58 protein-coding genes and 1 riboswitch (1 of these 59 cut by a window edge) are annotated in these 57,325 nt (G+C 49.7%); of the genes, 28 read left to right on the forward strand and 30 right to left on the reverse strand.

Annotated features, from left to right (window positions below; genetic code table 11):
* Positions 1-178: helix-turn-helix domain-containing protein (locus tag BZG74_RS10370; protein WP_158020644.1), on the reverse strand; the 178-nt coding region annotated here is incomplete at its 3' end.
* A gap of 274 nt (positions 179-452) precedes the next feature.
* On the opposite strand from BZG74_RS10370, the gene BZG74_RS10375 reads away from it, so the two are divergent.
* Complete coding sequence (locus BZG74_RS10375; protein ID WP_201247379.1) at positions 453-1,793, forward strand: ABC1 kinase family protein; 1,341 nt, start codon at positions 453-455, stop codon at positions 1,791-1,793.
* A gap of 26 nt (positions 1,794-1,819) precedes the next feature.
* Here BZG74_RS10375 and BZG74_RS10380 read toward each other — a convergent pair whose 3' ends face one another.
* The gene (locus tag BZG74_RS10380) at positions 1,820-2,761 is read right to left on the reverse strand and encodes a Gfo/Idh/MocA family protein (protein ID WP_077772534.1); all 942 of its coding nucleotides are present in this window, start codon (positions 2,759-2,761) and stop codon (positions 1,820-1,822) included.
* 100 nt (positions 2,762-2,861) lie between these two features.
* On the opposite strand from BZG74_RS10380, the gene BZG74_RS10385 reads away from it, so the two are divergent.
* Both BZG74_RS10385 and BZG74_RS10390 read left to right on the forward strand, forming a co-directional pair.
* Positions 2,862-3,194 carry a DUF3392 domain-containing protein gene (locus BZG74_RS10385; protein WP_069361264.1) on the forward strand — a complete coding sequence of 111 codons (333 nt, stop codon included), beginning with the start codon at positions 2,862-2,864 and terminating at the stop codon, positions 3,192-3,194.
* A 153-nt stretch (positions 3,195-3,347) separates the two neighbouring features.
* Positions 3,348-4,625 carry a DASH family cryptochrome gene (locus BZG74_RS10390; RefSeq protein WP_077772535.1) on the forward strand — a complete coding sequence of 426 codons (1,278 nt, stop codon included), beginning with the start codon at positions 3,348-3,350 and terminating at the stop codon, positions 4,623-4,625.
* A gap of 18 nt (positions 4,626-4,643) precedes the next feature.
* On the opposite strand, the gene BZG74_RS10395 is transcribed toward BZG74_RS10390, so the two are convergent.
* From BZG74_RS10395 to BZG74_RS10405, 3 genes are all read right to left on the reverse strand, one after another.
* Positions 4,644-5,285 (reverse strand): esterase/lipase family protein, encoded by a 642-nt coding sequence (locus tag BZG74_RS10395; RefSeq protein ID WP_077772536.1) that lies wholly within the window; start codon positions 5,283-5,285, stop codon positions 4,644-4,646.
* Positions 5,286-5,472: 187 nt separating this feature from the next.
* The gene (locus tag BZG74_RS10400) at positions 5,473-6,843 is read right to left on the reverse strand and encodes a YjiH family protein (RefSeq protein ID WP_235605747.1); all 1,371 of its coding nucleotides are present in this window, start codon (positions 6,841-6,843) and stop codon (positions 5,473-5,475) included.
* Positions 6,844-7,187: 344 nt separating this feature from the next.
* Positions 7,188-8,024: a hypothetical protein gene (locus BZG74_RS10405; RefSeq protein WP_131825633.1), complete on the reverse strand. Its 837-nt coding sequence runs from the start codon at positions 8,022-8,024 to the stop codon at positions 7,188-7,190.
* Positions 8,025-8,231: 207 nt separating this feature from the next.
* On the opposite strand from BZG74_RS10405, the gene BZG74_RS10410 reads away from it, so the two are divergent.
* Positions 8,232-8,567: a DUF440 family protein gene (locus BZG74_RS10410; RefSeq protein ID WP_077772539.1), complete on the forward strand. Its 336-nt coding sequence runs from the start codon at positions 8,232-8,234 to the stop codon at positions 8,565-8,567.
* Positions 8,568-8,725: 158 nt separating this feature from the next.
* Here BZG74_RS10410 and emrD read toward each other — a convergent pair whose 3' ends face one another.
* From emrD to BZG74_RS10435, 5 genes are all read right to left on the reverse strand, one after another.
* A complete protein-coding gene (gene emrD, locus BZG74_RS10415) occupies positions 8,726-9,934 on the reverse strand; it encodes a multidrug efflux MFS transporter EmrD (RefSeq protein ID WP_077772540.1) in 1,209 nt (402 codons plus the stop codon).
* A 191-nt stretch (positions 9,935-10,125) separates the two neighbouring features.
* The gene (locus BZG74_RS10420; protein WP_077772541.1) at positions 10,126-10,587 is read right to left on the reverse strand and encodes a methyltransferase family protein; all 462 of its coding nucleotides are present in this window, start codon (positions 10,585-10,587) and stop codon (positions 10,126-10,128) included.
* Between the two features lie 105 nt (positions 10,588-10,692).
* Positions 10,693-11,298 carry a GTP cyclohydrolase II gene (locus BZG74_RS10425; RefSeq protein ID WP_077772542.1) on the reverse strand — a complete coding sequence of 202 codons (606 nt, stop codon included), beginning with the start codon at positions 11,296-11,298 and terminating at the stop codon, positions 10,693-10,695.
* Between the two features lie 156 nt (positions 11,299-11,454).
* The gene (locus BZG74_RS10430; protein ID WP_077772543.1) at positions 11,455-12,012 is read right to left on the reverse strand and encodes a sugar O-acetyltransferase; all 558 of its coding nucleotides are present in this window, start codon (positions 12,010-12,012) and stop codon (positions 11,455-11,457) included.
* Positions 12,012-13,292 carry a patatin-like phospholipase family protein gene (locus BZG74_RS10435; protein WP_235605748.1) on the reverse strand — a complete coding sequence of 427 codons (1,281 nt, stop codon included), beginning with the start codon at positions 13,290-13,292 and terminating at the stop codon, positions 12,012-12,014. Before BZG74_RS10435 ends, BZG74_RS10430 begins: the two co-directional genes overlap by 1 nt.
* 754 nt (positions 13,293-14,046) lie before the next feature.
* Here BZG74_RS10435 and BZG74_RS10440 point away from each other — a divergent pair.
* The 5 genes from BZG74_RS10440 to BZG74_RS10455 all read left to right on the forward strand — a co-directional run bounded on the left by BZG74_RS10440 (position 14,047) and on the right by BZG74_RS10455 (position 19,321).
* A complete protein-coding gene (locus tag BZG74_RS10440) occupies positions 14,047-15,534 on the forward strand; it encodes a sodium-dependent transporter (protein WP_077772544.1) in 1,488 nt (495 codons plus the stop codon).
* Entirely contained in the window at positions 15,531-15,632 is a 102-nt protein-coding gene (locus tag BZG74_RS15520; protein ID WP_100297978.1) for a MetS family NSS transporter small subunit, read from the forward strand. Before BZG74_RS10440 ends, BZG74_RS15520 begins: the two co-directional genes overlap by 4 nt.
* Before the next feature lie 266 nt (positions 15,633-15,898).
* Positions 15,899-16,618: a response regulator gene (locus tag BZG74_RS10445; protein ID WP_077772545.1), complete on the forward strand. Its 720-nt coding sequence runs from the start codon at positions 15,899-15,901 to the stop codon at positions 16,616-16,618.
* Entirely contained in the window at positions 16,608-18,056 is a 1,449-nt protein-coding gene (locus BZG74_RS10450; protein ID WP_077772546.1) for an ATP-binding protein, read from the forward strand. Before BZG74_RS10445 ends, BZG74_RS10450 begins: the two co-directional genes overlap by 11 nt.
* A 5-nt stretch (positions 18,057-18,061) precedes the next feature.
* Positions 18,062-19,321 (forward strand): ABC transporter substrate-binding protein, encoded by a 1,260-nt coding sequence (locus tag BZG74_RS10455; protein ID WP_077772547.1) that lies wholly within the window; start codon positions 18,062-18,064, stop codon positions 19,319-19,321.
* A gap of 82 nt (positions 19,322-19,403) precedes the next feature.
* Here the strand turns inward: BZG74_RS10455 and BZG74_RS10460 are convergent, their stop codons facing one another.
* Positions 19,404-20,168 carry a DeoR/GlpR family DNA-binding transcription regulator gene (locus tag BZG74_RS10460; protein WP_069361276.1) on the reverse strand — a complete coding sequence of 255 codons (765 nt, stop codon included), beginning with the start codon at positions 20,166-20,168 and terminating at the stop codon, positions 19,404-19,406.
* A 61-nt stretch (positions 20,169-20,229) separates the two neighbouring features.
* Positions 20,230-20,964, reverse strand: coding sequence for a glycerophosphodiester phosphodiesterase family protein (locus BZG74_RS10465; RefSeq protein ID WP_077772548.1), 735 nt, complete (start codon positions 20,962-20,964; stop codon positions 20,230-20,232).
* 279 nt (positions 20,965-21,243) lie between these two features.
* Between BZG74_RS10465 and ugpB the strand changes: the two genes are divergently transcribed.
* The 7 genes from ugpB (at position 21,244) to panP (ending at position 28,881) form a co-directional block, all read left to right on the forward strand.
* A complete protein-coding gene (gene ugpB / locus BZG74_RS10470) occupies positions 21,244-22,548 on the forward strand; it encodes a sn-glycerol-3-phosphate ABC transporter substrate-binding protein UgpB (protein WP_077648803.1) in 1,305 nt (434 codons plus the stop codon).
* A 78-nt stretch (positions 22,549-22,626) separates the two neighbouring features.
* Positions 22,627-23,508, forward strand: a complete 882-nt coding sequence (ugpA, locus tag BZG74_RS10475; protein WP_069361279.1) for a sn-glycerol-3-phosphate ABC transporter permease UgpA — start codon at positions 22,627-22,629, stop codon at positions 23,506-23,508.
* On the forward strand, positions 23,508-24,356 hold the full coding sequence (gene ugpE, locus BZG74_RS10480; protein ID WP_077772549.1) for a sn-glycerol-3-phosphate ABC transporter permease UgpE: 849 nt from the start codon (positions 23,508-23,510) through the stop codon (positions 24,354-24,356). The genes ugpA and ugpE overlap by 1 nt, the downstream gene beginning before the upstream one ends.
* Complete coding sequence (gene ugpC / locus BZG74_RS10485) at positions 24,357-25,460, forward strand: sn-glycerol-3-phosphate ABC transporter ATP-binding protein UgpC (RefSeq protein WP_077772550.1); 1,104 nt, start codon at positions 24,357-24,359, stop codon at positions 25,458-25,460.
* Between the two features lie 21 nt (positions 25,461-25,481).
* The gene (locus tag BZG74_RS10490; protein ID WP_077772551.1) at positions 25,482-26,282 is read left to right on the forward strand and encodes an HAD family hydrolase; all 801 of its coding nucleotides are present in this window, start codon (positions 25,482-25,484) and stop codon (positions 26,280-26,282) included.
* Positions 26,283-26,497: 215 nt separating this feature from the next.
* A complete protein-coding gene (locus BZG74_RS10495) occupies positions 26,498-27,019 on the forward strand; it encodes a hypothetical protein (protein ID WP_077772552.1) in 522 nt (173 codons plus the stop codon).
* 215 nt (positions 27,020-27,234) lie between these two features.
* Positions 27,235-28,881, forward strand: a complete 1,647-nt coding sequence (gene panP, locus BZG74_RS10500) for a pyridoxal-dependent aspartate 1-decarboxylase PanP (RefSeq protein WP_077772553.1) — start codon at positions 27,235-27,237, stop codon at positions 28,879-28,881.
* 88 nt (positions 28,882-28,969) lie between these two features.
* Here panP and BZG74_RS10505 read toward each other — a convergent pair whose 3' ends face one another.
* The 5 genes from BZG74_RS10505 to BZG74_RS10525 all read right to left on the reverse strand — a co-directional run bounded on the left by BZG74_RS10505 (position 28,970) and on the right by BZG74_RS10525 (position 33,392).
* Positions 28,970-29,413 (reverse strand): hypothetical protein, encoded by a 444-nt coding sequence (locus BZG74_RS10505; protein WP_131825634.1) that lies wholly within the window; start codon positions 29,411-29,413, stop codon positions 28,970-28,972.
* 138 nt (positions 29,414-29,551) lie between these two features.
* On the reverse strand, positions 29,552-30,022 hold the full coding sequence (locus tag BZG74_RS10510; RefSeq protein WP_077772555.1) for a DUF2947 domain-containing protein: 471 nt from the start codon (positions 30,020-30,022) through the stop codon (positions 29,552-29,554).
* Between the two features lie 135 nt (positions 30,023-30,157).
* A complete protein-coding gene (hutZ, locus tag BZG74_RS10515) occupies positions 30,158-30,727 on the reverse strand; it encodes a heme utilization protein HutZ (RefSeq protein ID WP_077772556.1) in 570 nt (189 codons plus the stop codon).
* Positions 30,728-30,729: 2 nt separating this feature from the next.
* Entirely contained in the window at positions 30,730-31,266 is a 537-nt protein-coding gene (gene hutX, locus BZG74_RS10520) for a heme utilization cystosolic carrier protein HutX (RefSeq protein WP_077772557.1), read from the reverse strand.
* Between the two features lie 77 nt (positions 31,267-31,343).
* The gene (locus tag BZG74_RS10525; protein WP_077772558.1) at positions 31,344-33,392 is read right to left on the reverse strand and encodes a TonB-dependent hemoglobin/transferrin/lactoferrin family receptor; all 2,049 of its coding nucleotides are present in this window, start codon (positions 33,390-33,392) and stop codon (positions 31,344-31,346) included.
* Positions 33,393-33,592: 200 nt separating this feature from the next.
* Here BZG74_RS10525 and BZG74_RS10530 point away from each other — a divergent pair, with 200 nt between their 5' ends.
* From BZG74_RS10530 to BZG74_RS10575, 10 genes are all read left to right on the forward strand, one after another.
* Entirely contained in the window at positions 33,593-34,435 is an 843-nt protein-coding gene (locus BZG74_RS10530; RefSeq protein ID WP_077772559.1) for a heme/hemin ABC transporter substrate-binding protein, read from the forward strand.
* On the forward strand, positions 34,435-35,469 hold the full coding sequence (locus BZG74_RS10535; RefSeq protein WP_077772560.1) for a FecCD family ABC transporter permease: 1,035 nt from the start codon (positions 34,435-34,437) through the stop codon (positions 35,467-35,469). The genes BZG74_RS10530 and BZG74_RS10535 overlap by 1 nt, the downstream gene beginning before the upstream one ends.
* Entirely contained in the window at positions 35,469-36,245 is a 777-nt protein-coding gene (locus tag BZG74_RS10540) for a heme ABC transporter ATP-binding protein (RefSeq protein WP_077772561.1), read from the forward strand. The genes BZG74_RS10535 and BZG74_RS10540 overlap by 1 nt, the downstream gene beginning before the upstream one ends.
* A gap of 293 nt (positions 36,246-36,538) precedes the next feature.
* A complete protein-coding gene (locus tag BZG74_RS10545; protein ID WP_077772562.1) occupies positions 36,539-37,543 on the forward strand; it encodes a substrate-binding domain-containing protein in 1,005 nt (334 codons plus the stop codon).
* A 177-nt stretch (positions 37,544-37,720) separates the two neighbouring features.
* Positions 37,721-37,823, forward strand: a riboswitch (cyclic di-GMP riboswitch).
* 145 nt (positions 37,824-37,968) lie between these two features.
* Positions 37,969-38,562, forward strand: a complete 594-nt coding sequence (locus BZG74_RS10550) for a TfoX/Sxy family DNA transformation protein (RefSeq protein ID WP_077772563.1) — start codon at positions 37,969-37,971, stop codon at positions 38,560-38,562.
* A 291-nt stretch (positions 38,563-38,853) separates the two neighbouring features.
* Complete coding sequence (lpdA, locus tag BZG74_RS10555; RefSeq protein ID WP_077772564.1) at positions 38,854-40,989, forward strand: dihydrolipoyl dehydrogenase; 2,136 nt, start codon at positions 38,854-38,856, stop codon at positions 40,987-40,989.
* A gap of 18 nt (positions 40,990-41,007) precedes the next feature.
* Positions 41,008-42,156 (forward strand): ABC transporter substrate-binding protein, encoded by a 1,149-nt coding sequence (locus tag BZG74_RS10560; protein ID WP_077772565.1) that lies wholly within the window; start codon positions 41,008-41,010, stop codon positions 42,154-42,156.
* Positions 42,157-42,169: 13 nt separating this feature from the next.
* On the forward strand, positions 42,170-43,879 hold the full coding sequence (locus BZG74_RS10565) for an ABC transporter permease (RefSeq protein WP_077772566.1): 1,710 nt from the start codon (positions 42,170-42,172) through the stop codon (positions 43,877-43,879).
* On the forward strand, positions 43,839-44,510 hold the full coding sequence (locus BZG74_RS10570; protein WP_077772567.1) for an ATP-binding cassette domain-containing protein: 672 nt from the start codon (positions 43,839-43,841) through the stop codon (positions 44,508-44,510). Before BZG74_RS10565 ends, BZG74_RS10570 begins: the two co-directional genes overlap by 41 nt.
* Positions 44,503-45,129 (forward strand): CDP-alcohol phosphatidyltransferase family protein, encoded by a 627-nt coding sequence (locus BZG74_RS10575; protein ID WP_077772568.1) that lies wholly within the window; start codon positions 44,503-44,505, stop codon positions 45,127-45,129. The genes BZG74_RS10570 and BZG74_RS10575 overlap by 8 nt, the downstream gene beginning before the upstream one ends.
* A 1-nt stretch (position 45,130) precedes the next feature.
* Here the strand turns inward: BZG74_RS10575 and punR are convergent, their stop codons facing one another.
* Positions 45,131-46,030 (reverse strand): DNA-binding transcriptional activator PunR, encoded by a 900-nt coding sequence (gene punR, locus BZG74_RS10580; RefSeq protein WP_077772569.1) that lies wholly within the window; start codon positions 46,028-46,030, stop codon positions 45,131-45,133.
* A 105-nt stretch (positions 46,031-46,135) separates the two neighbouring features.
* Here punR and punC point away from each other — a divergent pair, with 105 nt between their 5' ends.
* A complete protein-coding gene (gene punC / locus BZG74_RS10585; RefSeq protein ID WP_077772570.1) occupies positions 46,136-47,341 on the forward strand; it encodes a purine nucleoside transporter PunC in 1,206 nt (401 codons plus the stop codon).
* Positions 47,342-47,418: 77 nt separating this feature from the next.
* On the opposite strand, the gene BZG74_RS10590 is transcribed toward punC, so the two are convergent.
* The 7 genes from BZG74_RS10590 to BZG74_RS10620 all read right to left on the reverse strand — a co-directional run bounded on the left by BZG74_RS10590 (position 47,419) and on the right by BZG74_RS10620 (position 50,858).
* The gene (locus BZG74_RS10590) at positions 47,419-47,988 is read right to left on the reverse strand and encodes an O-methyltransferase (RefSeq protein WP_077772571.1); all 570 of its coding nucleotides are present in this window, start codon (positions 47,986-47,988) and stop codon (positions 47,419-47,421) included.
* Between the two features lie 5 nt (positions 47,989-47,993).
* Positions 47,994-48,422: a VOC family protein gene (locus BZG74_RS10595; protein ID WP_077772572.1), complete on the reverse strand. Its 429-nt coding sequence runs from the start codon at positions 48,420-48,422 to the stop codon at positions 47,994-47,996.
* A 16-nt stretch (positions 48,423-48,438) separates the two neighbouring features.
* The gene (locus tag BZG74_RS10600) at positions 48,439-49,149 is read right to left on the reverse strand and encodes a DUF4336 domain-containing protein (RefSeq protein WP_077772649.1); all 711 of its coding nucleotides are present in this window, start codon (positions 49,147-49,149) and stop codon (positions 48,439-48,441) included.
* Between the two features lie 72 nt (positions 49,150-49,221).
* The gene (locus tag BZG74_RS10605; protein ID WP_069587570.1) at positions 49,222-49,515 is read right to left on the reverse strand and encodes a hypothetical protein; all 294 of its coding nucleotides are present in this window, start codon (positions 49,513-49,515) and stop codon (positions 49,222-49,224) included.
* 12 nt (positions 49,516-49,527) lie between these two features.
* Positions 49,528-50,076, reverse strand: coding sequence for a lipocalin family protein (locus BZG74_RS10610; protein WP_077772573.1), 549 nt, complete (start codon positions 50,074-50,076; stop codon positions 49,528-49,530).
* Between the two features lie 99 nt (positions 50,077-50,175).
* Positions 50,176-50,499 carry a DUF4144 family protein gene (locus tag BZG74_RS10615; protein ID WP_077772574.1) on the reverse strand — a complete coding sequence of 108 codons (324 nt, stop codon included), beginning with the start codon at positions 50,497-50,499 and terminating at the stop codon, positions 50,176-50,178.
* A complete protein-coding gene (locus BZG74_RS10620) occupies positions 50,496-50,858 on the reverse strand; it encodes a DOPA 4,5-dioxygenase family protein (protein ID WP_077772575.1) in 363 nt (120 codons plus the stop codon). The genes BZG74_RS10615 and BZG74_RS10620 overlap by 4 nt, the downstream gene beginning before the upstream one ends.
* 177 nt (positions 50,859-51,035) lie before the next feature.
* Between BZG74_RS10620 and BZG74_RS10625 the strand changes: the two genes are divergently transcribed.
* Positions 51,036-51,509 carry a peroxiredoxin gene (locus BZG74_RS10625; RefSeq protein WP_077772576.1) on the forward strand — a complete coding sequence of 158 codons (474 nt, stop codon included), beginning with the start codon at positions 51,036-51,038 and terminating at the stop codon, positions 51,507-51,509.
* Between the two features lie 42 nt (positions 51,510-51,551).
* Here BZG74_RS10625 and BZG74_RS10630 read toward each other — a convergent pair whose 3' ends face one another.
* The 5 genes from BZG74_RS10630 to BZG74_RS10650 all read right to left on the reverse strand — a co-directional run.
* Complete coding sequence (locus tag BZG74_RS10630) at positions 51,552-53,186, reverse strand: acyl-CoA synthetase (protein ID WP_077772577.1); 1,635 nt, start codon at positions 53,184-53,186, stop codon at positions 51,552-51,554.
* A gap of 146 nt (positions 53,187-53,332) precedes the next feature.
* On the reverse strand, positions 53,333-55,420 hold the full coding sequence (locus BZG74_RS10635; RefSeq protein WP_077772578.1) for a TonB-dependent siderophore receptor: 2,088 nt from the start codon (positions 55,418-55,420) through the stop codon (positions 53,333-53,335).
* A 153-nt stretch (positions 55,421-55,573) separates the two neighbouring features.
* Positions 55,574-56,086, reverse strand: coding sequence for a YbaK/EbsC family protein (locus tag BZG74_RS10640; RefSeq protein WP_077772579.1), 513 nt, complete (start codon positions 56,084-56,086; stop codon positions 55,574-55,576).
* Entirely contained in the window at positions 56,083-56,874 is a 792-nt protein-coding gene (locus tag BZG74_RS10645) for a substrate-binding periplasmic protein (protein WP_077772580.1), read from the reverse strand. The genes BZG74_RS10640 and BZG74_RS10645 overlap by 4 nt, the downstream gene beginning before the upstream one ends.
* An 83-nt stretch (positions 56,875-56,957) precedes the next feature.
* Positions 56,958-57,325, reverse strand: the 3' portion of a protein-coding gene (locus tag BZG74_RS10650; RefSeq protein ID WP_077772581.1) for a GNAT family N-acetyltransferase. 73 nt of this gene lie beyond the right edge of the window; 368 of the gene's 441 nt are visible here — the last part of the coding sequence; its start codon lies off the right edge, out of view; the stop codon is at positions 56,958-56,960.

Raw genomic sequence — 57,325 nt, forward strand, 5'->3', positions numbered from 1 at the left:
GCTGCTGAGCTTGAGCGGGCTCGTAACGGCCGTCCGGTAATCGGTTCCTACTTAGCTCTCTCGAGATTGTTGATTTTGACTTACAAAGGGTTTCGGCAATGACTGTTTGTGAACAGCCACGGGCCAAAAGGACAGAAATCTGGTATCGTTGTCCTTCGGTCAACTGCTGGTAACTCATGGTAATCACGTTTTGATTTTGGCGATGAGAAGCGTACCACTATCAGCAGTTGACTTCCTCTCGCCAGTTTAACCATGAGTGTTGCACTTATTATCTGAATTCAGGGCTTCCTAGGCTATTGACTTCAGCCCGCAACAAACTACGCAGCCCTGAGGTATACATTACACCTCTGCTGATTGCTGTATGCGAGCAAGGCAACAAACGTGACTTTCTGCACGCGCCCCTACCAAACCATTCCGCTGTTCGTCGCGTATTCTTAGTGGGTATTCAGGAGGTGGCTATGAAAAATCGTAAAGTGCCGCATGGTAAGTTTTCTCGCTTTGGTGCGCTGGCCTCTTTAGCAGGACGGGTGGCGTCGAATGTGGCGTGGGAAGGTACTAAACAGTTTGCCCAGGGCAATCGGCCGAGTCGTAAAGATTTGGTGATGTCGCCGGCCAATATTGCTCACGTGGCGGACAAACTGGCGGATTTGCGCGGGGCGGCAATGAAGGTGGGCCAACTGTTGTCGATGGATGCGGGTGATCTGATCCCACCCGAGCTTAGCGATCTGCTCGCCCGTTTGCGTAATAATGCTACTCCCATGCCACCGGCGCAGCTTAAAGCAGTACTCAATCAAGAGCTGGGCGACAATTGGCAGGCTGAGTTCACCCACTTTCGTTTCTCACCTATCGCGTCAGCATCGATTGGCCAAGTGCATGAAGCCTACACCGATGCCGGTGAAAAAGTAGCCGTAAAAGTGCAATACCCGCGCATCAAAGACAGCATTGATAACGATGTGGATAATGTGATCACTTTACTGCGCTTAAGTGGCCTGATCCCCAAAGAAGCCAACTACCAAGCCTTACTCGATGAAGCCAAGCAGCAGCTGCATGACGAAGCCGATTACCGCAAAGAAGCACAAGCACTGACTCGGTTTGGCGACCATTTGAAAAATGCCAACGGTTTGGTGGTGCCAAGAGTGCACTCGGCCCTTACCTCCGATCGCATTCTCACCATGAGCTATATGGCGGGAGAGCCGATTGAGCGGCTTGACAAAGCTTCAGCGAGCATTCGCCACCATGTGATCACTCGATTGTTCCAGTTACTGTTTGAGGAGGTGTTTGTATTCGGTGAAGTGCAAACCGACCCCAACTTTGCCAATTACTTGTATCAGCCTGACACCGGGCGTGTGGTGTTGCTCGATTTTGGCGCCACCCGTCAGTATGCTCCGACCATTACCGATGGCTATCGCAAGCTATTTTTAGCGGCGATTGAAAAAGACAACGCAGGGATTGAGGCGGCACTGAGCCAAATTGGCTTTTTTGCCGATCATATCTTGCCTGAGCAAAAAGCCAGTGTACTTGAGCTCGTGAATACGGCTTGTGAGCCGATCGCAACCGATACGCCATTTAACTTTGGTGAAGCAGATTTGGCGACCCGTTTGCGTAACCGAGGGATGGCACTGAGTATGGAGCAAGGCTATTGGCACACACCACCAGCAGATGCGCTGTTTTTACATCGTAAAATTGCCGGGTTGTATTTATTGGCGGCCAAGTTAAACGTCAGTTTTAATGTTCGCCAGTTGCTAATGCCTTATTTAACTCACTCGCACACGGCTAATCCGGTCGAAGCGTAACCATCCACAGCGTGCTGCGCCGAGCCCTAGGGGCTATCACGCAGCGCCTCACAATAGGCAACCAAATCTTCCGCGGCCCAGTGGCTCGCCACATTACGAGCGGTGAGAGCAGCATCAACCCGCCCTTCGCTGATTACCTCAAACCAATGGCTGAGCATCGCAGCAAATCCTTTGCTCGCTTGCATCCCCGTCCAGTCTGGCAAGGTGAGCTGTGTGGTAACGTTATCTTGCATGCGTTCACCACGGGTAAAGCCATCAAAGAAATAGCACTCGTTACGATAGGCCGCAGCAATGGTTTCTTTGGTGACCCCATACTGGCGGTTCATGCTGGCCTCAAACAAGCTATTATCGCGGTGCCAACGCACGTCTAAACGCCCGAGCAAGCCCTCGCTAAATTGCGCAAACACATCCAAGTCATCAATATTGATGTCACCATGGACGTTAATGCTGTCGAGCGGGTGAATAAAATCATCAAAGATAAAACGACGTGGCGCATCGGGCAACGCATGACGATGTTTTTCCCAACGCAGCGATAAAAGCGGTGTGCCCAGTTCATCTTCAGGGCGCTGACCATTAAGGTGGGTGTTGAGCAAAGGCAAATAACGCCGGTTAAAGCCGGCAAACAAGGGGATTTGTTGTTGCTCTGCGAGGTTGAATAAGGCTTCAACTTCAGCGCCTGATGGGGTAACAGGTTTATCGACGAACACTGGCACCCCTGCTTGTAAGCAGGTACGAATTAAGGCCGCATGCGAGTCGGTGGCGCTGTGGATCATCACCCCATCCACCCCTGAGGCTAAGCACTCGTGGATATCACTTGCGGTCTCACTCACACGATATTGCGTGGCCAGCGCCGCCCGTTTCGCGCTATCACGGCTGCACAATACCCATTCCAGCCCCGGCCAGTTGGCCATCAATGGCAGGTAGGCTTTTTGTGCAATGTCCCCTAACCCGATCGATGCGATCTTCATGCCTTCTCCTTACATCGTGCGTTCCCGCGGGCCAAGTCCACGCTGGAAGTCGCTAGCAGAAATCAGTAACCTAGCCGCATTCTACACAGTGTAAATCGTTATGAATATTTTAATCTCTTGGTTTTCTCAAGCTGGCGCATGGTTAACACCATGGCTCAGTGATATTGCAGTGGCGATTGTCGCGTCACTGTTGGTGGTTTTTGGCAATGATATCAATCGGACGCTACGCCGTTTACTGACCGGCCATCATTTTATCGTGCGTACACTCGTTTTTGTGGCGATCAATGCCTTTGGTTATGGTGCTTTTATTATCGCCGTCTCCCCTTGGTTGGCACGACAAATGCGCGGATGGCCGGATCATTGGCTTTTTGCCGGCTTGGTCGCGACCTTTATTTTTATTGGTATGTGGGCACAACGGCAGCGACAGATCTAGCTCCTAGCCACTACACTCACCCACAACAGTTAAGTCGCTAATGTAAGCGAGAGGCTTTGCTACATTCGATGTCGATGAATTGTCAGCCAACGAGACGCATCAAGCAATCCGGTGACGGCCTCTTGGCGTATTGGTGAGAAAAAGGAGAGATGTATGCAACGCGGATTAATGTGGTTTCGCCACGACCTTCGAATACATGATAACCCTGCGCTCGCCAATTTAGCCTCGAGCTGCGATCAACTGACCTGCGTGTTTGTGATTGATCCAAGTTGGTATCGCGCGGATCACTTTCAAAGCAAGCACCTCGGAGCCCCACGAGAAGCGTTTTTGTGGCAAAGCTTAACCGAGCTGCATCGCGCGCTGGATGCGATGGGACAAAAGCTGATCATTCGTACCGGCAAGCCGCTAGAGGTGGTGGCGAACTTGTGTATGGATCACGAGTTTGATCTTATTGGCGTGACCGACCACCCAGGCACGCACGAGCGTCATCAGGTTGATATGCTGGTCGAGCGCTTTCCACAGCGAGTGGTCGTCTCGGATGCCCACACCTTGTTTACCCAGCACCAACTGCCTTTTGATTTACCGGATATTCCAGCCACGTTTACCCAATTTCGCAAAGCGGTGGAGAAACGTGGGATTAAACCGCGCCTGCCGCTTCCGGTGCCTGAGTCGTTGCCTGCCCCCATCAAAGAGATAAAATCCGACCCCGCGCCCCTGTCTGATCGCCGAATAGCACCGTATCAAGGCGGTGAAATCGCCGGACGCGCGCAGCTCAATCATTACCTTTGGGATACCCATCGTATTCAGCGCTATAAAGAAACGCGAAATGGCTTAGATGGTTGGGATTTCTCGTCACGCTTATCGGCCTGGCTCGCCAACGGCAGTTTATCCGTACGCTGGGTGGCTGCAGAGCTCGACCGCTATGAGCGCAATGTCGAGAAGAACGAGTCCACTTATTGGCTATATTTCGAGCTATTGTGGCGCGAGTATTTCCAATGGATGCTGTATCACTACGGTGCCCGTTTTTTTGCATTTAAAGGCGTGGCTAACAAACGGCCACTCACGACCTTTTATGCCGAAGCTTTTATGGCATGGCGCGAAGGCACCACGTCTTTTCCCATCGTCAATGCGGCGATGCGCCAACTTAAACAAACGGGGTGGCTCTCTAATCGCAGTCGACAATTGGTCGCCAGTTGCTTAATCCATGAATTAGGCGTTGATTGGCGCTATGGCGCAGCATACTTTGAGCAGCAACTGATTGATTTTGATGTAGCGGCTAATTATGGCAATTGGCAATACCTAGCCGGTGTTGGCGCCGACCCGCGTGGCAGCCGCCGATTTAATCTCGATAAACAAGCAGCACAGTACGACCCCGATGGGACGTTTATTAAGGGTTGGGTGGGGGAACACGTCTCATCCGAACTAAAGTGACCTTATATAGTCACCACTTCAACCCTCGGCGGCTGGCACAGCCGCCGACGCATATTGAGCGACTAACTGAATCACACGATCACTGACCCGGCGTGAAAACAGGAGCGCAATGTGGGTCACCGGGTACACATCATGGCTAGTCATGCCCTCGATTTTGGTCTCTTCAACCAGCACAGTGCCATCGCAAATTTGGTCTTTTAATAACAGTGCAGCCGGTCCCCACGGGCAATCGCCAGCTATGCTATGTAATGGTGGAAGGCTTTGCCAGGGTTTGACCTTTTCAGGGACAAGCACCTCTTCGCTGCGTTGAAACAACCAGCCGCCCCACCCCAAATCGCCAAAAATACGTGCCAACTTCGCGCCTTGATGCGGTGTGCCCAAGGTGATCACTGCACGAATATCAAGAAGCGGTCTATCGTCCTGCTCTGTATGCTGTTCCAAGTAACGGCGAATAATGAGTCCGCCCATCGAGTGGCCAATCAAGATCGCGGGCTGGTCGCCAATAAAGGCATCTATCTTAGCGGTGATATCATCTAGATCTGGGTTAAGCGTGTTATAAGAAACATTTAGCACCTGATGGCCATGTTTTTCTAAGCGCTCGCACAGCGGAATTAAGAACACACCGTGCATGTACAACCCATGAAGAGTGACTATTTTCATCCCGCCTCCCGTTAATCGTTGCGTCCAGCATACCAATATATACCCCGTGCTGCCCATAGGAGGTTGATACGGCGAGGGCTTGCATCACAACAACGAGGACACAATAACAAAAAACGCCCCACAAATAGTGAGGCGTTAGTTTTTCATCTAGCATCCATACTCACGCGATGCTTGGCTGGGTGCCTGATTAGAAAATCAGGTGGGCAATCCCTGCGATCACAGGCAGTGTGACCAACGTACGCAGAATAAAGATCACGAACAGTTCCCACAGTTTGACTGGGATCTTGCTGCCCAGCAACAACGCCCCAACTTCCGAAATATAAATCAGTTGGGTCACCGATACCGTAGCAATCACAAAACGGGTCATTTCACTGTCGATCTCAGCCGCTAAAATGGCCGGGATAAACATGTCTGCAAAGCCAATTACCATGGTCTCAGAGGCTTTCACCGCATCAGGGATATGCAGCAGTTCAAGCAGTGGTACAAATGGCGCCCCTAGGATGCTAAACACATCGGTGTATTCAGCGACCATCAACGCCGCCGTACCAATTGCCATCACAACCGGCAACACACCTAACACCATATCAACGGCGTTTTGTACGCCTTCTTTTAGCACACTGCTCACCGAGCGAATTTTCTCGGCACGCGTCAGGGCACATTGTAGCCCGTAACTTAGCGTATTGTGACCAGCTGGTAAGACTTCGTCATTGGTTTCACGCTCAGAGTTATCGATAAGCGCATCTTTTTTCCAGCTTAATGGTGGGAGACGAGGTACGATAATCGCCGCAGCAATCCCCGCCAAACACACGGTGAGATAAAACCAGGCAAACATGTGCATTAAGTCAACTTGGGCTATCACCACCAAACTAAAGCTGATTGAAACCGCAGAGAAGGTGGTGCCTACTACAGCCGCTTCACGCTGAGTATAAAAGCCTTGCTCATATTGTTTACTGGTCATCAAGATACCGACACTGCCATCGCCTAGCCAAGACGCTGCACAATCAACTGCAGAACGCCCCGGTAAACCGAATAGTGGGCGCATTACCTTGGTGAAAATCGCGCCAAGCAATTCAAGCAAACCGAAACTCGTAAGCAGCGGCAGTAATAGGCCCGCGAAGATAAACACTGATAATAAGGTCGGCAGCAGCTCATTGAGCACAAAGGCACCTGTGGTCTCACCCATGATCACCGGTGAGCCAAAGCCATAAAAGGCCATCACGATAAAGGCAGCACCAAAAACACGGGTAATTAGCCATACGGGTGACACATTGAATAGGCCATTGAGAAAGCCATTTCGCATAATAACGGCAGGCTTAGTCAGCGTAACCAACACTGAAACGACGGCACTCAACACCACTAAGGCAGTGACGACCGCTGTTGCACTGTTACCTAGTAAGTCCAAGACACTGCTCGCCATCACCGCAATCGGGATGGTGACGCTGTCACCGAAACTGACTGGCGTCATAAAAAGGAACAACCCCAATAATGATGGGATTGCGAACATCAGAATATTTCTCATCGAAGGTGACTTCGTAGAGAGAGAGTCAGTTTTTTGCATACGTCTGAATCCTGAATTTTTATTTATCTCACCGCGAGCGTCAGCATCTATGCTGATTAATTATTCACTCACTGTGACTAACTGGCATGCAGATTATCGAATCATACACAGGATGTAAATAACTATTTAGTCATAAATACTGAATAAATACACCCTGGAAGCAGATTACACATGCCTACTGGTGGTTTTATAGTTCAACAAACCATCTTTTGTGAAAAGTTTGTTACACCGTTTTATTGACCAAGATCAGATTCTGTTACTCACTTGTAGGGAATGAGGCGGGTTAGCTCACAGAATAAGTTTAATTCTCAAACGCTCAACGCCGACAGACACGATATGGTTCGCTATCCAATTTTGAAATCAATGCGCGCATATTCTTTGATCAACCAATCGCCAAAGTCATTGAGAAGGGTCATGACAGCACGTTTTTTTACCGGTTTGCGCTCTAGCAGGATAAAAAGTCGCTCAATCGCCATTTTTTTATCCGGGTAGTGTTTAATAAAAGCATCCGCACACTCGTTGAGTGATTCATTCCACTGCGCTTCTTTATGAAGTACCAAACCAAATGCACCGCGTATCAGGGTGTCTGCAATCGCTTGTGCGGTATTTAGCTGAGTGTTCCATGTGGTAGCGGCGGTGATTTTTTGTTTGGCACGCGCGAGTTTGTCAGAGATATCTGGATTCATCGCCTTCGCCACTTCCCAGCTGGCTTCAAACAAACCAAAACTGACCGATAAGTCTTGGCCATAGAGGCAAATGGCTCTGTGTTTAAAAAAGAACCCCCAATGAAAGACTTGTGAGAGATCTCTAACATGTGACACGGTCACGATATCGATATGGCAATCACTGATCACCTTGCTATGACTGGTTTTTAATCGCCAGAGCAAGGTGTTTAATGCGTTCGATTGATCAAGCGTCAGCGCGTGTTGGCACACCACAGTCAGCGATAGCACGCTTTCTTTCACCACGGCTCGCCGCCAAACGATATCGCCACTCACATAGACGCTGTGAAGCCGCTTGCCAAGCAAGCCACGTAGTTGTTTCACCGCTTTAATCATCACGGGAATAAATTCAGATTGGAACGGGGCACGCCGATCGGGCTCCGGTAAATAGGCGTTTCTGGATTGCAACTGAGTCACGACTTTCACACAGGTTTGAGTACGCGCGTTATTGTTGGTCATCTGCATAAACAAATCAACGCTCTAGCTGTGGTTCTGCTTTTATTTTAGCCAGAGGTTGGCTATTTGACCATGGGAGCCGACGGTTGAGAGGACAAACGCGGATAGGCTTTAGATACCTCTTTTGTGCAGGTCAACCGATACGGCACGGCTGAGATACCCCTTACAGCATGGTATAGTGCGCATACATACAGACAACGAGAGCTTACCATGACGCAAGAGAATCAACTCAGCTTGGAGACCGTGCTAGAGATCGCGTTCGAGATTTTTGCCGAAACCGCCCCAGACAACTTAGAGTTCGACGATTTAATGCTCTATGAATCACGCTTTGAAGAAGAAGGGGGCGCTGTGGTGGTTGAGGTAAACAACGATTGGCCAGAGCATGTGGGCGCCGATGTTGACTTATCGCAGTGTGCCGAGGTGCAAATGGGTTTAGCTGGCGCTGAGGTGTTAGATGAAGTCTTTGTTCGTATGCTCATCAGTCGAGATCCGGATAATAAATTCTGTCATTTATTGTGGAAGCGTAGCCCAACACAGATCCATTAACCCCGCTCCATAGGTTAACGGCAGCGACAGATGCTGCCGTTGTGGATGCGACTGCGCCGCCCACGGCGTCCAGTTGTAGATATCCCGTCGCGGAAACATGACTAAGTGTTATCGGTACGGACTAGCGCTGACTTCATTGGATAATACCGGTTGAATGATTACAGTACGGTCACTGAGTCCGTGTCATCATGGGCGTGAGCGCGATAACTGATCACCAGCCCCAAGCTTGCCAGCGTCGCCAATGTCAGCATGATTACCCCTAATGATAATTGGCTAGCCACACCGAGGCTACTGGCGACGAGTGTTACCAGCCCTGCCAATAGATTTTGCGCGCCGCCAAGAATGGCCCCTGCCGTACCAGCATGATAAGGAAAAGGACTAATCGCCCCCGTACTGGCAGCCGGAAAGAGAATACCTGCACCAGCAAAATACACACAGCCGCCACCCACTAACGCATAGAGTGAAACATCACCGAGCATACCGGGCAATCCTATGATACCTGCCCCCAACAACGCTAAGACACTGCCCAATGTCAGGGTGGGATAATACCCCATACTCTCGGAAAGCCGGCTCGACAACCCTGACCCGACTAAGTATGCCGGCAGAGGGACAACAAACAGCAAACTGATCACACTCGGAGACAACGCTAACGCCTCTGACATGATCACACCTGCCGCCGCCTCGAATAAAGATACACCGGAAAAAACGGTAATTAAGCACAGCAAATAGCCTTTAAACTGACGTGATCGCATCACATGACGATAGCGCGCGCTAAAATGACCAGGTTGGCGCAAATCGGCAGGCAAAGTCTCACTAAACCGCCAAGCCATGACTGTATAAACCAATACACCGAGCAACAATAAAAAGAAGTAACTGGCACGCCAATGTAACGCCTCGGTTAAAACCCCTCCTAGAAGCGGAGCCACTAAAGGAGAAAAGATCAGTCCCATACTGACTAGGCTATTGGCGCGGTGCAGTTTGGCTCCTGCAAAACAATCTCGGGTTAAGGTGCGCGCCATGGCACCGCCGCAGCCAATCCCCGCGCCTTGAACCATACTGCCCAGTAAAAATATCGCAAAGGAGGTCGCCAATAAGGTGATAGCCGTCCCGACTAAAAACAATGCTAACCCAAACAAGATAACGGGCTTACGGCCGATGCGATCGGAGACAGGACCATAAACAAACTGCGATAACCCGTAGGGAATAAGATAACAAGCCATCACCGCTTGTAGCCAAGCGGGCGATACGGCGAAGTCGTCTGCCATTGCACCGATGGATGGTACATACATGGTTTGAGTCATTTGCCCAACCGCCGCTAATAGAACGATCAATAGCAATAGCTTGCCCATAGGCATTGCCGAGGACATACCTGCACTCCTAAAAATAATTATGCGAAAATAAGTAAGGAACAGGTAGCGAGGTTGAGACTAAAGGCCTAGCCCACCCAGCCACCTGATGATAGACAGGCGAATGATAGGCTTTAAGAGAGCGTGTCGCAATCAGAGTCGATAATAACGATCCCGATTCTTTATTATACTAAAGATTAGTTTATCTAATCCTAAAACCAGCGTCGGACACGGGCCGAATAAGCGTCAAAGTCATCAGGCCATTGGCGTGATAAACGGGCTTCTTCAGCAGGAATAAATGTGGCGGATAGGTAGGACATAAAGGCAGGAATCATCCCCCAGCACCATAGCGCATTAAAATAAAGCCCAGCTGCGGCGATGATGAGTACCAACGCCAGATACATAGGGTTGCGGGTATAGCGATAGATCCCAGTCGTCACCAGCGCTGAGGGCATTTGTAGCGGATCAAGCGTGGTGTGATGGCGATGAAACGCCCATTTAGCTGCGGCTAATAACCCCACGGCTAACCCCAGCGGCAAGGCAGCCCACATCGGGGCACCCAGCACCAGCGAAAAAGGAAAGAAATGGCTCAGTAATAAGCCAATTGCAATCGCAATGATCATAGCCACGGGAGGCAATGGGGGAAAGAGATAATGCCATGTTTGCACACGCATGACTCCTCCTTGAGCAATGACTGATATAATGGCAGTAATGTAGCGAATTTAGACAGTGATTGTCACTGCCTAGCTGGCAAACTAGCCAATTTTAGCGACGAATGTTTAATCTTGCTCAATATTGAGACGATGCTTGCCGTGCTCGATTTTCGCCTTGAGATAGTTGCGGTTACCATCTTTGAGGTGCGCTTTGGTGCCAATCACTTCTTTTAAGGTAATGCCCGCAGCTTGCAGCTCTTCAATCTTTTTCGGGTTGTTGGTCACCAAACGAATGCAGTTGATCTCAAGTGCTTTTAGCATCTGTGCCGCTTCTGAAAAATCACGCAAATCATCCGCAAAGCCCAAATGATTGTTCGCTTCATAGGTGGTCATGCCTTCGCTTTGCAACTTGTAGGCATCTAGCTTGTTATATAGCCCTATCCCACGCCCTTCTTGGCGAAGATAAAGAATAATTCCCCCATCCTCACCCATTTTTTGGATGGTTTCTTCAAGCTGCTCACCACAATCGCACCGCGAGGAATGAAAAACATCGCCGGTTAAGCACTCGGAATGCATGCGCACCAGAGGCGGATCGGCTTTTTTATCGGCTTGTTGGAAAATTAGCGCGACGTGCTCTTGCTCAGACTCTAAACCATGGAAGGAAAGGATCTCTGCTGGGATCTGACTTCCCACCCCGACTTTCAACGGCACTCGGGCCCTAACTTTAACCATTCTGCGTCTATCTCTTACTGCTGATACCCGATGAAGGCGCTAACATTACTATACCCACATCAGTATGCCAATTAGAAAATGTTATATTATAACATTTATAGGGAGGATGCGATAAAATCGTATTGGTAGGTACCTGTCACCTTATCTCTGCCCTCATCACTGCAAACGCCGCACCACTGCAGCCGGATTACCGGCTACGATTGAGAAAGGCTCAATATCCGTATCAACGACTGACCCAGCTTCAATCACGACTCCTTCGCCGATCGCCGTACCTGCTTTTATCACGGTATTGCCCTCGATGATGACGTTATTCCCGATGATCACATCCTGAGAGGACTCACATTCACCGCGGGCGATATCTAGAGGCAATACGCGATGACGCGTGGTATAGATCCCAACATTAGGGCCAATACTAACGTTATCACCAATACTGACGTGGGCACCGTCTAAAATAGTGCAATTTGGCCCCACACTCACATTGCTCCCCAAATGAATATTCATCCCATAATGGCAAAAGAAAGGTGCATCGATTTCAACGTTATCGCCGATACGCGCAAATAGTTTGGTGGTCACCACGGCTAAACTAGTCGCATCTTCAGGATCAAGCCGGTTAAACTGCTGGCAAAGTCGGCGCGCGGCATATCGAAATAAAGTCAGCTCTTCATCCGCGGGACAATAAGGCAGGCCACGCTGCATTTTTTCGAACTCTGTCATCAGCTCTGACCTTGATGCGGCATTTGTACCGTGGTTGACTCAAAACGTGGATTATCGATTGACGATAAAGAGACCAAGGAATCGCCATATTGGCGCAAAAACTGGTTGCCCAGGGAAACACCCAACTGGTAATCAGCTTCAAGCGCCTCGGGTTTACTTAATAAGGCACTACTTTGTAGCGGCGCACTCGGCGCAATTTGTAAGACTTGCGTTCGCGCCGGGGGTGAGGCCAAAAACTGCAATTCACTTTGGTAGCTTTGATAATGTGTGGTCAGCATTTTAAGCATTTCCGTGTTCAATGGCTTGCCCGATAAAGACTGCAGCCGATAAATCGTGTCACCGCCAAACAGCCAACGCCCACCATTTTGCATCGCTTTTTCTTTCATGCTGTCTCGCACACGACTGACTAATTGCTCTCTTCCTGATTTATAGCGCTCCGAAAGCTCCCCCAACTGCTTACTCAGCTCTTTTTGGAAGGTCTCAAAGCGGGCGAGTCGATATTTAGACTCAAAATTGGACAAATAATCAGAAAGCTTAAATTGCGGCTTTTTGGTCTCTAGACGCTCGCGCAGTGTTTCGAGGAATCGACGGTTTTCATCATCACGTTTTTCTTGTTCAACCACAGGCTCGGTGCGAACCACAACGATAATATCCGCCCCGCGCGCGAACGCCTCTTTCGCTGGGATCGCTGCGGTTACTCCACCATCGACATAGCGGTGCTCACCAATGTTGACAGGATGCGGGTATAGCAGCGGAATGGCACAGGTCGCTTTCAAGGCATCTGGCCAGCTGTCTTCTGTCAGTGAGAAAAAGGCCGGTTGCAAAGAATCTACGTCAGTCGCACAGGCGTAGGCATAACGGTTTTGCAGATGATGCCGCGCCGCTTCCATATCCAGCGCCGTTTCTTTACCAGGTAGTGCCGTGTCTAGCGCCCAGTCTAAGTCCATGTAATGTTGTCGGCGAACATACTTCATTAAATGGAAGAAGCGCTCTTGCGTGGTGAGCTGAGTAATAAAGCGGTAACCATATTGGTACTGTTGGCAGACATATGCACTCATATTGAGCGCCCCTGCAGACGTACCAAAATAGAGCTCAAAGGGGTCAAATCGGTGGGTTAAAAACGCATCCAACACACCCGCGGTAAAGATCCCGCGTTGTCCGCCACCTTGCAGCACTAACGATATACGCTGCGGTCTTGAATACATGCCATTTTGTGCGCCAGCTGCCAGCGCATTGTCGGTCAAAGCCCTAGATTGCACGGCTTGATTGGTTCCTACCACGTTCGCCCCTTACGTTCACACCTAGCGTTATAATTTTGTTTTTATTAGCTGTTTTTATTTAGTACAACGCCACAGTCTAACGCGTCATGTGACACTGTGCTAGCGCATGCCTTTGTACCGCCTCGTCATTGGAGTGCGCAAAGGGCAACACAAGATTGTTAGGCCATCACTGCCACGGCGGCAAACGTAAAAATGAGGCCTAATGCACAGGCTGCGGTCGCTAATGCATAAGTCAGGTTTATATTCATGATGTTCTCCTAGGTGATAACGTTGCTATAACAAGTATAAACCACATTTAGTGTGCGTCTTTGCTGCCCAAAATTCTGCTGACCAGATCATGTTTTCTGGCGCCGTGGCACGGCTTATGCGCGACATTGCGTTGTTTTTTTCATCAATTAGTGAGCGAACAAAAATAACCATTAATCACCATTTATTGATAATTAAGACAGTTTTTATCACTACGTTTAGTTAACAAGGCGCCATTTATATCTACCTTAACAGCCGAACACCAGGCAAACCCACACTTTTTTGCTAACTTGTTGGTTTTATGGCTATTGATTTAGCCCCACGCTGTGCTTAATGTGCAATGACTGCCCGCTTTAGATAAAAAATTCAACATTCGGGCAACAGGAAGTTAAAAATCAATATTGCGGGAATGTGCTATTTCTTTCATATCGGCCAAAAAAAGCAGCTTCACAACACTGCCTATTTGGATGCGCGTAAAGAAAGGCGATTCGCAAAGGAGTAAGTAGATATGAAAAGAGAACAATGGGGCTCACGTGCCGGGTTTATCCTGGCTGCCGTGGGGTCAGCAGTCGGGCTAGGGAATATTTGGCGATTCCCTTATATGGCCTATGAGAACGGTGGCGGCGCCTTTTTTATTCCATACCTTTTTGCCATGCTCACTGCGGGTATTCCATTTATGATTATGGAATTTGGTTTAGGGAAAAAACTGCGTGGGTCATCGCCCGTGGTGTTTTCTAAGCTCAATACCAAATTTGAATGGCTGGGTTGGTTCCAAGTCTTAATCGCCGCAACGATCGGGATTTACTACGTTGCCGTGATAGGCTGGGCCATTTCCTACTTTGGCTTTTCGTTCGGGCAAGACTGGGGCACAGACACCAACGCCTTCTTCTTTTCCGATTACCTAAAACTCGGTGAAAACTCTCCCACCAGCTTGGGTGATTGGCAGTTGCACATCGCGATTCCAATGATCATTGCTTGGGCAATCACCTATGCAGCCGTTTTCCGTGGCGTGAAAGGCGGCATCGAAAAAGCCAGCAAAATCATGATGCCTTTGCTGTTTATCATGGTGTTGTTGCTCATTGGCCGTGTGGTGATGTTGCCAGGTGCACTGGATGGTTTGAATTATCTGTTCTCGCCTGACTTTAGCAAATTGGCCGATGCCAGTGTGTGGTCCGCCGCTTATGGACAGATCTTCTTCACGCTGTCGGTGGGCTTTGCCATCATGCTTGCCTACTCGAGCTATTTGCCGGAAAAATCTGACGTCAACAACAATGCACTGATGACGGTACTGATAAACTGCGGCTTCTCTATCGTGGCTGGTGTACTGATCTTCTCAATCCTTGGCTACATGGCAGCAGAGCAAAGTAAAGGGATTACCGATGTTGTCAGTGGTGGTGTAGGTCTGGCATTTGTGACTCTGCCGGCCGCCATTAACTTACTGCCTGTTCCTTATATTCTTGGTCCATTGTTCTTCCTGGCATTGGTTGTTGCTGGCTTGAGCTCACACATTTCGATCATTGAAGCCGTGACCTCATCCATCATGGATAAGCTCAACGTCACCCGTCAAAAAGCGGCGACAGCCGTATGTGGTGTGGGCTTTGTCGTATCAATGGCGTTTGCAACAAATGGCGGCCTGTTGCTGCTTGATTTGGTCGACTACTTTGTCAACAACGTTGCACTGCTTACAAGCTGCTTACTTGAGCTATTGCTGGTCGGTTGGCTGGTTAAATTGTCCGACATTCGTCAATATGTAAACCGTGTCTCTGAGTTCAGCGTGGGTCAGTGGATGGAAATTTGTATCCGCTTTATCAGCCCTATTATGCTGGCGGTGATCTTGGTGAAAAACCTGATTGACACCTTCAACGAAGGCTATGGTGGTTACGCGCAATTCGAACTACTGACCCTAGGTTGGGGCTTGGTCGCTGCTATGCTCGTGGTAGGTATTATTGTTAACAGCACCACTACCCCCGCTCGCGATATGGAGACAGACTCATGACAACAGGCGCAATTATTATGATGCTTATCGGCTTTGCCGTCACATGGGGTGGTGCAGCCCTGTGCATCCGCAAAGCCATGCACAGCAATAGCGAATAGCTCTTCGCAGTTCAAATCACACTATGATGTCAACCAAAGCCCTCTTTCCGAGGGCTTTGTCTTTTAGCGCTTTCGCGTCGTCAAGGGACGAACTATCTGCCTTTTTATACCTTTCCTCCTCCTGGATGTCTGCTATAACATCATCACCATAACGGTTATCAACAAGTCGCTGATTAATTACACAAAGTGCGCCTTTGTTTGTAGCATCTCAACGATAAAGCACCGATAATGGAGGGACTGACTTTAGCAACGAGGACAATGGCGATATGGCTTCAGCCAAACGCATCTTAGTGGTCGACGACGATGTCGAAATTCGTGAGCTTCTCCAAGCTTATCTCACCAAAGCCGGTTACGAAGTGATGGCCGCGCAAAACGGTCATGAGATGCAAACTAAGCTGGCTGTCCAATATCCGGATCTGATCCTGCTCGACGTGATGCTGCCAGGGGATGATGGCTTCACGCTGTGCAAAAGTATCCGAAAAGATTCAAGCGTGCCGATCATTATGCTCACTGCTGTATCAGACGAAACCGACCAAATTGTTGGGCTCGAGCTCGGCGCCGATGATTATATCGCCAAACCATTTAGCCCACGGCAGCTTATCGCTCGTATTCGCGCATTACTACGCCGTACTCAACAATTGCAAGAAACCACCCTATCGCGCCCCAAGGCGATTCGTTTTGGCCAGTGGCGTCTTGAACCCGCCACGCAACAACTTCATCACGTGGTCACTGGGATGGAAATTGAGTTATCCGCATCGGATTACGCGCTACTCATGCTATTTATCGATCACCCACATCAGCTTCTCGATCGTAATGCGATTAGCCAAGCGACGCGAGGCCGCGATGCGCAAGCGCAGGAGCGTGGCATTGATGTACAGGTTAGCCGTTTGCGCCAACGTCTGCGTGATACGGGTAAAGCGAATTTGATTAAAACCGTGCGCGGCGCGGGCTACATGTTTGTGGCTGAGATCCAATATGAATCATGACTGGTTGGAAAAACTGATCCCTCGATCTTTGCTATCACGCACCTTGCTGCTCACCTTGTTGTCCGTGGTATTGGCGCAGGGCATTGCCACCTCAATTTGGTATACCCAATCAAAACGTACCCAGCTTGCGGGGCTAGAGTCGGCCTCTGCGAGCTTGGCTAACATGTTTGCCTCAACCACCACCTTTTTCCAATCTTTGCCAGTCGCTTACCGTCATGTTGCACTTAACCAGTTGCGTAACATGGGTGGGACACGTTTCTTTGTCTCCTTTAATAAAGAAAAAATCCAAATCACGCCCATCGAAGACACTCAGGCAAAAAAGGTGGCAACCAGCACGGTATCGCAAATCTTGCATGAGCAGCTTCCTTCGCTTAATGCCATTGATGTCGATTTTTCTCGCCCCGAAACCTTGCGCGTACTCAATAACGATATCCTCTTACAAGACTTACCTAAGTCTTGGGCGCACCATACCTTAAGCTTAGAGCCCTTAAACCCGCCAATTCTGGTGGTACAAATGGAGCTGAAACAAGATGAGTGGATCTATATCGCCGCGTTATTGCCCGCTCCCTATGTCACGCTCGACGATACCTTGATTACCGCTGATCAAGTGGTCTTCATCGTGGTGATCACCGCGCTATTACTGTTTTTTACTTATACCTTGATTCGCCAGCAAGCTCGCCCCTTAAAGCGTTTGGCTAAAGCGGCCAACCTATTCAGCACCGATATTGAGCAACCGCCATTAAAAGAAGAAGGGGCGGCGGAAATCGCGATTGTGACGCGGGCATTTAATCGTATGCAGCGCCGATTGCAGCGTCACCTGCGTGAACGTGAGACCTTATTTCGCTCCATGTCACATGATTTAAAAACGCCGATCACACGCCTGCGCTTACGTGCAGAGTTAATCGATGATGAGGTACAAGCTGCAAAGCTCAACAAAGATTTAGATGATCTGGAGATGATGGTTAAAGGTGCCGTACAAACCGTCAGGGATACCGATATCCATGAGAACATGGCCGCTATCGATGTGATTGATTTCTTAGCGATGATTGTCGAGCCACACAATCAAAACCGTATCCGAGTGAGCATTGAAAGCGACGCTGTGCCGCCCTTTACCTGTAAACCACTTGCCTTTAAACGCTGTTTATCCAATTTAATTGATAACGGGGTGAAATACGGCGGTAAAGTGACGATTTACGTGATGGACGCAAAACACACGTTAGATATTACCCTGATAGACGAAGGACCAGGCATTCCTGAACAAGAGCTCGACTCGGTGTTTGACCCTTACGTACGCTTACACGATGACAACGACGGTTCAGGGCTCGGATTGGGCATTGCACGCGATATCATCCACGCACATGGCGGAGACATGGTGCTAAGCAATCGCAGTGAAGGTGGCCTGCAAGTTGATATCAGTTTCCCACGGGTGGAAGAATAATGAGGATGACACACAAAAGCTTGTCTCAGTGGCTGATTGGCATCGTGCTTGCTGCCTACAGCGTAGCCTCCCCCGCCAGCGATGTTGAAGTGCTGCACTGGTGGACCTCTGCAGGCGAAGCCAAAGCCGCTTCTGTGCTGCGTAAAGGGATTGAGCAACAAGGTCACCAGTGGCAAGACTTCGCCGTAGGTGGCCGCGCCGGGATAAGCGCAATGAACACCCTGAGGATCCGCGCCATCAGTGGCAACCCGCCCCTTGCAGCACAAATTAAAGGGCCAGAGATCACCGAATGGGCCCGTTTAGGCTTTTTACGTAATCTTGATGACATTGCGGAAGCGGAACACTGGGAAGAGAAAATTCCTGCCCCATTGCGTGATGTGATGCAATATCAAGGCAGCTATGTAGCGGCACCCATCAATATTCACCGCGTGAATTGGCTGTGGGTCAACTTACGCGCCTTTGAAGCGGCCAATGCCGACATCCCGACCGACTTTGCGAGCTTTTTTGCTGCCGCCGACAAGCTGCAACAGGCAGGCTATACGCCTCTTGCCTTAGGCGGCGAGCCATGGCAAGTCGCGACACTTTTCGACAGTTTGGCGCTATCAGTATTGGGCCCACAAGATTATCAACGTGCCTTCTTAGACTTTGATCGCAAAGCACTGCTGAGTGACGATGTGGTCAAAGCCTTTACCCTGCTGGCGAGGATGCGCCAATACGTGGATGATTCAGGTCAAGGGCGCAACTGGAGCGACACCACTCGTCTACTCATCGATAACCAAGCGGGGATGCAAGTGATGGGTGACTGGGCGAAAGGCGAGTTTTTCGCCGCCAATCAGCAAGAAGGCAAAGCCTTTACCTGTGTCGCCTTCCCTGGGACGAAAAATGCCTTTAGTTACAATGTCGACAGTTTTGTGTTTTTCAAGCCCAATAGCCAAAGTGAACGACAAAGCCAAACAGACATAGCCTCGTACCTACTCACACCACAATTTCAGCGTGACTTTAATCGTTACAAAGGCTCGTTACCTATCCGGTTTGATGTGCCCCTCCCCAAGGGAGACCGTTGCGCACAGCAATCACGTGACGCGTTTATTTATGCGCAAGAGAATGGCACCTTAAGTCCTAGCATGTCGCACGGGTTATCCACTACCCGCTATGTACAAAGTGCGGTGTTCGACGTGATTAATGAGTTTTTCTATAACCCTAAGCAAACCCCGCGTGAAGCCACCGAGGCGCTTTATCGCGCGATTTTATCCGCACAAGCGTGATCCCCGCTATGGTTTATCGCCACACAGGTATAGCCAGCCCTTCTCAACCGGTAATTGGCGCTTGCGTAGGGCTGGGATAGCGCTAGTCACAAGGAATAAAAGCGATATCTGGCGGCAGCGTCGAATAGTTGCTCAGTACATCGTTAGTGAACACATAATCGAACTGACTTAAGGTTGTCACTTTCACCGGTGCGCTGCGCTGCCACTTTGATCCATCTGCCACCAACCAACGCGCACTCGCCGCGCTAAGCATGGTGTCACTGACATCTGCTTCATCGGGTGAAAACTCACACACCCATCCCTCTTCATTGACCGCCGCACAGCCGATAATGGCGATATCCGGTTGGAAACGAGATAGGAACTGAAGCACTGAGTGGCCAACCATGTCTTGGTCATTGGCGCGCAACTTCCCCCCTGCCAGCCAAATATCAAGGTCAGGGTTCGCCCCCAAAATGTGCGCGATCTGGACGTTATTGGTGATTACGCGAAGGTTGCGTCTTGTTAATAGCTGCTCAGCAATCGCAGAAACCGTGGTCCCTATCCCAAGCATCACTGTCGCCCCCTCAGGAATGTGCTCGGCCACGGCCCGTGCAATCGCCGTTTTCACACCACTGTGCCGTTGCAAACGGCGCTGGTAATCGCTATTGACATGCGCAGAGGGCATATTAATGCCACCATGGTGACGTCGAGCTAAGCCCAGCGCACAAAGCTGATTAATATCACGACGAACCGTCTGCGTCGTAACCGAAAACTGCGTGGCTAAATCATCCGTTTCTAGGTGCTCTGTTTTTGCTAATTGCGCTAATATTTCGCGCTGACGCCAATTTAACTCTGCCTCTTGTGGCACGTATGCTCCTTGCTGTCAGAAAGTGCTCGACCGCTCATCGACCGAGTCGTTTAACCCCGTGTTAGCACGGGTGTGTTAAGTATTTGCCCGGATCGTCGGTGATCATCATATCTACGCCCCAAGCCCATAACGTGTCAACTTCAGCTGGCTCATTAGGGGTATAACACTTCAATGCTAAACCTGATTCTTTCACGGATTTCGCTTTGTCTTGCGTGAGGTGGCGATAGTTGCAGTGAATACTAAACGTCGCTAAGTCCCGAAACTCATGCCAATTGTCAGGGATCGTTTCCCATAAAATCGCCCGCGCTAACTCAGGCATTTCATCACGAACAATCGCGAGTGCTTCAAGAGAAAAAGACGAGACTAATACCTTCTCGGTGCTGATAGGGCTTGCCGACAAGCAAGCAAATATCGCGCGGCATAAGGCAGGAATATCGCTATCCGGGTAGGTTTTTATCTCAAGGTTGATATGAAGTGCATCACGGTGCGCTTGGGCTAAAACGGCCGCGAGCGTGGGTACCCTTTCATACCCAAACACGGGTGAAAAATGTCCGCCTGCATCAAGCTGCTGCAAGTCTGCCAAGGCGGTATCTTTTAGCGCCCCTGTCCCATTCGTGCAACGTGACAAAGTGTGGTCATGAAACACCACGGGCACCCCGTCTTGGGTCAATTGCACATCGACCTCCACCCAGCTTAATCCCATCTCTCGCACCTTTGAAATAGACGCTAACGTATTCTCTGGTGCATGAGCGGCGACACCTCGATGTCCGCATAATTGTTGTGGTGCGATTTTCATTTGAACAGTCTCATTTCAATCGGTCATTCGGGTATTGTAGGACAGCGTTCACCGCATTGTCTCGCGTAACTATGACAGTGTTTTTACGAATAAGTGGTTGCGGTTACGGCATTTTCATCATCAAAACACGCTCTATTTAACATTTTTTTCACACAGTATGAGACAGCGGTCAAAAGTCATACAATTGTCATCTCCCTTTTCGTTTGGGTTCATATTATGTTCATTTTTGTTCATTAAGTTGCCGAATGAACATTACCCAATCCTCAAAAGGAGTGACGCATGAAAACCCAACGCTTAACCGCGCTCTCTTCGGCCCTGTTGCTGGCCTCTTTTTCTGCCAACGCGACAACCGAAATCGAATGGTGGCACGCAATGGGCGGAAATCTTGGCGAAAAAGTGAATGAAATTGCCGAGAAGTTCAATGCCAGTCAGGATGACTATTCCGTCAAACCCGTCTACAAGGGTAACTACACCGAAACCATGACAGGCGCCGTATCGGCATTCCGCGCCAACAAGCAGCCTCATATCGTCCAGGTGTTTGAAGTCGGCACCGCGACCATGATGTCAGCAAAAGGAGCGGTGTACCCTGTCTATGAGCTGATGGAAAATGCCAACGTCCCGTTTGACCAATCTGACTACCTCTCTTCTGTCACGGGTTATTATTCGGATGAAGATGGCAATATGCTGTCGATGCCGTTTAATAGCTCAACGCCCGTGCTGTATTACAACAAAGACCTATTTGCTAAAGCTGGCGTTAATCCTCCCAAAACCTGGGAAGAGGTTGAGCAAGTATCTGAGAAACTGCTTGCCAATGGTGCTCAGTGCGGCTTCACGACTGGTTGGCAATCTTGGGTACAAATTGAAAACCTCGGCGCTCGCCACAATGCCCCCATTGCCACCAATGACAATGGCTTTAGCAGTGTCGATAACAAAATGCTGATTAACCAGTCTCCGTTTGTGGATCACATTGCCAAAATGGCGGATTGGCAACAGGCTGGCATTTTTGAATATGGCGGTCGCCGCTCTGACAGTGCTCCGCTGTTCTACAGTGGTGAATGTGCCATGTATATGAACTCGTCAGCGTCTTATGCCGGTGTGCGTGAAAGCGTGAAAGATTTCGAGTTTGGTGTGGCGAAACTCCCTTACTGGGACAAAGCCGTTGAGCAGCCAAGAAATACCATCATCGGTGGCGCAACGCTTTGGGTTCTACAAGGCCACGAGTCAGAAGAGTATAAAGGCGTCGCCCAGTTCTTCTCCTTCTTGTCTCAACCTGAAATCCAAGCCGACTGGCACCAGTTCACCGGTTACTTACCCATTACCCACGACGCCTATGAGCTAAGCAAGAAGCAAGGCTTTTATGCCAAAAACCCAGGCACGGACATCGCGATTAAGCAGATGACCGAGGTCGAACCAACGCCTGCTTCGAAAGGGATCCGCTTAGGTAACTTCGTGCAAATCCGTGACGTGATTAACGAAGAGCTTGAGACTGTATGGTCCGGCGATCAATCGGCTCAAGAAGCGCTGGATGAAGCCGTTGAGCGCGCTAATGGCTTGCTTTCAAAGTTTGCGAAAGCTAATCAATAAACAGTTAATTCCTTACATAAAAAACCTTGTTGTATGACGGAGCGGTATAAACTGCCGCTCCACTTTTTGAGAAAGCCTATGTCCAATAAACCCACATTTAATCATTGTGCGTTTCCCATTTTACTACTCGCGCCTCAATTGCTGATCACGTTTATCTTTTTTATCTGGCCAGCGGCGCAGGCAGTATGGCAATCCACCTTGTTGGAAGATCCATTCGGTCTCAGTACCGAGTTTGTCGGTGGCGAAAACTTCACTGAGTTGCTGGGAGACGCCAGCTATTATCGCTCTTTTTTGACCACCTTGTTCTTTAGTTTTTCTGTTGCAGGCATCGCACTGCTATCGGCGCTTGTGCTGGCGGTGATGGCCGATCGAGTCATTAAAGGGGCGGCTGGCTATAAAACGCTATTGGTATGGCCCTACGCGGTCGCTCCCGCTGTCGCAGGGGTGCTGTGGTTATTCATGTTCAATCCCACTGTCGGTGTATTGGCCCATGCGCTAAAAGCCATGGGTTTAGACTGGAATCCGTTTATCCATTCTGGCGATGCCATGACCATGGTGATCATTGCCGCCACATGGAAGCAGATTAGCTACAACTTCCTCTTCTTCCTCGCCGGGCTGCAATCCATCCCACGCTCATTGGTGGAAGCGGCAGCCATCGACGGCGCAGGCCCGGTAAAACGCTTTTTTACCATCATTTTCCCATTGCTCTCTCCGACCTCTTTTTTCCTATTGGTCGTGAACTTGGTGTACGCCTTTTTCGAAACCTTTGGGGTGATTCATGCCATGACACAAGGTGGGCCCGGGCAATCCACCACGACGCTGGTGTATAAAGTGTATGCAGACGGCTTTGTCGGCCTCAATATGGGCTCATCCGCCGCGCAATCCGTGGTGTTGATGATCCTCGTGGGTGCATTAACCGTGATTCAGTTTAAATATGTTGAAAAGAAGGTGGCTTACTAATGGTTGAACGTCGCCCTTGGCTTACTGTGTTCTCGCATTTGGTGTTGATTGTAGGGGTGGCCTCGGTCGCCCTCCCCGTGTGGTTAGCGCTCACCGCCGCTACCCACGACAGCAGCGCCTTTGTTAGTGGTGTCACCCCATTATGGTTTGGTGACAAAGGTTTATCTGTGTTCGCGGAGGTTTTAACCGAGGGCACCTCCCGTGAGCTAAATATTTCTGTGGCTGGCATGCTATGGAACTCATTTTTGATGGCGATGGGCATCGCTATTGGCAAGCTCGCGATTTCCATTCTTTCAGCTTATGCCGTGGTGTACTTTCGCTTTCCTGGTCGAATGTTGGCATTTTGGGTGATCTTCATGACGTTGATGTTGCCGGTCGAGGTGCGCATCATGCCAACTTTTCAGGTCATTGCTGATCTCAATATGCTCAATTCGATGTCGGGGTTGACCATTCCACTCATCGCCAGCGCTACCGCGACCTTTTTGTTCCGTCAGTTTTTTATGACGGTCCCAGGTGAAATGCTTGAAGCGGCACGGATTGATGGCGCGGGCCCGTTCAAGTTTTTCAAGGACATTCTGCTGCCCCTCTCGCGCACCAATATCGCCGCGCTGTTTGTGATCACCTTTATATACGGTTGGAACCAGTACCTTTGGCCGATTTTGATCACCACCGATGATGAGTACTACACCATTGTGATGAGCATTCAGCGCATGCTCTCCGTGGGTGATGGTGAGGTGCAATGGAACCGTGTAATGGCAACAACCCTTATGGCAATGCTCCCACCGGTTTTGGTGGTGCTCGGCATGCAAAAATTATTTGTTAAAGGCTTAGTGGAAACGGAGAAGTAAATGGCAACGGTAACCCTCGATCAGATTGAAAAGACCTATCCTAATGGGTTTAAGGCCATTCACGGGGTCGACTTAGCCGTGAAAGAAGGCGAAATGATTGTATTGGTTGGTCCCAGTGGCTGCGGCAAATCGACCTTGCTGCGGATGATTGCAGGCCTGGAAACCATTTCTGATGGCAATTTGGTAATAGACGATAAAAAGGTCAACGATCTTGAGCCAGGTGAGCGCGATATTGCCATGGTTTTTCAAAACTACGCGCTCTACCCTCATATGAGTGTGTTTGACAATATGGCCTATGGCTTGCGTAACCGTGGAACGCCAAAAAATACCATCCAGCAACTGGTCAAAGAGGTCGCGACCATGTTGGAGCTCGACCACCTACTCGACAGACGGCCCAATCAATTGTCCGGCGGACAGCGGCAACGCGTGGCCATGGGCCGCGCCATTGTGCGTCGCCCCAAGGTTTTTCTCTTCGATGAGCCACTATCCAACCTTGATGCCAAGCTGCGTGTGCAGATGCGATTAGAAATCAAAAGTTTGCAGAGGAAGCTGAATACCACTGCCGTGTATGTCACTCACGACCAAGTTGAAGCGATGACCCTCGCGGATCGCCTCGTGGTATTAAATGGTGGTAACGTTGAACAAATTGGCACACCATTAGAGGTTTACGATGCACCGGCGAGTTTGTTTGTGGCCACGTTTATAGGGTCACCGGCCATGAATATCGTCGAGGGGCATATCGATAAGGAAACCTTGTCTATCGGTAAACATGTGTTAGCAGCTTGCCAAGGCGTCTCCTCACAGCCCGTCTCAGTGGGTTTACGGCCCGAGCATTTGAAAGTCGTGCCTGCCGACCAGGCCTGTTTCACACTGTCGGTTACCTTGACCGAGTCTTTGGGAGCTGATTTGCTGGTCTATGGCCATATAAGCGATACTGATAGCATCATCACACTGCGTTTAGAGGGGCACAGTAAGGTCGTAGAAGGAGATAACCTACCCCTGGCGATTGCCCCTGACAACCTCCACGTGTTCGACCATCAACAGGGAAAACGGCTGACGCTTACTCTGCGTCAAATGAATCATCGCCATGTAGCGGCTATTTAATTAACGAGGATCGCGACACCTATGCCGAATCAGTGTTTGCCCATATCATCAATGCATGATCACGCCATACGCTGGCGTAACGTGCAATGGCTATTTACCGACGTCGATGACACCTTGACATGGAAAGGTGAGCTCCCTTGGCAAACACTGAAAGCGATGGCCGAACTCCGTGACGCTGGTATTCACGTTGTTCCTGTTACTGGCGCGTGCGCTGGCTGGGGCGATCATATGATTAACGCATGGCCTGTCGATACCGTGATAAGCGAAAACGGTGGCGTGCTCCTATGGCAAGAAAACGGTCAGCGCTTCACGGAAATCAATCAAGATGCCCATCAACAGCAAGCAGCGCTACTCGACTGGGTAAACCGCTTACTTGAGCGCTATCCAGCTCGCGCACTTGCTGCGGATCAGCCTTATCGTCTCTGTGAAGTGGCGATTGATATTGGCCAACATACACCACGCGCATCCGTAGATGAGATCAATGCATTGCTCGACGAGCTTCATGGACAGGGCGTCAATGCAACAGCCAGCTCTATTCACATTAATGCTTGGTTAGGTAATCATAGTAAGCGACACGCTGCAAGAGAATGGTTAGATCGTTACAACGTCACCGCTGGGCAGGCTCAGCAACGCGCAGCGTTTATTGGCGATTCACCAAACGACAGTGACATGTTTGCCTACTTTCCTCTGAGCGTCGGCGTCGCGAATATCTCGACCCACCTTCCAGCGTTAGCAACCATACCAACTTGGATCACAGATGCACCGGGAGGGTTTGGTTTTGCCGAGTTTACCCATCACTGGCTGTCGGTATTGTCGAAATAGCAAGCTATGTCAACGCGCTAACTGAGTGTGGTGTCACAGCTTTTCTGCTACAGGGCTTTTTATATCAATGTGTTATTTAACTTTGTCGCTGGCTCGTTCTACAATATCTGCGTTTTATCATTCACAAAGATGCCCAAACCTCAGCGTTTGCGCCCCGCACATGGTTGGTGCGTATAATCATAAAGCGCAAACACGATAACGATTAGGATAATGTTATGAAACGCTATGCCCTTGCACTGGTCGCGGCACTGTTGCCGATAATGTCAAACGCTGCGCCTGTCAAAAACGCAGACTGCTATTCAGCCAAGTATCATGATTATGTGGATGCATCGATCAATTGGTACCAAGCGTTGGTCGATATGACGGTGAAAAAAGACGCATCGCTCGATGAGGTCGCACAATGGTTTTTGCAAGGCCGTAAAAATCACTTTAATCTTAATGCAAAGGCATTTGATTATTATTTAGAAAATGACAGTGCCAAGCTCAACTTAGAAGCGCCGGTGGAATCTTGGTTAAAACTCGGCCAAGAAGACGTCAAAACACTCGCGCAAAGCTCGTTGCCCCCCTCTGCGCTAGCTGAGAAAGTGTTTAACTTCCGCCAAGGCGAAGCGATGGAAGGGAACTACGCCCTTCGCAGTGCGCTGGCCGACCTTCTCAGTCACCCTAAAGAAATTGATAAGGCGCTTAATCGATATAACGACCAAATGAGTAGCATCAACAGACGCCAATGCCAATAATCACGTCCCACGCTCGAGCCAGTAAACGCTGGCTCCTCTAACCGGCAACGTCGCATCCGCACTGTTGCAGCTGTCATTACTCCGTAAAAAAAGCCTGATGCACACGCTTTTTTTTGCTATGTTGTGGCCTGTTTTCAGTCAGTGTTCGTGACCCATCCTCGATGTGTATGATGTGGTCACTATTTGGACAGCCAAGCAGATATAAGAAGAACGTCATGGCAACACACAATAAAGCCGCGGACGCCACACCGGAAACCTTGCACCGGATTTTCACTGTCCCCGAAGCCCCAGACTCAACACTCAGTCAAATTGAGCAAGAGATCTCTCAGAATCTTAATCGGTTTTTACAAAATCACATTACCGCTACCGAGCGCTCACTTGCCGACATTGAGAGCGATTTTAGCGATCCGGCTATTCCTGAAGATCCTACTTTCGTGTCTGACCACACGCAGTTTTTGCTTGATAAACTGGTCGCTCAGTCGGTTCACACCGCTTCACCGCGATTTATCGGTCATATGACCTCAGCGCTACCGTACTTTTTGATGCCACTGTCCAAAATCATGATTGGCCTCAACCAAAATACGGTCAAAATTGAAACGTCTAAAGCCTTTACACCGCTTGAGCGGCAAGTGCTTGGCATGTTGCACAACCTGATTTATCAGCAAGATGAAGCCTTCTATCAAAGCTGGATGCACAGTGCCAACCATTCACTCGGTGCTTTCTGCTCCGGTGGCACAGTGGCCAATATCACCGCGCTATGGGTGGCGAGGAACAACGTCTTAAAACCTGATGGTGATTTTCCTGGGATCAACAAAGCCGGACTATTCGGTGCGATGCGCCACTACGGCTATCGCGACCTCGCTATCTTGGTCTCAGAGCGTGGTCACTATTCATTGGGTAAGGCGGCTGATGTACTCGGCATTGGCCGCGATCAACTTATCTCTATCCCCGCCGATAGCCAAAACCGTATTTGCATTGATGCGCTAGAAGACACAATAGCAGCACTTAACCGGGACAACATCAAACCGGTAGCCATCGTGGGTGTCGCGGGCACCACAGAGACGGGCAGCATTGACCCACTCAATGCACTGGCTGATATTGCCGAGCGTGAAAGCATTCACTTTCACGTTGACGCTGCGTGGGGCGGCGCAACCTTAATGTCAAATAATCAGCGCCACAAACTGGCTGGGATTGAACGTGCCGATTCTGTCACGATTGATGCGCACAAACAGCTTTATGTCCCCATGGGGGCCGGTATGGTGCTATTTAAAGATCCGTCGCTCGTGGCATCAATCGAGCACCACGCGGAATACATTCTGCGTAAAGGAGCAAAAGATCTGGGGAGTCACACTCTCGAGGGCTCTCGCAGTGGTATGGCAATGTTGGTGTTTGCTTGTATGAACATTATCTCTCGCCGCGGTTATGAGTTATTGATCGATCAAAGTATTGATAAAGCGGCGACATTTGCTGACATGATAACTACAGATCCAGATTTTGAGCTCATATCGGTACCCGAGTTGTGTCTACTCACCTATCGCTTTGTACCCGCAAAAGTACAAGCCGCGCTGGCTGTGGCAAGTGAGGAGCAAATTGAGTTGATACATGATTTGCTTAATGACTTAACCAAGTTCATTCAAAAGCGCCAGCGCGAGTCGGGCAAAACCTTTGTCTCCCGTACACGTCTCACGCCTGAGCAATGGCAACGTCGCACCACTACGGTTTTCCGTGTCGTGCTGGCCAATCCGCTCACCACCGTTGATATTTTGCAAGAAGTGCTAGCGGAACAAGGTGAAATCGCCAAAGAAAGTGAGTTTGCCTACCCACGTCTGATGACCCTAGCTGACAGTATTCTCAAAGCTTAGCCAGGGCGTCTCGAGTAATAAAAAGGCAGTCATCGCGCGATGACTGCCTTTTTAATCTGGTTAACAACGATTCAATGTCACATTCGCGCTATTTTAGCGGTCCTGTTTTGGGTGAATCTGTCGATTGCAAGCAATGGGTTTGGCTCAATACGGCTTCGCGTTGATGTTCAATATCAATTTGGGCTTGGCGCCACTGCATCTGCACCTGAGATGCCGTCATCGGCCGGCCCGGCTCTGAAAATAAAAACCGCTGCAGTGTGTGTTCAAACTCAGCATTGTTTTCTTGTTCGCTGTATACAATACCCATCAGCTCAAACGCACGTGTTTTCTCTCGCGCCGTACCAATCACGGTGTAGCGCTGCGCCGTATCAAGTGTTTTGTCATAGCGGCAATGGACAAGATCTTGTTGCGCACCACGTAATGCTTCGTTGAGGCCAATGGTGCTATAATTGCGCCACAAATCCGACGTTTTTGGCAGTGAACAGCCGACCAGTAACATCGACAAGCACACCGCAGCCATTATCCTAATCATCGCTTTTCCTACGCTCAGCACCAAATACCACTCTTCTCTCTAAGGCTACCTATACAGAGTTATCGCGCCATCACCACGCCTGCTGCCACAATAGCAGTTGCTCTCACTCTTAACGGCATCGCCGCTGATAACTTGAGATCAGTCACGCTTGCCAATCACCACTTCCCCTGATTGCTCAAACATAGCCACTTCCTTGCGCCGGCGTCCCAGTAGAATAGGCTTATCGTCGTAGAATAGAAAGTTTTTCCAATACCGTTTAAATACGCCCCATTGGGTTTCGACGATATTGTGTTTGTCGTAGCAAAAGTAGACCGTAATATTGTCTTCCCAAGGGAAATTAGCAAGAAACTCATCAGGAAGGTCACCGTCATCATCCCAAGCTTGTTGCCAAACCAGTCGCTGGGTCCAAACACTTTGCTGGGTCGGCCAATCTTGCTTACCAAAATGATCCGGTGTTGGGCTATCTTTGCTGATAAATTCTTGCCATAGCTGCGCCGCACGTGCTTCTGTCATGGGTTTAATATCAGCCAGATCCTGTTCAGGAATAGGTAAAGACTGGTGGGTGAAGATCCACTTCCTTTTATATTCAGACAACGGGAGATAATTCATGCTAATCAAGTTCTACACTCTATGATGCCGGCAACTTTATCATATTCATCACTGGGTTGTTACCAAGTAAAACCCGATTGAAGCGACGCAAGAGCGGCAATGCACACACATTGCCGTTCGCATATGAGAACTTGATTAGTCGTTAACCGCTATCTCATCGATCGAGAGAATATCCTGGCTGTCGCCAAGTTTTCGATGGCCCTGATCAAGGTGTACCATGTCGACAAAGTCATCACTGCCAACCTGAAAAGCCTGACCAAACCCTTTAACATACAAACCGTTTTCCGGCTTTAGACGGAATAAATGGAAGTCAGCTAACCCGCTTAAGCTGTCGATAATATCGCCAAAGCGGTGGGTCAGCGCCGAAATCCCCATTTGCCACGCCGTGGTGTCACGCATCACTAATTCCGCATTGGCATCGAAACTAAGGCGCTGGCGCGCATAAATTTGTTTTGCCCCGCTTTCATCTTCGATCATCATCAACGAAACCTGAGGATTTTGTTGTAAGTTCCGCGCATGACGAGCAATTTCACTGATTAAAATATAAAAACCGTCCTCTAGCTGTGCAAATGGCGCATAACTCACGTTGGGTTTTCCTTGGGCATCGACGGTTGCGAGCTGCAAAGTCCGACAGTTAGCACGAAAGGCTTTGATTTCAGGGCCAAGGCGGTTTTGTAGGCGTTGTTGTTTTGTCGCTTGATCCATGATTATTGCTCCCGATCTGTTGCTGTTGAGGTCGCTAACTGCGTTTTTAGTTGATGGAATGCTTCAACCTGATGGTCGAGAAGCTGACGTTTTTCATCACGCCCCAAGTAAATCTTAAAGATTGACTCCCCCTGCTCGGTGAAAAAGCCGATGTAGTGGGTTGTTTTACCGCGAAAAGGCTTGCTGACGAACGCAATACCCGCCATACGCTCTAATTTTAGGTGGCCATGCATTTCACCCGGCTTTCCCATTAAGTTGTAGTAGCCATAAGCGATCTTTCCTTTGGGAAACGGGGCTTTTACTTCAAAAATTGAGCCACCGGAATGCACAATCGCTGTGACTGGGCCACCCCATTCGGCCACCTGAGTGAAAACGGTTTCCGCATGCTGCCCGTCCACCCACGTTTGATACTCAGCCGGCATGGCACGTACTGCCTCGCCTTCACTCACGCCTAGGGTTTTCGCTATATCAGCAGGCAATATAGAGGCATTATCTGCCAATATTGCGTCTACCTGCTCGTTTAAAGTGGTGGTTGTCATTGATCACTCCCAGCCTATTCTTATTGTGGTGTGTCGTCTCTGAGTGGGCAGGCGTTCACCTGCCCTTTATCTTTGGCTTAAAACTGATAACGAACATTAAACTTAATATCACGCCCGGGTGACGCGGTTTGCGCCCACGCTTGGGTGTATTGTTCATCGGTTAAATTATCGATCGCGAGATAAAACTTCACCCCATCCCAGGCGCCATTCGGGCTATAACTTGCATAGAGATCCCACAAGGTATAGCCGTCGTAGCTGTTGGCATTATTCGTGTCGTCTTGATCGGCATAATGAGAAACGCGACCACCAACACTCACCGGTAACGTCGCCAGCGCGTAGTCGGTTTCCGCAACCCATTTATGAGCGGGAATATTATCTAGATAGCTGCCATCATGCTTATTCTTGCCTTCGGTTTGGCTATAGCTCACGTTGTTGGTAAAACCACCAAGTTGGTGATGAAGGCTTAGCTCGACGCCTTCAAGTTTGGCATCTTTAACGTTTTCACGCGTTGTTGTTCCTCTCTTCATATTGATGTTTTGATCTATATAATCATTAACATCGTTCCGGAAAATATGTATGTCTAAGAAAGCATTGTCAACATAACGTGTCGAGGCAAAGTGATAGTTCAGAGAAAACTCTTTGTTAGCGCTCTCTTCTGGCCTCAAGTCGGGATTCGGCACAAATTGATTTCCGGGGAAGTGAGTACCACTCGCATACATTTCTTCTAAGCTCGGTGCCCGGAACGCCTCTCTATAACTGGCGGTGAGTGCGAGCTGCTCAGTGGCCTGCCAGGTTAACGCGGTGGAAGGCGACCACGCCGTGTCATCATGGTTACCAATGGTCGATTCGGGTCGCTTATCTTTCGCATCATAGGCATCAAAACGGACACCCGCTTGCCAGTGCCATGCTTGTCCCAGCGGTACATCAACTTGGGTAAATAAGCCGACACTTTGTGCTTCGGCGTCTTGGTTATCTGGGCGACCAAACATCGAGCGACTGGCGTCTCGTACTGTCTCAAAGTTGTCTTGATAAGCATCTAGGCCAGTGGTTAGTGTTAGTGCTTTAAACGTCGAGCGGTTCGATAAAGCCAAACCCAGCGTTTGCATCTGATTATTATCAAACTCACCTTTATCAACCCGATGCTCATTGACCTCAGTGTCGTTCCAATACAGGCGAGTGTCTAAATCCACCCATGACTGGCTAGGGTTATAGTTGTACGTGAGCGACAGGCTTTGGTCTTCGACTTGGCGATACACAAGGGGCGACGAGGTTGACGGCTCTTCTGCCGTCGGATTAGAGGGAACCCTGGCGTCACGTTTACCTTGACGCGCGATGAATGACCACTGGTGATCCAAAGAAGGCGTAAACACCAGTTTGGCAAACCCGCCTTTTTCTCGCTCGGCTGAATAAGACAAGGTTTTGCCATTGCCTAATTGATTATCATCACTATCGTTGTAGTAACTTTGTACCAGCCAATCAACCGTCTCCGTGCGACCAAACACCGCGCCGCTTGTACGTGAGGCGTTGTCGTTGCTGTGGAAGCCTTGTTTGACATAACCACCCAAGGTTTCTGTGCCAGAGAGAAAGTCACTGGCTGATTTGGTATTTTGGGCGAATACACCGCCTAATGCACCGGATCCCCACAAGGTACTGGAAGGGCCACGGACCACTTCGACTGAACGGAGTAACTCAGGATCGATGAATAGGCTGGAACGATGGCCGACCGAGAAATTCTGACGGGCACCATCAACAAGCTGGATGACGCGGCCGTTGTCACTGCTAAGGCCACGAATGCTAACAGACTGAGCGGCATCACGCCCTCCTCCGAGTACGGAGACATTGGGTAAATGACGAATCAAATCCGTGACATTGCTTCCCTGGCGTTTCTCTATCTCTTCCAATGACACTGTACTCACCGCCACGCCAGCGTTCGCTTTTTGTGTGTCCATGCGGCTTCCGTAGACAGAGAGCGTCTCTACAGGATTAGCCTCTTGCGACTGGCTAGCGGCACTCGATCTATCAGCGACGGCCTGAGGTGTAACACTCATCGTACCCAATACAGCCGCGACTGCTAACGCGACACGGTGGTTATGCTTTACTGCCCAATTATCCTTTCTGGTTTTCATAACGTTTCTCTATGCCTTACTGCAAATGCGACTTATCATCATTTGAAGGCGATTCTATTGATCGAGAACAGGAATGCAAACGATAATTGATCTTGTTTGTATTGAGTAATATATTGTCTCCGTTAACGTCACACGGTGTGGCGACCTAAACCGTATACAAACCAATCGACACGACTGGCACTGAAAAATAAGGATAAAGCATGGCAACCGCTGCTGTTCGACTGATTGCCCTGATGATGACACTCGTTTCATTTTCAATTTTTGCATCGCCTCGCATAGTGAGCGCGGGGGCAAGCGTTACTGATCTACTGATTGAGCTTGGAGCAGAACAACAAGTTGTAGGGATTGACGCCACGAGCCAGCTAGATAGTAAAGATGTTCCCAATATTGGCTACCACCGTCAGCTGGCGGTAGAGGGTGTACTCTCACTGTCACCCACGCTTTTGTTAGGCTCTGAGGAAATGGGCCCCAAACCTGTATTAACAAAGCTCGACAATGCTGGGGTTGAGGTGGTTACGCTACCGAGTGCTCCGACGGTGGCGGCGCTGAAACAGCGCATAACCCAAGTCGCCAACCTCACAGAGAAACAAAGTAACGCAGCACCACTGCTCCGTGCGGTCGATAAGAAACTCGCGCAACTCAAACGTCATGCCCTAGCGTCGACACAACAGGGAGTTTTCTTGCTCGTTCACCAAGGCCGCCCTGCGAGTATTGCCGGAGCGAGCACAACGCCCAATACGCTCATTGAGCTTATCGGTGCGAATAATCCCGCCGCCAATACGGTTACCAGTTATAAACCCCTGTCACCGGAGGCGCTGCTCGGTTTTAACCCTGACTTTATTTTGGTGATGCAGCGCTCCCTAGATCAGTTAAGCGGCTTAACGGGGCTTGCCAGTGCTGTGCCTTTACTTGAAAACACCCAAGCCTTTCAGCAAAACAAGATCCTCGCGATTGATGGCAGTGTATTGGTTGGCGGCTTGAGCCTGAAAACGCTAGATGAGGCGCTTCGTGTGCAATCACAGCTAATCGAGCGTAATCAGTGATGTCATTGCAGATACACCACCCATATCAGCGACTCTTTCCCGCGTTGCTTGTTCTATTGCTTGCCGTGTCAGTGGCCTCCATTGCGGTGGGACAATGGCAGCTAGGTTGGCTAGTCAGTTTACAAAGTTTAACGCCTTGGCAAGACCAGCTTGAGCCTCATGTATTGGCCATCGTCCAGCAAGTCAGGCTACCTCGTACACTGCTTTGCTTATTTGTGGGCGCTTTGCTCGCTGTTTGTGGTGCTTTAATGCAAGGGCTTTTTCGCAACCCGCTCGCGGATCCTGGGATTATAGGCGTCTCTGGTGGCGCGTCTCTGGGCGGCGCTCTGGGGTTATTATTGCTGTCATTTGGCAGTATAAATTTAGCCTTTCAGTTATCCGTACCATTATTCGCTTTTCTCGGTGCGCTGTTAGCGACGCTATTTGTCTACCGAATTGGCACCACAGTGATGGGCACGTCCGTTACCGTCATGCTATTAGCCGGTATCGCTATCAGTGCGCTATCAGGCGCGGCGCTGGGGATGATCAATTATGTGGCCGACAACCAAACCCTACGCGATATCGCGCTGTGGTCTATGGGGTCGCTGACCGGCGCCAGTTGGGGGCAAATAGGTTTAACCGGCGTAGCGGCTGTTGTCCTCACTGTGCTTGCTTATTGTCGGGCTCATCAACTGAATGCTTTATTGCTCGGTGAAAACGAAGCCGCGTATTTAGGGATCGATATTCACCGCCTAAAACGTTTGCTGATCATTGCGACCGCTGCTGGGATGGGCGTATCCGTTAGTGCTGCCGGGTTGATAGGGTTTATTGGCTTAGTGGTACCACATATTGGTCGCCTGATCGCTGGCCCCGATCACCGTATGCTTATCCCTTTATCAGCAGTATTGGGGGCACTTCTACTCACGCTTGCGGATATTATTGCTCGAGTGATTGTTGCTCCGGCGGAATTGCCAGTCGGCATCATTACCGCTTTGATGGGCGCCCCCTTTTTTATTTGGCTGCTTATTCAGCAACGACAAACAATGGTACACTAATGGCTCGTATTGCGCTTCATGTTCAACACCTTCATTACACCCTTGGCCAACGCCCACTGCTTCGCGACATCAATGTCGCTTTTCAAAGTGGGCAGTTACATGCCTTACTCGGCCCTAACGGAGCAGGAAAAAGCACCTTGCTCAAGCAACTGATGAGTGAGCAGCACCAACAAGGCGACGTATTGTTTTGGTCAGAGCCAAAAGCGACATGGCCTCGCGACGCATTCGCGAGACAGGTTGCTTTTTTGCCACAAACCAGTGGGTTAACCTTTGCCTTTACGGTTAGAGAAGTCGTCGAAATGGGCGGCACCCCATTGAAAGCAAATCGTAAGCAAATCCAAGCGTTAGCCGAAGCGCAGTTACACCAATGGCATGTATCTCATCTTGCACATCGTGCTTACCCCACACTGTCGGGTGGTGAAAAGCAGCGTGTGCATATGGCTCGTATTTCCATGCAATTGGCGGACACCGAACCGACTCGTGCAATGATGATGCTTGATGAGCCGACATCTGCCCTTGATATTAGTCACCAACACCAAACGCTCATGCAGTGCCGGGCACTGGTTGATCTAGGAATGACCGTAATCATCGTACTGCACGACCTTAACCTTGCCAGTCGCTATGCTGATTACCTCTATTTTATGAAACAAGGTGAAATGGTTCTCTCAGGAACGCCTTGGCAATGCTTTACTCACCACCAGATGACTGATATTTATCAACACCCACTGACAGTAATGACACACCCGACGCATGCTTGCCCATTGATAGTGACGTAATGACAAATTTGTCGACTGTGAGGAAAATGAGATCACTCTTCAAGAGCCTAGCTGGGTCACAAAACCACCTGTTGATGATGGCTTGCTCATCAGACCAATTGCGACTGAGCAGCAACCTAAGTAAACTGAGACCGCAACCGATTAACTATGAGAATGGATGAAATCGGATTCGTTACCTTCGCAACCGTCTAATGAGCCGGGATTGTGAAAGACAACGCCGCTGCGTTACAGCGGCGTTTTTCTGTAAGGTCGCGAGTAACGATCCCAAGGCTTCACAATATAGAAGAATTAAGATGGCAACGATTAAAGATGTCGCGCGTCTCGCGGGCGTTTCAACCACCACGGTTTCACACGTTATCAATAAGACACGTTTTGTCGCAGAGAAAACAACCGAAAAGGTGTGGCAAGCCGTTGAAGACCTTAATTATGCGCCAAGTGCGGTCGCGCGTAGTTTAAAGTGTAATACCACACGCACGCTTGGCATGTTGGTGACCAAATCAACCAACCCTTTTTTCGCTGAACTGGTTCACGGTGTAGAAGATTATTGCTATGAGCAAGGTTATACCCTGATCTTATGTAACACCGAGGGTAACCTAGAAAAACAGCGTGACTATTTACGCATGTTGTCAGAAAAACGCGTCGATGGCTTGATTGTGGTGTGTTCGGATCTCAATGAAGATCTCATGCTGCTGTTAGAAAAGAAACGCGATCTCCCGATGGTAGTAATGGACTGGGGGAGTCATCATATCAACACCGATCGCATCGAAGATAATGCTGAGTTGGGCGGCTATCTTGCTACCAAACACTTTATTGACAATGGCCATACCCAAATCGGCTGCATTTCCGGTCAAATGGATAAAAATACCTGTAAACAACGACTAGCAGGGTTTTACCGAGCACTGGATGAAGCCAATCTAACCGCGAACCCCGACTGGATTGTGGAGGCTGATTTCGAGGCCGATCAGGCCAAAGTTGCTGCGCAACAATTCATTGATATGACCCAGCGTCCCACAGGCGTGTTTTGCTTCAACGATATTATGGCACTCGCGGCAATTAGTACCTTTAACCAAGCTGGATTAAAGGTACCTGAGGACATTTCTGTGATTGGATACGACAATATCGACCTCACCGAGTATTACTCACCACCACTGACGACCGTCCACCAACCTAAGCGGCGACTCGGTAAAACTGCTGTTAAACTTTTGCTTGCACGCATTAACGATAATGATACGCAACAGCAAGTATTTGAAATGGATCTCGAGCTCATTAGTCGGGAATCTGTAAGAACGATAACATAGTGTTTTATAAACACTTTTAAAGCCACCATGCCATTGGGTGTAGTGGCTTTTTTCACACCCTTAAGCCAAAAAGAGCCTTTACTCTAACTTGTCAATTACAAACTTTTTGAACCAAAGTCACACTTTGTGTGATTGGTGAGGGAGACATCACTGTCTAATTATTATATGCTTATCACTGATTGAACAAGGCAAACCATGGCGAAAGCATGGGACGCAAAGCCACCGGCCTACGGACGCTGAAGCAATAACATCAGTAAGTCACGGTAGCGGGGTTGCCAGCATCATTGTTAAAAAGCTGAAGACGGCGTCAAAGCTTACGAGGTATCATTGTTGAGATTTTGATAACTCGCTGACAATCCAGTCTGTTTGCCTTGTTACACTCCGTATTATTTTTTAGGCATTTGCATTCATCGAGATTGTTATTAATGGATAAACCAGCTTTAAAAGACGCGATGCGTTTATTTGCCGAATTTGGCAATATCAAATCCCGATCCATGTTCGGCGGATTTGGCTTATTTTGCGAAGACACCATGTTCGCCCTTGTCGTCAACAACACTCTTCACCTACGCGCAGGCAAAGAAAACGAAGCGTTACTAAAGCAGCAAGGCTTAGCCCCTTATGTGTATAAAAAACGTGGATTTCCGGTGGTCACCAAATACTTTGCCATTCCTGATGGTTGGTGGGACGATCACCAAAAGCTCATCAATGAAGCTAAAAATGCACTCGATGTTGCCATTCGCGATCGTTCGCTAAAGACCGAAACCAGTCCGTCGCGATTAAAAGACCTGCCAAACCTTCGACTAGCCACCGAAAGAATGCTGAAAAAGGCAGGGATTGACACTCCCGAAACGCTGCAAAAACATGGCGCAGTCAACGCATACAAAGCGTTGGTATCTGCGCATGATACAGACCTAAGCTTGGAGCTCTTATGGTCACTCGAGGGTGCTATCACAGGCAAACACTGGTCAGTTGTCCCTCCCCAACGCCGCCAAGAGTTATTACAACATCTAGAGAAATAACACCTCACAATAACACTCTCTACTCTGACTCTACTTTTTCTGTGAGCAATGTTCGCGTCCAACACCGCCTTTAAGGCGGTGTCGCTTTTTCTGAACGCACTAAACGCTCAATAAATCATCATTCAAACTAATTTCAGACAGAAAACGAAAGTTTCTTGCGATCGGTCGGGTCTGGTTAAAGGTACGATTAAGGACACAGTTCCTCAATGTAACCGACAAATCAGCCAGTTAATTCAGCTACAGTACCTAAAGTAATAACTGGAACCCATTTACTATCGGACGAGACACAGTATGCCAGTAAAAAAGATATTGCTTGGTTTAGTGGTGGTGGCGCTTGTAACACTTTGGTTCAGTTTAGATCTCAGCCAGTGGCTCACGCTTGAAAACGCCAAAGCACAACAAGTGGCATTGAATGATTACATTATCGAAAACGCGACCACCGCAAGCCTGGTGTTTTTTGTCGGCTATGTAGTGATGACCGCCCTGTCCTTACCGGGTGCGGCAGTGGCGAGTTTATTGGGCGCAGCACTCTTTGGCTTTTGGTGGGCATTGGTGTTGGTCTCCTTTGCTAGCTCGATTGGCGCCACCCTCGCATTCTTGGTGAGTCGCTTTATGTTGCGCGACTGGGTCCAAGCCAAATTTGGTAATAAGCTAGACACCATTAATCGCGGCATAGAGAAAGACGGTAGCTTGTATCTGTTAACCCTCCGCCTGATCCCGATTTTCCCGTTTTTTCTGATTAACTTGGTGATGGGGCTAACCTCGTTCAAAACCCGCACCTTCTATTGGGTCAGTCAGCTCGGTATGTTGCCGGGTACCGCAGTCTACGTGAATGCAGGGACCCAACTGGCCCAAATCGACGCACTTGGCGACGTGGTGTCACCCTCGGTGCTTGGCTCACTCGCCTTACTGGGTGTCTTCCCACTGCTGGCAAAGTGGGTTTTGGCGTGGATCACGCGTCGTAAACGCTATCAAGGTTGGAACAAGCCCCATCAGTTTGACCGCAATATGGTGGTGATTGGTGCCGGTGCAGGCGGCTTGGTATCAAGTTATATCGCGGCGGTAGTGAAAGCGAAGGTTACGCTGGTCGAAAAAGGTTCGATGGGAGGAGACTGCCTAAACACAGGGTGTGTTCCCTCAAAAGCGCTGATCCGTGCGGCGAAAACCATGCGAGAAATTGGCAAGGCTAAGACGTTTGGCATTCATACCCAAGCGCCAGCGGTTGATTTTCCGACGGTCATGGCGCGGGTTAAGCAAGTCATTACCCAAATTGAGCCTCACGATTCGGTCGAGCGTTACACCAAACTCGGCGTGGAGTGTGTGCAAGGCGAAGCGCAAATCGTTTCGCCATGGGAAGTCGAGGTGAATGGCGAACGCCTCACTACCCGCAACATCGTGATTGCGACCGGCGCACGCCCTATGTTGCCCCCGATTCCTGGTTTGGCTGAGGTCACGCATTACACCTCGGATACGATTTGGTCTTTGTCTGAACTGCCACCACGATTATTGGTTTTAGGCGGGGGGCCTATTGGCGCAGAGTTAGCGCAAAGTTTTGCGTGTTTAGGCAGCCAAGTCATCCTGGCAGAAATGGCCGACCAACTTCTCAGCCGTGAAGATAAAGATGCCGCCCAGTTGGTTGAGCAGTCGTTAGAGCGTGACGGCGTGACGGTTTTAACACAGCACAAGGTCAAAGCATTTGAGCACAGTGATAATGAGCAAATCGCCTTACTCGACGGCCCTGACGGTGAGAAAACCGTCACATTTGATGCGGTGCTGGTCGCGTTAGGACGCAGCGCCAATACCAAAGGTTTTGGTCTCGAAAAGCTCGATATTCCAGTGACCGAGCGTGGCACAATTCAAGTCAACGAGTATCTGCAAACCGCCTACCCGAATATCTATGCGGTAGGTGATGTAGCGGGTCCGTTTCAGCTCACCCACGCCAGTGCTCATCAAGCATGGTATGCCGCGGTGAATGCACTATTCGGGCAATTTAAACGCTTTCGTGCCGATTATTCTGTGATGCCTGCAGCTACCTATACCTCTCCGGAAGTAGCCAGAGTGGGCATCAATGAGAAGGAAGCCAAGGCTCAACAACAAGACGTCGAAGTCACCTACTACGGCATTGATGATCTGGATCGCGCGATTGCTGATGGTAATGATCACGGCTTTATTAAGGTGCTGACACCGAAAGGAAAAGATACCATTCTAGGAGTAACTATTGTTGGCGAACATGCGGGCGACTTACTCGCAGAATTCACCCTCGCAATGCGGCATGGATTAGGACTAAATAAAATCTTAGGCACCGTCCATCCGTACCCCACCATGAGTGAAGCGGTGAAGTATACCGCCGGGATGTGGAAACAAGCCCATGCGCCCGAGAAGCTGCTTCGATGGGTCGAAAAATATCATCTTTGGATGCGTCACTAATTGAAAAGGAAAACGACAATGAAACATTGGATAGCGGCCATCACATTGGCGATCGCAAGTTCCGCCAGTTTTACTGCCTCTGCGAACACGGAAAACGACAGTTGGGAAAGTATTCAGCAACAAGCCAGAGGCCAAACCGTGTATTTTAATGCATGGGGGGGAAGCCAAGAGATCAATGCTTACCTTCGCTGGGCAAGTCGAGAGCTGCAACGTGAACATGGGGTGACATTAGAGCATGTAAAAGTGGCGGATATCGCTGAAACCGTGAATCGCCTGCTTGCTGAAAAAACAGCCGGTAAGGATAGCGGCGGCAGTGTCGACATGGTTTGGATTAACGGCGAGAACTTCAAATCAATGAAGGAAAATGATTTGCTGTACGGTCCTTTTGTTAGCACACTTCCCAATTGGCAAATTGCCGATAAAAGCTTACCGGTTGAAGAAGACTTTACGGAACCAACAGACGGCCTCGAAGCGCCTTGGGGGGTTGGACAGCTGGTCTTTATCCATGATCAGAAAACCTTGGCCAATCCACCTCGATCGTTTGCTGAGCTGCTCAATCTCGCACACGCAAATCCAGGCAGAGTAAGTTATCCAAAACCACCACAGTTTCATGGAACCAGTTTTTTAAAAGCCGCGTTGCTTGAGCTAACAAATTCGCCTGAAGCCCTGTACCTACCCGTTGAAGACGTTGACTTTGACGCCGTGACCGCACCTCTTTGGCAATACCTAGACAAGCTTCATTCCGTGGCTTGGCGTGAAGGTACGCAGTTTCCCTCTAGCAGCGCTGAAACCCTACAACTGCTAGATGATGGCGAGCTTCTCGTTGCGATAGCATTTAACCCCAATGCGGCAAAAGCAGCGGTAGCCTCTGGAAAACTCGCCTCGTCAGCGCGTGCGTTTGCCTTTGACCAAGGCGCGCTATCTAACATTCACTTTATGGCGATTCCATACAACGCCAACGCTAAAGCCGGCGCTATGGTCGCTATCAATTTCTTGATGAGTGAAAAGGCACAACTGCGCAAAGCCGACACCCAAGTATGGGGCGATCCACCGGTTGTTAAATTATCCGACACCGCCGAGGTCAGTCGCTTTAACACTCAGCCCGAGCCACATCCAAGCTGGCAAACCGCGCTTGAGACTGCTTGGCTGAAACGCTACGGCCAATAGAAAAGAGGCTAATATGGCACGTTTGCTGTTTGCCATTACCCTGACGGTATGCTGCCTACCCTTGTTACCTGGGGTGGGCGGCTTGATTACCACCGCCTTTGCGTTCGTGCCCACACTGGGGCTCACGGAGGCTAGTTTGAGCGGCTGGCGACATGTGATCGCATGGCCGGGCCTGTCTCAATCGATTCAGCTTACACTTATCTCGGGATTAGGCAGTAGCCTGCTCGCGGTAGCACTTAGCTTTATGATTTTACAGGCCACTTGGCAAACGCCCATTTGGCATAAGATCAGTGCACGCTTGCCCGCGCTACTGGCATTGCCACACGTCGCCTTTGCCATTGGTCTGGTTTTACTGCTTTCCCCCTCGGGTTGGCTGTTTCGCCTGTTAAGTCCCCTTCTCGGTGATAAACCCGTGACTTGGGCGCTGGTGCAAGATCCTTATGTTATCGGGCTCACCTTGGCGCTGACGCTAAAAGAAACCCCATTTTTACTATTGATGAGCCTGTCGGTACTGCGTCAAATTGATGTCTCTCGGCTGACGATGGTATCAACCAGCCTTGGGTATAATCACACCGCGACCTGGCTCAAAGTCATCCTACCGCTTTGGCTCGCTAAAATGCGTTTCCCGATTTTTGCCGTCATCGCCTACAGTCTGTCAGTGGTTGATGTGGCAATGATCCTCGGGCCCAATACGCCGCCTACTTATGCGGTATTGGTATGGCAGTGGTTTAACGACCCTGATTTAGCGCTATTGCCCAGAGCCTCAGCAGGTGCCTTGCTGTTATTTGCCCTGTGTGGCTTTGCCTTATTGCTGTTTCGCTGTTTGGCGTGGCTTGGTTGCCAAGTTCTCAATCGCTGGCAATATACGGGACGCCGCTACGCCTGGTTACCCGGCAAAGTATTCTGGTGGCCCGTATTTATCACTCCCCTTGCGATTATGCCTGTGTTGCTGGTGTGGTCTTTCGCGCTGCGTTGGTCATTTCCCGATTGGTTACCCAGTCGATATAGCTTACGGTTTTGGGAACAAGAGCTTAGCTATGTGTGGTCACTAGTAGGAAACAGCATTGTGCTGGCGGTGATCAGTGCCAGTGTCGCCTTGCTGTTTGCCATCGGGTGTTTGGAGCGCTCGGTCAATCAGCGACGCTCAGTACCGAGAGCGGTCATCGCCATTCCATTATTGGTTCCTCAACTCTCTATCTTGTTTGGCATTCAGGTGGCGGTGTATAGCCTCCCCGGCCAGTGGCACGTACCGGCAACCCTTTGGGCTCACATTTTTTTCGCGTTTCCTTATGTGTATCTCGCACTCGATGGGCCGTGGCAGCAATTTGATGTGCGGCTTATGCAAACCGCCAGAAGCCTCGGTGTCAGTGCCACACTCGCATGGTGGCGGGTTAAACTGCCGCTGCTTTTGCCCGCCATTATCTTGGCATGGGCGGTTGGTGCGAGTGTCAGTTTGGCACAGTACCTACCCACACAATTGCTGGGCGCGGGACGTATTAATACGCTCACTACCGAGGCAGTCAGCTTATCAAGCGGTCTCGATCGTCGTATCAGTGGCCTATATGGGCTGATGCAAGCGATGCTTCCCCTTATTGTTTTCGCCTTAGCCACTGTGCTGAGCCGCATCGCTGAGCGTCGCCTTTTACCTACATCAACACCAACTATCTCAGGAGCTCAACGCCATGACACTGTGTGTCAACCAACTCACCATAAACGCGCCTGATCAATGCTTGGTGCGTGATTTGTCATTTTCGGTCGCCCCGGGAGAAATACTTACTGTGATGGGACCCAGTGGCTGCGGAAAATCCAGCCTACTGAGCGTAGTGGCGGGACACATCCAACCGCCCATGCATTACAGCGGTCAACTGACGTTAAATGGTGAGCCCTTTGATCACTTACCGCCTGAGCAGCGCCGCATCGGGATTTTGTTTCAAGATGATTTACTCTTCCCGCATTTAAATGTGTGGCAAAACTTGGCGTTTGCCTTGCCATCATCGATGAGCAAACTACAAAAACGCGATCAGGCTATTGCGACATTAGGGTCCGTCAAACTAGCGGAGTTTGCCGATTATGCCCCTAGCCAGCTTTCGGGCGGACAGCGTGCGCGAGTCAGTGTGTTGCGTGCATTACTCGCCGCCCCCGATGCTATCTTGCTTGATGAGCCCTTTAGTAAGCTGGATAAGCCGCTGCGTCGGGATTTTCGGGCCTTTGTGTTTGAGCAAATCGCGCAGCGAAACATCCCTGCGTTGATTGTGACGCATGATGCCGAGGATATTGCGGATCAGAGCCGCTGTTTAAATTGGCCTAAACGCCCAGCTGACTCAGCACTGCAAGAGGAGATACAAAATGCTTGATCGCTATGCCATCGCGGTGATCCGCTGGCCATTGAAGCAGGCAGCGGTGCAGCTCACAAAGTGGAAGGTAAAACCTGATACCGTAACATTGTCAGGCTTTGTGATTGGCTTACTGGCCGTGCCTGCGCTAGCGCTACAAATGTATTGGCTGGCGCTTGTGTTTATTATCATCAACCGACTTTTCGATGGCCTCGATGGCGCGCTCGCCCGCGAGCAAGGGCTCACGGACGCTGGGGGGTTTTTAGACATTACCCTCGATTTTATCTTCTACGCTGCCATTCCTTTTGGCTTTGCCTTGGCCGATCCGACCAGCAACGCCATTGCTGCCAGTTTTTTGCTGTTTTGCTTTATGGGGACAGGCGCAAGCTTTTTAGCGTTTGCGATCATGGCCAGCAAACACCAGATTGATAACCCGGTTTACGCCAACAAGTCGATGTATTATATCGGCGGGATCACCGAAGGGACGGAGACCATTGCAAGCTTTGTGTTGATGTGTATTTTCCCTACCTACATGGCGTGGATTGCCGGCATTTTTGGCGCAGCCTGTTTAATCACCGCCGCCTCACGAGTTTGGGCGGGCTATCATACCTTGCGTACACTCGATACGCCCTCCTCCTAGCTTATAGCCACTGGTGTTGCAGCTGCTCTTTATCGCCTAAATAATCGAGCAGCCAGCGCACCGGTGGTGATTCTTTATCCGAGCGCCATGCAATGCAGCACGGACTGCTTAATAACGGCTCTTCAAGGACAAGCTCCACCAACTCTCCTCGCGCAATCGCATCTTCTGCCATGTGTGAAGGCATCACACCAATGCCCAGCCCGGCCTTAAAACATTGCATGGCACTGTGCCAATTGGGGACGGTAAGACGGCGCTGATTATCCAGTAGCCATGTCGTACGACGCGGCAAGCGGCGCGAAGTGTCTTCCAAACAGATAGCCGGATACGGCGCAAGCTGCTCATTGGCCAGTGGTTGGGTGCATTGGACGAGTGGATGCGACGGGCTCACCACAAACCGCCAGCGTAGGGTGCCCATTTCCCGATAGCGAAACGCGCCGCTCACTGGCACAGCAGCCGTGGCACCAATCGCAATATCGGCTCGATCATCAGCCAGTGCATCCCATACGCCGTTAAACACTTCCATGGTCAGCAACAATTCGACATCAGGAAACGCATCGTAAAAATCCCGCACCAACGTATTGACGCTATCTTCGCGCACGACGTTATCCAGTGCCAACGAGACACTTTGTGTCCAACCGTTGGCCACTCGCTGCGTTTGCTGGCGAATGGCTTCCATATTTTTAATCATCTCACGTGATTGAGAGACAAAGTATTCTCCTGCCGACGTCAACCGCACTTGGCGGTGAAGTCGCTCAAACAGAGTAACGGCCAGTTTGTCTTCAATCTGTCGTACCGTGTAACTCACCGCGCTCGGTACCTTGTGCAATTCATCGGCCGCCGCAGAGAAACTTCCTCGCCGCGCAACCACATCGATCACATGAAAATCTTGGTAAGAAAACATTAAAATCAAATTTTTTGAAAGCAATATTCAAATCATAGCGTTTCACAGCCAGCTTTGTCAGCCATAAACTATCTCTATGTCGAGTTTTCTATCAAGAGACAAAAAATGAACAAACAAGTGCCATTTATGACGCTACTGTGGCTAGCGGGGCTCAGTATGCTGGGCTTTTTAGCCACTGATATGTATTTACCTGCCTTTGAGGCGATGCGACTCGATTTGGCGACCTCTCCCGCCAATATCGGCCTCACCTTAAGTATCTTTTTGCTAGGGATGGCCTGTGGACAGCTGGTTTATGGTCCGCTGTCTGATCGCATCGGTCGCAAGCCCGCGCTGCTGATTGGCCTGAGCCTTTATTTAGTCGCGACTGTAGTGTGTATTTTTGCTAATAACATTTATTTATTGCTTGGCGCACGTCTAGTTCAAGCCTTGGGAGCGTGCAGCGCTGCGGTGATTTGGCAAGCCGTGGTCATTGACCGCTATGAAGGCAAGCTAGGACAAAAAGTGTTCGCAACCATCATGCCGCTCGTCGCTTTATCGCCAGCATTGGCGCCACTTGTCGGCTCACACCTACTCACCCTATATGATTGGCGCAGTATTTTTGTGGTTTTATTTGCGTTAGGGGTTGGTTTTGTTGCCTTTACCTTACGAGAAAAGGAAAGCCTTTCCAAACCCACGCAAGACACTAAAATTATTGACAAATTTGTAAGTGACTATCAGCAAGTTTTTAAATCAAAAAAATTCATCGGTAACATGCTTATTTTCGCAGGTTGTTCCGCGGCATTTTTTGCTTATCTGACAGGATCACCGTTCGTGATGTCAGCCATGGGTTATACCGAAGCGGATATTGGTCTGAGCTATATTCCACAAACCATTGCTTTTGTCGTCGGTGGCTACGCCTGTCGTCATGCCCTCAACAAGCTTAAAGATCACAGTATCTTGCCTTGGCTACTTAAGCTGTTTGTTATCAGTGTCGTGGTTATCTTTTTGATCAGCTGGCGTACCGATGTCACCAACATCTGGGTAATTTTAGGTCCGTTCTGTTTCCTCGCGGCAGCGAACGGTGCCATCTATCCACTGGTCGTCAATCGCGCCTTGGAAAATTTCAAATCCTGTAGTGCGACCGCTGCGGGGCTATTGAACTTCTTGCAAATGATGGTCTGCTTCGTAGCGAGCGCTGTGGTGTCTGCGTTTGCAGCCGCCGGCTTGATCGCCGTCACCACCGTCATGCTGTCAACCTGCGTGGTGGTCATTATTGGCTTTGGCTTGGTCTGGCATGCAAACCGTCAAGCGCAAACGCTAGCAGCCGCGTAATACCACTGAGTTTAGAGACTAAAAAGGCGTCTTTCGGGACGCCTTTTTTATCGTGCCTGTCCCGTCCTGAAATACGTTCACTCACGCCAATAGGCAACAAGCTCACCTTTGCCAATGGGAAGTACGCCCACATCGAGTTCAGGCTGTTGCTCAAGCCATCGTTTAAAAGGAGCAACCTCGTCAGCGTGGGATAATGCATTATCGACTACCAGCATGCCCTGAGGCTTGAGAAGTTGGAATAAACGTGGCGCTAAGGAGAGGTACTGACTTCGGTCGGCATCGAGAAAAATGAGCTCGAACTGTCCCTCAAGGCGAGTCATCCAATCACTCGCGTCGCCCAATTTCGCATCTATCCGGTTATCCATGCCGGCTTGCCTAAAGTGCTGCTGCGCTTGTTGGTGTTTTGCTTCATCGCGCTCAATCGTTACCACCTGCACGCTATTGCCGCCTGCGCGCGCGAGCCATAACGTTGAATATCCCATTGATGTACCAATTTCTAAAATACGGGTAGGCTGAATTTCATCCACTAACAGCGCTAAGAATTTTCCGGTTCCAGGCGTAATATTCAGCCATTTTTTACTTTTATCCTGTTGCAGGGCGTCGTTCTCTGTCCCCTGCATTTGCATCTGTTCCAGTAAGGCGTTCATGGTTATTAATCCAAGACCAGGCTGCCGTTATCATCAAATTGCCAACAATCGCCATAAGCCACTTCCCAAAGATAGTCATCCGGATCGGCAAAGTAGCCGCTGTAGCCTCCCCAAAAAACGTCTTGTGCAGGTTTAACGATCCGACCACCACAACGCTCTGCCAGCGCCAGTACCTCGTCGACCTCTTCTTTAGATCGCGTGTTATGCGCCAATGTGATACCACCAAATCCTGTCTCGTTAACGGTGAGTCCGGGTTTAATATCATCGGCTAACGAGTCAGCGGGATATAACGCTAATCGCGTACCTGCCGTACTAAAAAACACAATCCCCTCTTCGGGATGACTATGCGTGGGAAACCCCAGCTGGCGATAGAAATCATAAGAGTGAGAGAGATCTGCAACCCCCAATGTGATGATACTAATTCGTGCTTCCATACCGTTGCTCCTTCGCTTAATGAGTAGGGGCATTGAGCCGCTTTTCACCTAGCCATGAAAATGCGCGCAATAAATGAGGGACAGCCGCTTCTACAATTTCGCCATGTGCCATGACTAGGCGTTGCGGTGCCCAGTTGATCACAGTACGAATATGTTTTGCTAATTCATCTTTATGAAACCAAAAACTCAATCGCCAATCGAGTGGCGTTTTACCATTGGGTGCTGTCACGCCTGCCCACTCAGCAATTTTGCGTTTAAAAGGTGAAAATGCCTCTGGGCGAAAATTTTCAATCAGATCAGTGACAATCAACGTTTGACTTTGCCGATGGAAAAACACGCATTCTGTCATTACTGGCGAGCCGGTAATCAAACACTGAGCGATTTCATCCTTCCAAGCTGGCTCCGACACGTCCTCAAAACAGTGGTCAAAACAAAGATCATCTCGTTTTTTCGCCACTTGTTGGGTACCCATTAATTGTGCGTCAGGAAACACCTCAACCCATTCGGATAAAAAGAGGTGATGCAATTGGTTAGGAGCGATTAAATAACGCACTCTCCCTAACGACGCTAGCTCAGTGCGTAATGCATCGGTAAGCTTTACCGGGCTGTGAATCCATAGGGAGTGATCGGCAAGCCTCACCACCACCACGCGCGTGGTATAGGGTAAGGCAAAGAAAGGGACCGCTTCACCATCAGCGATCCAAATTGACGTATCGAGTTGATACACAGCATCCTCCTCATGGCCGACTTTACACTGTAGCTTGTCAGCCATAAGGTAAGTGTGCGAGTAGTCACAGCCTTACAGTGTATCTAACTCAATATGTTGATTGATGTTTTTCAGTGTGACCCCTGCAGCAGTGAGGCGAGTTTGTATATCATTCAGAACGGCTTGGTAGTCATCACTCCGTTTAAAGCTGGCTAGTGTCTGCTGGTCTTTAAACATCAACCGCACGATTAAGCTTTGTGGAAAACGCTGATAATTCACCTCATGCGTCAGCCACTCGAACCCCGCGATGTTCTCCATCGTGAGCTCACAAACCTCTGTCAGTGCCTCTCGAATCGCTTTGTCATACTTCTTGTCTGTTTTTCGCATGGTGCTTCTCTTTTACTGCTCATTGCTCTTATGTTTGGGATCCGTGCGAGTGTGATCGACAAAAATCAGCCCTTCAGTGGCAAAACCCCGCTGTTTCGCCGCTGCAATAAACTGTTCCTTTACCGACTCCGAGACGGTTGGCGTGCGCGATAGCAGCCATAGGTAATCGTGGGCAGGCCCCGAGATAAAGGCATATTGGTAATCATCATCCAGCTCAAACACCACATATGACCCATAAAAAGGCCCAAAGAATGAAACCTTCAGGTACCCCGTTTTATCATTTTCAACGAAGTACGCCTTGCCTTCCGCTTCTTGCCATTTTCCCTCTTCACGGCTGTAGCCACGATTAATCACTTTCACGCCACCGTCTTCACGCAACGAATAGGTCGCGGTCACATCCGACAATCCTCGTTCAAACGAGTGATCCAGTCGCGCCACTTCATACCAAGTGCCTAAATAGCGGTTAAGGTCAAAGTTTGTTACTGGCGTGACTTGTTTTGGCATTCCTAAGCATCCGGTCAACACTAAGGACAATAACCCAATCATCCAGCCTTTTTTCATTGTATTACCCTTATCACGCTTTGTTGTACTCACGTATTCCCATGCCTTAATTAGGCAGAGTCAAAAGTTCAGCTCATTAAAACATGACAAGCAGCCTGATCAATCAATACGCTTGTCCAGACTATGAATGGCACTCACTGTATCTGTGAAGTGAATTTTACTGACACAACACTGCCCTTGCTGCGCATAATGCGCTTGGACACGCGCCACGAGCTGCTCAAGTGGCATGATTTGCCCACTCGGCTGCCAGTGCTGACCGCCGTCTTGGCTTAGCCAGCAAACGCCTTGGCTATCCACCAGCCGATCATCTTCTGTGATCACGTTTTCGCTCAGCGCGTTAAGCGACGCCGGATCGGAGGCAAACGAGAGTTCGTCATCGCCATGCCAAATCAGGAGCGCCGGATAGTCAAGAAACGTATTCATCGCTTGGGCTTAAACATGGCCAGATTGAGTTCAACAGACGAACCCATCCAACCGACATGGTCAGTGTGATCTATGTAGTCATCGCCCGTCACGCCATGCAAAAACACGGTTAAATCGCCCCGATGCGCCTCAAGCCATGCCATCACCTCATCGAACGCAGCGTTGTCAAAGGCGATCTGAAAGCTCCACTTTGGATGTGGGCCAACACATTTGCGATGAAAGCGGCCAAGATCGATCGGCAGTGACGATGCAGCGGCTGCTTGATAGATAATATCCGCCTGCGCTTCGGTATCGGCCTCATAGTAAACATGGGCGTGGTAAGCCTGATGGCGGTTTGGAAAGTCAGTGATTAATGACATTTAGATTCTTCTGCACATCGGTGTGAATGATAAGAGTTTACGTTAAACCAGCACATATAAAAAGTGGCTCCCTGTATGGAGCTCGACGGGTAATTCCTCGTCAGTCTGAGTATATAGGCACGCCATGTCCGTGCTAAGCTGGGGCTGAACCCATACACCAGAACACAAGGAGCTACCATGATTGAACAAGGACAACCTTTGCCGAGCGCTACGCTTAGCGAACTCACTGCTGAGGGAATGCAAACCCACGATATACCCGCCCTTTTTGCCAACAAGAAGGTTGTGCTGTTCGCGGTGCCGGGTGCCTTTACCCCAACCTGTTCAGAGTCGCACTTACCGGGTTTTGTGGTTAAGGCAGACGAGATTAAAGCAAAAGGCGTCGATATGATTGCTTGCGTCTCCGTCAACGATGCCTTTGTGATGCAGGCGTGGGGCGAAGCACAAAACGCCAATCAGATTCATATGCTGGCCGACGGTGATGGCAGCTTTACCCAAGCGCTAGGCCTGGAAATGGACTCAGGGAAGTTTGGGGGTATTCGCTCGCAGCGCTATGCGATGGTGATTGACAATGGCATCGTCACGCATTTGAACCTTGAAGCGCCAAAAAGCTTTGACGTCTCCAGTGCCGAGGCGATTCTCGCCCTGCTGTAGCAGTTAAGTAGCGGTGGCGCTTTCTCGCCACCGCTTCGCTATTTACACTGACTTTTCAGTGACTTTACGACGAAGCACATACTTTTGCACTTTGCCCGTCGAGGTTTTCGGGAGCGCGGTAAAGATCACCTTTTTCGGCGCCTTGAAGTGCGCCATTTGTTCTCGACAGAAAGCAATAATGTCAGCTTCGGTCACGGCGGATGCTTCGGTCGTTTTGACAAATGCACAAGGGACCTCACCCCATTTTTCATCGGGCATCGCAATCACCGCCACTTCTTCAATATCAGGGTGACGGTACAGGACGTCTTCCACTTCGATACTGGAAATGTTCTCTCCGCCACTAATGATAATGTCTTTGAGTCTGTCCTTGATTTCGATGTAATTGTCGGCATGCCATACCGCTAAGTCGCCAGTGCGAAACCAGCCGTTACTCATGGCATCTTCCGTCGCGCTCGGGTTCTTTAGGTAGCCTTTCATTACGATGTTACCGCGAACAAAAATCTCACCCAGCGTGCCACCATCTTTTGCCACTGGTTTAAACGTCACTGGATCGGCAACCATCAGTCCACCTTGCATTGGGGCCCGAACACCTTGGCGTGCTTTCATGCGTGCTTTTTCTTGTTGCGAGAGTTGATCCCAGTGGTGTTGCCAGTCACACACCACACAAGGGCCGTAAGTTTCAGTGAGGCCATAAACGTGGGTCACTTCAATCCCCATCGCTTCCATCCCTTCAATTACAGAAGCCGGTGGTGCCGCCCCTGCGGTCATCGCTTTAACCGTATGGTGAATCTCAGCTTTTAGCGCCGGATCTGCGTTATTCATCATGTTCAGCACAATCGGCGCACCACAGAAATGGGTCACTTTGTGGGTTTTTATCGCATCAAAGATAGGCTCTGCCCTGACATGCCGTAGACTAACACTCACCCCCGCCGTTGCGGCCACCGTCCATGGGAAACACCAACCATTACAGTGGAACATGGGTAGCGTCCATAGATAAACAGGATGCGCATCCATATTCCAAGACAACGCATTACTCACCGCATTCAGATGGGCACCGCGATGGTGATACACCACGCCTTTGGGGTTGCCGGTTGTGCCTGAGGTGTAGTTGAGTGAAATGGCCTGCCATTCATCGTCTGGCAATGTGTACTGATAATCACCATCGCCTTGTGCTAAAAAGGTTTCGTAAGTGGTCTCAGTGATACATTCGCCATGTGGATAGAGCGGATCATCAATCGCAATCACCAGTGGGCGGTGTTTGATCATTTTTAACGCCCGCTTAGCGACGGCTGTCATCTCTTTGTCGACGATAAAGACTTTGCTTTCTGCATGTTCGAGGATAAACGCGACGGTTTCCGCTTCCAGCCGGGTATTAATGGTATTGAGAACGGCACCTGTCATCGGCACGCTAAAATGCAACTCAAAGACTTCAGGTAGATTGGGGGCCATTACTGACACCGTATCACCCAGCCCGATGCCGGCTTGACTCAATGCCGAGGCAAATTGACGACATCGCTGATCCACTTGCTGCCAACTCCAACATAAATGACCATGAACGCTAGCCGGATAATCTGGATAGACGCTAGCGGCTCGCTCAAGGAAAGAAAGTGGACTCAGTGTTTGATAGTTGGCTGGACTTTTGTCCAAGCCAAGTTCATAGATGTTACTGGCTGACATAACGCGCTCCTTGCTGACTTTGTCTAGATAACTAGATCAACCTAGCATGTCATCAAGCTTGCGCTATTCAACTTAAGTCGATAAGGCGGCGATAACGCAAAAAAGGCCCAGCAATGCTGAGCCTCGGTAATTAATGATACGTGAAGTTAGAAGTGTAATGACGCGCCGAGTATGACTTTGCGCTCTTCGCCCAACGTGGTTTTATTTTGTACACCACCGGCGAGATAGCTTTCGTTGAAGAGGTTTTCAACATTCACACTCAGTTTCAAGTCCGTTTGTTCACCGGCTTTGATGGTATGGCCCACACCTGCATTCACTGTAGTGTAACCTGGCTTATGATAGGTATTTTTAGTATCGCCATAACGATCACCGACGTAACGCGCACCCACGTTCACATAGGTTTGGTTATCGACATCATAGCGAGACCAAATGCTGGCGCCCCACTCTGGTGTGTCAGCAGGCTGTTTGCCATCGTTCGCAAGATTGAACGGGTCTTCGATGCGTGCATCTAAATACGTCGCTGAGCTATGCACTGACCAACTGTCAGTCACTTGACCGGCAAGGCTGACCTCAACCCCTTTATGCGTTTGTTTACCTAATTGTGTAGTGCGTGAAGTAAGACTGCCTTGTCCGGTGATTGCCTCTTTGATCACTTTATTTTCTTGTTCAATTTGGAACAAGGCGGCACTAAATAACGCTTGGTCGTTCAATAACGATTGTTTATAGCCGAACTCGTAAAGCTTACCCTTCACCGGCTTTAGTGCCATGCCGTCATTGATATCGGTATCACTATCAACCGGATTTTTTGGCTCAAAGCTCTCGGAATAGGTCACGTACAGGGTTTGTTCCGGCGATGGATGATACATCACCGCGGCTTTAGGCAACACGTTATAGTACGTATCCGTCTCGTTATCCTCGCGATCGTAGCGAAGCCCTGCAAGCAGCTGCCATTGTGGATTCAATGTCATTAAGTCTTGCGCATAAAAGCCAATGGAATCAGTAGGCTCAGGATCACGCGGAGTTGCTGTGCCATAATGGATGTCCGGCTCTGGATACGCACCACCAATCACGGCGGTTTGGTTTTTCTCCATCACACGCTGACCGACATAGTCATTACGCAGCGCATTGGTGCCAATCAGCACTTGGTGATCGATATTTCCGAACTGAAATGCACCGGTGACATCAATATAAGCCGTATCCAGTACCCAATTGTCGTGACGGTCCATGGCAAAGTATTTGAACGATTGGGTATTGGCGTCGTACGTTTCGCGCTGTCCGAATCCTTCATGGTAATGACGTTTGTAGTCTTGGCGATTGTAACCTGCTTTGACTTTCCAATCCGGCGTTAATTGGCTGACGATATCGACTCCGTAGTTCTCGACATCAATGTCCATGAAAGACCAAGGCGCTTCCCAGATAAACTGGCTACCCAGTTGCGGTTTACCATTGATGATGTTGGCGCCGTTATCGCTGCTACTGTCATCAATCACACGATCATAATGAAGAGAAAGCTGGGTATCGGGCGTGATGTCGTAATCTAGCATCAAGCCAGCAATTTGGCGGTCGAGCTCAGGTTCACTGCCATCTAAATAGCGACGTGATGAGCCCTCGCTTTGTTTCGATAGCACCATCCGGCCACGTAACGTGCCGCTCTCGTTGAGAGAACCCGACGCATCGGCGACGGTGTGTTGATAATCGTTAGTACCGATTTTCTGGCTGATTGACGCTTGGAACGCAGCTGTTGGTCGTTTGGTGACCATATTCACCAGACCGCCCGGTGCGGACTTGCCATAGAGCAAACCTGCTGGCCCTTTTAATACCTCAACGCGTTCCATCAGCTCAACAGGATGTCGATAATAAGACCATTGCTGCTGGCCATTACGCAAGTAGCCTGTTCCGGTATCAAGTTCAAAACCACGTAGCATGAAAATCTCACGATTGCGGTCCGTACCACCTACACCAATGCTGGCGTCATTTACCAACACATCTCCTAATGTCGTGGCGTTTTGCTCTTGAATCAGCGTTTGGTCCATCACAGCCACTTGGCCCGCTGTTTCTAGTTGGCTGACATCCATTCGCATCGCCGTTTCATTGCTATTAGCTTTAAAACGTACCTGATGGCCTTCAACCACATAGACTTCATCAACGGGTTCAGTCGGGTTGGTTGCAGCTGCACTGGCTAGGGGGGACAGTGCGACAGCCACAAAAACGGCAAGGGGGTGTTTTTTCAACATGAGACTTCCTATAGCTAACGATTATTTGAACGCATCGGAACATAAACGATAACCAGTCTCATTTCTATTTATTTTCATTCATACGCAACTGTTTGCGCTTTTTTTCGTCAATATTGTATAAGTTATGTTACAATTCTTCGAGGTTTCATCAACTTACTGATGATCCACCGTTTGATACCTTCGGCCTATACCTTGTAGCCAACGAGCGAGATCTTGCGTGGCTATGACCCAAGTTTGATCGTGACAAAAAGGCTGACACTCCACCGCTTGGACTTGCCATATTTCATTCGCGATCACCAGACTGACGCGATGCTCAGGATCGTTCATTACATCAAATACCGATACGGCACCTGATTGTGCCTGCAAATAGGTGTCGAGTTGCTGCGATGAGGCAAACGATAGGCGAGACGTCCCCAAGGCTTCACTCAATCCGGCTAAATTGACGGTGGCTTTGCCCGGTAATACCACCAAGAAAAAGCGCTTTCCCTTTCTATCCTTCAACAACAAGTTCTTGGTCGGGTTTGCATCAGTATGCAAACCGAGCGCGTCTGCTTGTTCACACGTATAGACAGGCTGATGACGGTATATAGTTACTGAAATACCGTGCACATTGAGGCTTTGAAGCAGCGCAGCCTGTTGACCTGAAAGTGGTGGATTACCCGTCATAACGATCCTATTTGAAAATAATGTTGACGAAGTTTTTCTATCTCGCCACGTTGCGCTGCGGACACAAGATAGTTGTTTATCAACACGACCAAATCATTCGCTTGTGGCGCATAACGGCTGATCTGAGCATGAAATGCTTTAGGGTTAGGTAGAGAGATATAGGCAAGATCGCGTGAAAATTGATAAAGCCCCAAGCGAATGCCACCCAATACAGGCTCGATTTCACTGGCAAGAAAGCGGCACCGCCCCGCTTCCAACATCCGCAAGGCTTGCTGCAAGGTATTGGCTTCAAACCTCGGCTTAGGGTTATCGCCAAAGCCGGCATAATTGTAGCCATTCACACCACACACAGAGCCTGATATGGGTAAGGTTGGCTGAGCGGAGGTCGTTGGATCACCGATGTACAAATAGCCGAGAGAGATAGAATACAAGGGCGCTGTCAGTCGACTGTACTGTGCACGCTCGGGTTTATAGCTCGCATCCCAAGTCAGATCGCAGCGACCCGACTCTCGCGCCAATTCATGCTGCACGCGTGCCCAAGGCATCAAGACCAGTTGATAAGTAATGTCATTGCTCTCTAGAGCAGACAACACCAAGTCTGTGGCAAACCCCGTTAAAGTGTCCGCTTTTTGCTGACGCGTTTCTCCCTGCCAATAGGTGTATGGCGGCCAAGGGCTACCGTCACCCACACAAACCTTGAGTGGCTCTGAGGTCGATGGTGCGGCCCATAGTTGAAAGGAGAAAAGAGTTAGCCAAATCGCAATACACGCTTGTGTCCAATGGGTCATCCAACCACTCACTATGTTGACTCGCTACGCTGTCTATAAGACTAGCATGCCCTCTCGATCGACATGGTCAAGCGCTTTGCTATTTATTCGGACGTTGCGGTTAACGACAACGAAAGCGTGAGAACCGCATCTCGGCTGCGCCCTGTCTCCACAAACCCCAGCGCTTGATATAATGAAACAGCTGGATTTTCTGCAAAAACACGCAAGGCTAAATGCGCATAGCCAGACGTTTGCGCATAAGCGATCGCCCAAGCGATTGCCTCGCGGCCGATCCCTTGCCGCTGCTTACTCGGCTCTATCTGTAAATCGCGGATAAAAAGCGTTTCACCGTCTGCCTTCAAGCGAATTACGCCACAACGCTTTCGCTCATGGCGAATTTCATAATTATCAAAAACTCGCCAACTTTCCATAAACATCTGTGGGTTCCAAGCGATTTTTCTCGCTTCATAGT

This window comes from Salinivibrio sharmensis (genome assembly GCF_001995985.1).
GTDB lineage: Bacteria > Pseudomonadota > Gammaproteobacteria > Enterobacterales > Vibrionaceae > Salinivibrio > Salinivibrio sharmensis.

Bases quoted from the DNA above. Each gene is read 5' to 3' on its own strand.
- BZG74_RS10380 (WP_077772534.1), bottom strand. From the start codon at position 2,761: ATGAAGATCGCATCGATCGGGTTAGGGGACATTGCACAAAAAGCCTAC.
- BZG74_RS10385 (WP_069361264.1), top strand. From the start codon at position 2,862: ATGAATATTTTAATCTCTTGGTTTTCTCAAGCTGGCGCATGGTTAACA.
- BZG74_RS10390 (WP_077772535.1), top strand. From the start codon at position 3,348: ATGCAACGCGGATTAATGTGGTTTCGCCACGACCTTCGAATACATGAT.
- BZG74_RS10395 (WP_077772536.1), bottom strand. From the start codon at position 5,285: ATGAAAATAGTCACTCTTCATGGGTTGTACATGCACGGTGTGTTCTTA.
- BZG74_RS10400 (WP_235605747.1), bottom strand. From the start codon at position 6,843: ATGCAAAAAACTGACTCTCTCTCTACGAAGTCACCTTCGATGAGAAAT.
- BZG74_RS10405 (WP_131825633.1), bottom strand. From the start codon at position 8,024: ATGACCAACAATAACGCGCGTACTCAAACCTGTGTGAAAGTCGTGACT.
- BZG74_RS10410 (WP_077772539.1), top strand. From the start codon at position 8,232: ATGACGCAAGAGAATCAACTCAGCTTGGAGACCGTGCTAGAGATCGCG.
- emrD (WP_077772540.1), bottom strand. From the start codon at position 9,934: ATGTCCTCGGCAATGCCTATGGGCAAGCTATTGCTATTGATCGTTCTA.
- BZG74_RS10420 (WP_077772541.1), bottom strand. From the start codon at position 10,587: ATGCGTGTGCAAACATGGCATTATCTCTTTCCCCCATTGCCTCCCGTG.
- BZG74_RS10425 (WP_077772542.1), bottom strand. From the start codon at position 11,298: ATGGTTAAAGTTAGGGCCCGAGTGCCGTTGAAAGTCGGGGTGGGAAGT.
- BZG74_RS10430 (WP_077772543.1), bottom strand. From the start codon at position 12,012: ATGACAGAGTTCGAAAAAATGCAGCGTGGCCTGCCTTATTGTCCCGCG.
- BZG74_RS10440 (WP_077772544.1), top strand. From the start codon at position 14,047: ATGAAAAGAGAACAATGGGGCTCACGTGCCGGGTTTATCCTGGCTGCC.
- BZG74_RS15520 (WP_100297978.1), top strand. From the start codon at position 15,531: ATGACAACAGGCGCAATTATTATGATGCTTATCGGCTTTGCCGTCACA.
- BZG74_RS10445 (WP_077772545.1), top strand. From the start codon at position 15,899: ATGGCTTCAGCCAAACGCATCTTAGTGGTCGACGACGATGTCGAAATT.
- BZG74_RS10450 (WP_077772546.1), top strand. From the start codon at position 16,608: ATGAATCATGACTGGTTGGAAAAACTGATCCCTCGATCTTTGCTATCA.
- BZG74_RS10455 (WP_077772547.1), top strand. From the start codon at position 18,062: ATGACACACAAAAGCTTGTCTCAGTGGCTGATTGGCATCGTGCTTGCT.
- BZG74_RS10465 (WP_077772548.1), bottom strand. From the start codon at position 20,964: ATGAAAATCGCACCACAACAATTATGCGGACATCGAGGTGTCGCCGCT.
- ugpB (WP_077648803.1), top strand. From the start codon at position 21,244: ATGAAAACCCAACGCTTAACCGCGCTCTCTTCGGCCCTGTTGCTGGCC.
- ugpA (WP_069361279.1), top strand. From the start codon at position 22,627: ATGTCCAATAAACCCACATTTAATCATTGTGCGTTTCCCATTTTACTA.
- ugpE (WP_077772549.1), top strand. From the start codon at position 23,508: ATGGTTGAACGTCGCCCTTGGCTTACTGTGTTCTCGCATTTGGTGTTG.
- ugpC (WP_077772550.1), top strand. From the start codon at position 24,357: ATGGCAACGGTAACCCTCGATCAGATTGAAAAGACCTATCCTAATGGG.
- BZG74_RS10490 (WP_077772551.1), top strand. From the start codon at position 25,482: ATGCCGAATCAGTGTTTGCCCATATCATCAATGCATGATCACGCCATA.
- BZG74_RS10495 (WP_077772552.1), top strand. From the start codon at position 26,498: ATGAAACGCTATGCCCTTGCACTGGTCGCGGCACTGTTGCCGATAATG.
- panP (WP_077772553.1), top strand. From the start codon at position 27,235: ATGGCAACACACAATAAAGCCGCGGACGCCACACCGGAAACCTTGCAC.
- BZG74_RS10505 (WP_131825634.1), bottom strand. From the start codon at position 29,413: ATGATTAGGATAATGGCTGCGGTGTGCTTGTCGATGTTACTGGTCGGC.
- BZG74_RS10510 (WP_077772555.1), bottom strand. From the start codon at position 30,022: ATGAATTATCTCCCGTTGTCTGAATATAAAAGGAAGTGGATCTTCACC.
- hutZ (WP_077772556.1), bottom strand. From the start codon at position 30,727: ATGGATCAAGCGACAAAACAACAACGCCTACAAAACCGCCTTGGCCCT.
- hutX (WP_077772557.1), bottom strand. From the start codon at position 31,266: ATGACAACCACCACTTTAAACGAGCAGGTAGACGCAATATTGGCAGAT.
- BZG74_RS10525 (WP_077772558.1), bottom strand. From the start codon at position 33,392: ATGAAAACCAGAAAGGATAATTGGGCAGTAAAGCATAACCACCGTGTC.
- BZG74_RS10530 (WP_077772559.1), top strand. From the start codon at position 33,593: ATGGCAACCGCTGCTGTTCGACTGATTGCCCTGATGATGACACTCGTT.
- BZG74_RS10535 (WP_077772560.1), top strand. From the start codon at position 34,435: ATGTCATTGCAGATACACCACCCATATCAGCGACTCTTTCCCGCGTTG.
- BZG74_RS10540 (WP_077772561.1), top strand. From the start codon at position 35,469: ATGGCTCGTATTGCGCTTCATGTTCAACACCTTCATTACACCCTTGGC.
- BZG74_RS10545 (WP_077772562.1), top strand. From the start codon at position 36,539: ATGGCAACGATTAAAGATGTCGCGCGTCTCGCGGGCGTTTCAACCACC.
- BZG74_RS10550 (WP_077772563.1), top strand. From the start codon at position 37,969: ATGGATAAACCAGCTTTAAAAGACGCGATGCGTTTATTTGCCGAATTT.
- lpdA (WP_077772564.1), top strand. From the start codon at position 38,854: ATGCCAGTAAAAAAGATATTGCTTGGTTTAGTGGTGGTGGCGCTTGTA.
- BZG74_RS10560 (WP_077772565.1), top strand. From the start codon at position 41,008: ATGAAACATTGGATAGCGGCCATCACATTGGCGATCGCAAGTTCCGCC.
- BZG74_RS10565 (WP_077772566.1), top strand. From the start codon at position 42,170: ATGGCACGTTTGCTGTTTGCCATTACCCTGACGGTATGCTGCCTACCC.
- BZG74_RS10570 (WP_077772567.1), top strand. From the start codon at position 43,839: ATGACACTGTGTGTCAACCAACTCACCATAAACGCGCCTGATCAATGC.
- BZG74_RS10575 (WP_077772568.1), top strand. From the start codon at position 44,503: ATGCTTGATCGCTATGCCATCGCGGTGATCCGCTGGCCATTGAAGCAG.
- punR (WP_077772569.1), bottom strand. From the start codon at position 46,030: ATGTTTTCTTACCAAGATTTTCATGTGATCGATGTGGTTGCGCGGCGA.
- punC (WP_077772570.1), top strand. From the start codon at position 46,136: ATGAACAAACAAGTGCCATTTATGACGCTACTGTGGCTAGCGGGGCTC.
- BZG74_RS10590 (WP_077772571.1), bottom strand. From the start codon at position 47,988: ATGAACGCCTTACTGGAACAGATGCAAATGCAGGGGACAGAGAACGAC.
- BZG74_RS10595 (WP_077772572.1), bottom strand. From the start codon at position 48,422: ATGGAAGCACGAATTAGTATCATCACATTGGGGGTTGCAGATCTCTCT.
- BZG74_RS10605 (WP_069587570.1), bottom strand. From the start codon at position 49,515: ATGCGAAAAACAGACAAGAAGTATGACAAAGCGATTCGAGAGGCACTG.
- BZG74_RS10610 (WP_077772573.1), bottom strand. From the start codon at position 50,076: ATGAAAAAAGGCTGGATGATTGGGTTATTGTCCTTAGTGTTGACCGGA.
- BZG74_RS10615 (WP_077772574.1), bottom strand. From the start codon at position 50,499: ATGAATACGTTTCTTGACTATCCGGCGCTCCTGATTTGGCATGGCGAT.
- BZG74_RS10620 (WP_077772575.1), bottom strand. From the start codon at position 50,858: ATGTCATTAATCACTGACTTTCCAAACCGCCATCAGGCTTACCACGCC.
- BZG74_RS10625 (WP_077772576.1), top strand. From the start codon at position 51,036: ATGATTGAACAAGGACAACCTTTGCCGAGCGCTACGCTTAGCGAACTC.
- BZG74_RS10630 (WP_077772577.1), bottom strand. From the start codon at position 53,186: ATGTCAGCCAGTAACATCTATGAACTTGGCTTGGACAAAAGTCCAGCC.
- BZG74_RS10635 (WP_077772578.1), bottom strand. From the start codon at position 55,420: ATGTTGAAAAAACACCCCCTTGCCGTTTTTGTGGCTGTCGCACTGTCC.
- BZG74_RS10640 (WP_077772579.1), bottom strand. From the start codon at position 56,086: ATGACGGGTAATCCACCACTTTCAGGTCAACAGGCTGCGCTGCTTCAA.
- BZG74_RS10645 (WP_077772580.1), bottom strand. From the start codon at position 56,874: ATGACCCATTGGACACAAGCGTGTATTGCGATTTGGCTAACTCTTTTC.